The 57,671-nt window shown below is 43.4% G+C and carries 48 protein-coding genes (2 of these 48 cut by a window edge); 24 read left to right on the top strand and 24 right to left on the bottom strand.

Annotated elements, in window-relative coordinates:
- Both CHB62_RS01270 and CHB62_RS01265 read left to right on the top strand, forming a co-directional pair.
- Positions 1-704: the final stretch of a DNA topoisomerase IV subunit B gene (locus tag CHB62_RS01270; RefSeq protein WP_176414828.1), read on the top strand. 1,282 nt of this gene lie to the left of the window's left edge; the window shows 704 of its 1,986 coding nt (coding positions 1,283-1,986); its start codon lies off the left edge, out of view; the stop codon is at positions 702-704.
- A 319-nt stretch (positions 705-1,023) separates the two neighbouring features.
- Positions 1,024-2,592, top strand: coding sequence for a S41 family peptidase (locus CHB62_RS01265; RefSeq protein ID WP_089365365.1), 1,569 nt, complete (start codon positions 1,024-1,026; stop codon positions 2,590-2,592).
- Positions 2,593-3,095: 503 nt separating this feature from the next.
- Here the strand turns inward: CHB62_RS01265 and ybeY are convergent.
- From ybeY to CHB62_RS01200, 12 genes are all read right to left on the bottom strand, one after another.
- Positions 3,096-3,524 (bottom strand): rRNA maturation RNase YbeY, encoded by a 429-nt coding sequence (gene ybeY, locus CHB62_RS01260; protein WP_089365364.1) that lies wholly within the window; start codon positions 3,522-3,524, stop codon positions 3,096-3,098.
- Positions 3,525-3,570: 46 nt separating this feature from the next.
- Positions 3,571-4,017, bottom strand: a complete 447-nt coding sequence (coaD, locus tag CHB62_RS01255; RefSeq protein WP_089365363.1) for a pantetheine-phosphate adenylyltransferase — start codon at positions 4,015-4,017, stop codon at positions 3,571-3,573.
- Positions 4,014-4,427: a type II toxin-antitoxin system VapC family toxin gene (locus CHB62_RS01250; protein ID WP_089365362.1), complete on the bottom strand. Its 414-nt coding sequence runs from the start codon at positions 4,425-4,427 to the stop codon at positions 4,014-4,016. The genes coaD and CHB62_RS01250 overlap by 4 nt, the downstream gene beginning before the upstream one ends.
- A complete protein-coding gene (locus tag CHB62_RS01245) occupies positions 4,424-4,672 on the bottom strand; it encodes a hypothetical protein (protein WP_089365361.1) in 249 nt (82 codons plus the stop codon). Before CHB62_RS01245 ends, CHB62_RS01250 begins: the two co-directional genes overlap by 4 nt.
- Before the next feature lie 66 nt (positions 4,673-4,738).
- Entirely contained in the window at positions 4,739-5,197 is a 459-nt protein-coding gene (locus CHB62_RS01240) for a DUF4252 domain-containing protein (protein WP_089365360.1), read from the bottom strand.
- A 2-nt stretch (positions 5,198-5,199) separates the two neighbouring features.
- Entirely contained in the window at positions 5,200-5,682 is a 483-nt protein-coding gene (locus CHB62_RS01235) for a PG0215 family putative anti-sigma factor (RefSeq protein ID WP_089365359.1), read from the bottom strand.
- Entirely contained in the window at positions 5,669-6,178 is a 510-nt protein-coding gene (locus CHB62_RS01230; RefSeq protein ID WP_089365358.1) for a GFO_1088 family ECF-type sigma factor, read from the bottom strand. The genes CHB62_RS01235 and CHB62_RS01230 overlap by 14 nt, the downstream gene beginning before the upstream one ends.
- Before the next feature lie 37 nt (positions 6,179-6,215).
- Positions 6,216-6,728 (bottom strand): DUF4252 domain-containing protein, encoded by a 513-nt coding sequence (locus CHB62_RS01225; RefSeq protein ID WP_089365357.1) that lies wholly within the window; start codon positions 6,726-6,728, stop codon positions 6,216-6,218.
- Positions 6,729-6,741: 13 nt separating this feature from the next.
- The gene (locus CHB62_RS01220; RefSeq protein ID WP_089365356.1) at positions 6,742-7,254 is read right to left on the bottom strand and encodes a DUF4252 domain-containing protein; all 513 of its coding nucleotides are present in this window, start codon (positions 7,252-7,254) and stop codon (positions 6,742-6,744) included.
- Between the two features lie 438 nt (positions 7,255-7,692).
- The gene (gene dprA, locus CHB62_RS01210) at positions 7,693-8,811 is read right to left on the bottom strand and encodes a DNA-processing protein DprA (RefSeq protein ID WP_089365354.1); all 1,119 of its coding nucleotides are present in this window, start codon (positions 8,809-8,811) and stop codon (positions 7,693-7,695) included.
- A 74-nt stretch (positions 8,812-8,885) separates the two neighbouring features.
- Positions 8,886-9,293 carry an acyl-CoA thioesterase gene (locus tag CHB62_RS01205; protein ID WP_009011051.1) on the bottom strand — a complete coding sequence of 136 codons (408 nt, stop codon included), beginning with the start codon at positions 9,291-9,293 and terminating at the stop codon, positions 8,886-8,888.
- A gap of 84 nt (positions 9,294-9,377) precedes the next feature.
- Complete coding sequence (locus CHB62_RS01200) at positions 9,378-10,688, bottom strand: DUF2851 family protein (RefSeq protein WP_089365353.1); 1,311 nt, start codon at positions 10,686-10,688, stop codon at positions 9,378-9,380.
- A 430-nt stretch (positions 10,689-11,118) separates the two neighbouring features.
- On the opposite strand from CHB62_RS01200, the gene dapB reads away from it, so the two are divergent.
- From dapB to CHB62_RS01185, 3 genes are all read left to right on the top strand, one after another.
- Positions 11,119-11,874 carry a 4-hydroxy-tetrahydrodipicolinate reductase gene (dapB, locus tag CHB62_RS01195; protein ID WP_089365352.1) on the top strand — a complete coding sequence of 252 codons (756 nt, stop codon included), beginning with the start codon at positions 11,119-11,121 and terminating at the stop codon, positions 11,872-11,874.
- 314 nt (positions 11,875-12,188) lie between these two features.
- Positions 12,189-13,718 carry a signal peptidase I gene (lepB, locus tag CHB62_RS01190; RefSeq protein ID WP_089365351.1) on the top strand — a complete coding sequence of 510 codons (1,530 nt, stop codon included), beginning with the start codon at positions 12,189-12,191 and terminating at the stop codon, positions 13,716-13,718.
- A gap of 193 nt (positions 13,719-13,911) precedes the next feature.
- Complete coding sequence (locus tag CHB62_RS01185; protein ID WP_089365350.1) at positions 13,912-14,583, top strand: WbqC family protein; 672 nt, start codon at positions 13,912-13,914, stop codon at positions 14,581-14,583.
- 278 nt (positions 14,584-14,861) lie between these two features.
- On the opposite strand, the gene CHB62_RS01180 is transcribed toward CHB62_RS01185, so the two are convergent.
- On the bottom strand, positions 14,862-15,497 hold the full coding sequence (locus CHB62_RS01180; RefSeq protein WP_009011045.1) for a DUF4294 domain-containing protein: 636 nt from the start codon (positions 15,495-15,497) through the stop codon (positions 14,862-14,864).
- A 662-nt stretch (positions 15,498-16,159) separates the two neighbouring features.
- Between CHB62_RS01180 and CHB62_RS01175 the strand changes: the two genes are divergently transcribed.
- Entirely contained in the window at positions 16,160-17,368 is a 1,209-nt protein-coding gene (locus CHB62_RS01175) for a porin (RefSeq protein WP_089365349.1), read from the top strand.
- A 228-nt stretch (positions 17,369-17,596) separates the two neighbouring features.
- Positions 17,597-19,009 carry an aspartate ammonia-lyase gene (gene aspA / locus CHB62_RS01170; RefSeq protein ID WP_009011043.1) on the top strand — a complete coding sequence of 471 codons (1,413 nt, stop codon included), beginning with the start codon at positions 17,597-17,599 and terminating at the stop codon, positions 19,007-19,009.
- Positions 19,010-19,510: 501 nt separating this feature from the next.
- On the opposite strand, the gene CHB62_RS01165 is transcribed toward aspA, so the two are convergent.
- The 4 genes from CHB62_RS01165 to CHB62_RS01150 form a co-directional block, all read right to left on the bottom strand.
- Positions 19,511-20,044 (bottom strand): hypothetical protein, encoded by a 534-nt coding sequence (locus tag CHB62_RS01165; protein ID WP_089365348.1) that lies wholly within the window; start codon positions 20,042-20,044, stop codon positions 19,511-19,513.
- A gap of 224 nt (positions 20,045-20,268) precedes the next feature.
- Entirely contained in the window at positions 20,269-21,198 is a 930-nt protein-coding gene (locus CHB62_RS01160; protein WP_089365347.1) for a DUF7017 domain-containing protein, read from the bottom strand.
- Between the two features lie 99 nt (positions 21,199-21,297).
- Positions 21,298-23,061, bottom strand: a complete 1,764-nt coding sequence (locus CHB62_RS01155; protein WP_089365346.1) for a RagB/SusD family nutrient uptake outer membrane protein — start codon at positions 23,059-23,061, stop codon at positions 21,298-21,300.
- 29 nt (positions 23,062-23,090) lie between these two features.
- Positions 23,091-26,279: a SusC/RagA family TonB-linked outer membrane protein gene (locus tag CHB62_RS01150; RefSeq protein WP_089365345.1), complete on the bottom strand. Its 3,189-nt coding sequence runs from the start codon at positions 26,277-26,279 to the stop codon at positions 23,091-23,093.
- A gap of 359 nt (positions 26,280-26,638) precedes the next feature.
- On the opposite strand from CHB62_RS01150, the gene yfcE reads away from it, so the two are divergent.
- Positions 26,639-27,178: a phosphodiesterase gene (gene yfcE / locus CHB62_RS01145; RefSeq protein WP_089365344.1), complete on the top strand. Its 540-nt coding sequence runs from the start codon at positions 26,639-26,641 to the stop codon at positions 27,176-27,178.
- Between the two features lie 91 nt (positions 27,179-27,269).
- Here yfcE and CHB62_RS01140 read toward each other — a convergent pair whose 3' ends face one another.
- A complete protein-coding gene (locus CHB62_RS01140) occupies positions 27,270-28,295 on the bottom strand; it encodes an acyltransferase family protein (RefSeq protein ID WP_089365343.1) in 1,026 nt (341 codons plus the stop codon).
- 444 nt (positions 28,296-28,739) lie between these two features.
- The gene (ruvB, locus tag CHB62_RS01135) at positions 28,740-29,774 is read right to left on the bottom strand and encodes a Holliday junction branch migration DNA helicase RuvB (protein WP_089365342.1); all 1,035 of its coding nucleotides are present in this window, start codon (positions 29,772-29,774) and stop codon (positions 28,740-28,742) included.
- Positions 29,775-30,035: 261 nt separating this feature from the next.
- On the opposite strand from ruvB, the gene CHB62_RS01130 reads away from it, so the two are divergent.
- A complete protein-coding gene (locus tag CHB62_RS01130; RefSeq protein WP_089365341.1) occupies positions 30,036-30,971 on the top strand; it encodes a YitT family protein in 936 nt (311 codons plus the stop codon).
- A 161-nt stretch (positions 30,972-31,132) separates the two neighbouring features.
- On the opposite strand, the gene CHB62_RS01125 is transcribed toward CHB62_RS01130, so the two are convergent.
- The gene (locus tag CHB62_RS01125) at positions 31,133-31,747 is read right to left on the bottom strand and encodes a glutathione peroxidase (RefSeq protein WP_089365340.1); all 615 of its coding nucleotides are present in this window, start codon (positions 31,745-31,747) and stop codon (positions 31,133-31,135) included.
- A gap of 158 nt (positions 31,748-31,905) precedes the next feature.
- The gene (locus CHB62_RS01120; RefSeq protein WP_089365339.1) at positions 31,906-32,598 is read right to left on the bottom strand and encodes an SIR2 family NAD-dependent protein deacylase; all 693 of its coding nucleotides are present in this window, start codon (positions 32,596-32,598) and stop codon (positions 31,906-31,908) included.
- 256 nt (positions 32,599-32,854) lie between these two features.
- Here CHB62_RS01120 and bamJ point away from each other — a divergent pair, with 256 nt between their 5' ends.
- The 6 genes from bamJ to CHB62_RS01090 all read left to right on the top strand — a co-directional run bounded on the left by bamJ (position 32,855) and on the right by CHB62_RS01090 (position 39,505).
- Positions 32,855-33,460 (top strand): BamJ family beta-barrel-assembly machinery protein, encoded by a 606-nt coding sequence (gene bamJ / locus CHB62_RS01115; protein ID WP_089365338.1) that lies wholly within the window; start codon positions 32,855-32,857, stop codon positions 33,458-33,460.
- Between the two features lie 90 nt (positions 33,461-33,550).
- A complete protein-coding gene (locus CHB62_RS01110) occupies positions 33,551-34,459 on the top strand; it encodes an FKBP-type peptidyl-prolyl cis-trans isomerase (RefSeq protein WP_089365337.1) in 909 nt (302 codons plus the stop codon).
- A gap of 401 nt (positions 34,460-34,860) precedes the next feature.
- The gene (locus tag CHB62_RS01105) at positions 34,861-35,871 is read left to right on the top strand and encodes an FKBP-type peptidyl-prolyl cis-trans isomerase (protein WP_089365336.1); all 1,011 of its coding nucleotides are present in this window, start codon (positions 34,861-34,863) and stop codon (positions 35,869-35,871) included.
- A 170-nt stretch (positions 35,872-36,041) separates the two neighbouring features.
- Positions 36,042-36,509, top strand: coding sequence for an Lrp/AsnC family transcriptional regulator (locus tag CHB62_RS01100; RefSeq protein ID WP_009011028.1), 468 nt, complete (start codon positions 36,042-36,044; stop codon positions 36,507-36,509).
- 51 nt (positions 36,510-36,560) lie between these two features.
- The gene (locus CHB62_RS01095) at positions 36,561-38,423 is read left to right on the top strand and encodes a gamma-glutamyl-gamma-aminobutyrate hydrolase family protein (RefSeq protein WP_089365335.1); all 1,863 of its coding nucleotides are present in this window, start codon (positions 36,561-36,563) and stop codon (positions 38,421-38,423) included.
- A gap of 65 nt (positions 38,424-38,488) precedes the next feature.
- On the top strand, positions 38,489-39,505 hold the full coding sequence (locus tag CHB62_RS01090; RefSeq protein WP_009011026.1) for a M28 family peptidase: 1,017 nt from the start codon (positions 38,489-38,491) through the stop codon (positions 39,503-39,505).
- Positions 39,506-40,163: 658 nt separating this feature from the next.
- On the opposite strand, the gene CHB62_RS01085 is transcribed toward CHB62_RS01090, so the two are convergent.
- Complete coding sequence (locus CHB62_RS01085) at positions 40,164-40,598, bottom strand: DUF4299 family protein (RefSeq protein ID WP_089365334.1); 435 nt, start codon at positions 40,596-40,598, stop codon at positions 40,164-40,166.
- Positions 40,599-41,024: 426 nt separating this feature from the next.
- Between CHB62_RS01085 and CHB62_RS01080 the strand changes: the two genes are divergently transcribed.
- The 3 genes from CHB62_RS01080 (at position 41,025) to CHB62_RS01070 (ending at position 46,078) form a co-directional block, all read left to right on the top strand.
- Positions 41,025-42,251 (top strand): nucleoside recognition domain-containing protein, encoded by a 1,227-nt coding sequence (locus tag CHB62_RS01080; RefSeq protein WP_009011024.1) that lies wholly within the window; start codon positions 41,025-41,027, stop codon positions 42,249-42,251.
- A gap of 90 nt (positions 42,252-42,341) precedes the next feature.
- Positions 42,342-43,793, top strand: coding sequence for an oligosaccharide flippase family protein (locus tag CHB62_RS01075; protein ID WP_009011023.1), 1,452 nt, complete (start codon positions 42,342-42,344; stop codon positions 43,791-43,793).
- A 161-nt stretch (positions 43,794-43,954) separates the two neighbouring features.
- On the top strand, positions 43,955-46,078 hold the full coding sequence (locus tag CHB62_RS01070) for a S46 family peptidase (protein WP_089365333.1): 2,124 nt from the start codon (positions 43,955-43,957) through the stop codon (positions 46,076-46,078).
- 441 nt (positions 46,079-46,519) lie between these two features.
- Here CHB62_RS01070 and CHB62_RS01065 read toward each other — a convergent pair whose 3' ends face one another.
- Entirely contained in the window at positions 46,520-48,442 is a 1,923-nt protein-coding gene (locus CHB62_RS01065) for a DEAD/DEAH box helicase (protein WP_089365332.1), read from the bottom strand.
- A 474-nt stretch (positions 48,443-48,916) separates the two neighbouring features.
- Positions 48,917-49,039: a hypothetical protein gene (locus CHB62_RS15110; protein WP_254919360.1), complete on the bottom strand. Its 123-nt coding sequence runs from the start codon at positions 49,037-49,039 to the stop codon at positions 48,917-48,919.
- Positions 49,040-49,565: 526 nt separating this feature from the next.
- Between CHB62_RS15110 and pnp the strand changes: the two genes are divergently transcribed.
- From pnp to CHB62_RS01035, 6 genes are all read left to right on the top strand, one after another.
- Positions 49,566-51,821: a polyribonucleotide nucleotidyltransferase gene (gene pnp, locus CHB62_RS01060; protein WP_089365331.1), complete on the top strand. Its 2,256-nt coding sequence runs from the start codon at positions 49,566-49,568 to the stop codon at positions 51,819-51,821.
- A 478-nt stretch (positions 51,822-52,299) separates the two neighbouring features.
- Positions 52,300-52,893 carry a hypothetical protein gene (locus tag CHB62_RS01055; protein WP_240616219.1) on the top strand — a complete coding sequence of 198 codons (594 nt, stop codon included), beginning with the start codon at positions 52,300-52,302 and terminating at the stop codon, positions 52,891-52,893.
- 546 nt (positions 52,894-53,439) lie between these two features.
- Positions 53,440-53,778, top strand: a complete 339-nt coding sequence (locus CHB62_RS01050) for a hypothetical protein (protein ID WP_089365330.1) — start codon at positions 53,440-53,442, stop codon at positions 53,776-53,778.
- Between the two features lie 325 nt (positions 53,779-54,103).
- Positions 54,104-56,260, top strand: coding sequence for a TonB-dependent receptor (locus tag CHB62_RS01045; RefSeq protein WP_089365329.1), 2,157 nt, complete (start codon positions 54,104-54,106; stop codon positions 56,258-56,260).
- Between the two features lie 196 nt (positions 56,261-56,456).
- Positions 56,457-57,194, top strand: a complete 738-nt coding sequence (locus CHB62_RS01040; protein ID WP_089365328.1) for a DUF4625 domain-containing protein — start codon at positions 56,457-56,459, stop codon at positions 57,192-57,194.
- A 202-nt stretch (positions 57,195-57,396) separates the two neighbouring features.
- On the top strand, positions 57,397-57,671 hold the 5' portion of the coding sequence (locus CHB62_RS01035) for a DUF4625 domain-containing protein (RefSeq protein ID WP_089365327.1). The gene runs 190 nt beyond the window's last position; only the first 275 of its 465 coding nucleotides appear in the window; the start codon lies at positions 57,397-57,399; its stop codon lies beyond the right edge, outside the window.

The raw sequence follows: 57,671 nt of genomic DNA, 5'->3' as shown, positions 1-57,671 counted from the left end.
CGGAGGGTGATTCGGCCAGCGGAAGTATCACTAAGAGTCGTGATGTCAACACACAAGCTGTCTTCTCATTGCGTGGAAAGCCGCTTAACTGCTTTGGTCTGACGAAGAAGGTGGTGTATGAGAATGAGGAGTTCAACCTTCTTCAGGCTGCGCTCGATATTGAGGACGGACTCGACTCACTCCGATATAATAAGGTGATAGTGGCTACGGATGCCGATGTCGACGGTATGCATATCCGCTTATTGATAATCACCTTCTTCCTTCAGTTCTTTCCTGAGCTGATAAAGAAAGGGCATGTATATGTCCTTCAGACGCCCCTCTTCCGTGTTCGCAACCGTCGAACAAAAATCAAGGACAAGCAGGTTATTGCTGATGCCGACGCCCGTCGTGCGAAAGGAGAGAAGAAGAACGACTTTATCACACGCTACTGCTACTCTGAAGAGGAGCGTGTGGCAGCTATCAACGAACTTGGCCCAGAACCAGAGATAACACGATTCAAAGGTCTTGGAGAGATTTCTCCTGATGAGTTCGCACACTTTATAGGACCCGACATGCGCCTTGAACAGGTCACACTCCATAAGAATGATCAAGTTGCAAAGTTGCTTGAGTACTATATGGGAAAGAACACTATGGAGCGTCAAAACTTCATTATTGACAACCTCGTTATCGAAGAGGACTTGCCTGAAGACCAAGGGGAGATGTAAAGGAGGGCTTTGTCATAAAGCTAACTTACTGTCTTCTCGTCTCTAAAGCATAGTCGATAGGAGCTTTCAAATCAGTCGACTGATTTTTTAAAACACTCGACTAATTTTCCAAATCAGTCGAGTGTTCTCTTAAAGGGGACGTTAGTTCTATCAGAATAAGCCGTCCATTTGCTCCGCAATCCTCATGAACATGCTATTAAACAAGCAACAACAATTCATAACAACAACAAGATAGAAAGACAAGAGCAGGGACTCGAACACTATTCCCTTGCATTTTCTTTCAAAGAAATAGAGTTTCATTAAATTACAATATTAGTCTATGAAAAGGTATATCTATCTTTCACTCCTTTGCTTCTTTAGCTTTTTACCATTGTCAGCGCAGCTTAAGAGCGACTCACCCTTGCGTAAGTTGCAGATAGCAGAGATGGCTATCACTAACTTCTATGTAGACTCTGTGAACGAGCAGAAGTTAGTTGAGGATGGTATTAGGGGTATGCTCGAGAAACTCGACCCCCATTCTACCTACACGGATGCGAAGGAGACCAAGGCAATGAACGAACCGCTGCAGGGCGACTTTGAGGGTATTGGCGTACAGTTCAATATGATTGAAGATACACTTGTCGTTATCCAGCCTGTTGTCAATGGTCCTTCTCAGAAGGTGGGAATCCTGGCGGGCGACCGTATCGTCAGTGTGAACGACTCTACAATAGCTGGCGTAAAGATGCCACGTATCGACATCATGAAGATGCTTCGTGGTAAGAAGGGTACGAAGGTGAAGTTGGGTATTGTGCGTCGTGGCGTGAAAGGGGTGCTTACCTTTGTCGTTACACGTGCTAAGATACCTGTCCATACTATCAATGCCTCTTATATGATACGTCCTAATGTGGGTTATATCCGTATAGAGAGCTTCGGAATGAAGACCCATGACGAGTTCATGGCGGCTGTTGACTCACTGAAAAAAAAGGGCATGAAGACCCTCCTTCTCGACCTACAAGACAATGGTGGCGGTTATCTTCAGTCGGCTGTTCAGATATCAAATGAGTTCCTCAAGAACAATGATATGATTGTTTACACCGAAGGACGACGCTCTCATCGACAGAATTTCAAGGCGATTGGCAACGGACGTCTGCAGGATGTGAAGGTCTATGTATTGGTGAATGAGCTCACGGCTTCGGCTGCTGAGATTGTTACGGGGGCTATTCAGGATAACGACCGTGGAACGGTTGTTGGCCGTAGAACCTTTGGTAAGGGACTTGTACAGCGTCCACTCGACCTGCCTGATGGTAGTATGATTCGTCTGACTATCGCTCATTACTACACGCCAAGTGGCCGTTGTATTCAAAAGCCATATAAGAAAGGCGACCTAAAGGATTACGAGATGGATATTGAGAAACGCTATAAGCATGGCGAGTTGACCAATCCTGACAGTATTCAATTCTCTGATTCTTTGAAGTATTACACCATTCGCAAGCACCGAGTTGTCTATGGTGGCGGTGGTATAATGCCTGATAACTTTGTCCCACTCGATACTGCTAAGTTCACACGTTATCATCGTATGTTAGCTGCAAAGAGTATTATCATCAATGCTTACTTGAAGTATGTTGATGCTAATCGACAAGAGTTAAAGGCCAAATATAAGTCGTTTGACGCGTTTAATAAGGGTTATGTGGTACCACAGTCATTGCTCGATGAAATCGTCGCAGAGGGCAAGAAAGAGAAGATAGAACCTAAGGATGCGGCCGAGTTAAAGGCTACGCTTCCTAATATTGCACTACAGATAAAGGCGCTCACAGCCCGAGACATCTGGGATATGAATGAGTATTTCCGTGTATGGAATGCGCAGAGTGATATCGTCAATAAGGCGGTAGAGTTGGCTACGGATAAGTAGTTAGATAAGAGAATGTGCTCTGGCCCGTTGCTGTTGACGTCTATGACGACGCAATAGGTAAGTGAGGAGTATATGAAAAGGTGCTTAGTTGGACTCCAATTAAGCACTTTTTTTGTGCGCTTTAAGGTCGCTGTCTTATCCGTTTCTTGCTCGATTAAAGAAGGTCTCTTTGTCTCTTCTCGAATTATTTACATGAAAAAAAATATTTTTTGTCGTGAAAAGAAATATTTATGTTCATGAAAATAAATATTTCTTGTCGTGAAAATAATTCGGTGCAATAGATGTTTTGTGGTCGAACAGAGGGTTAATACGCCCTTCTTGCGGCTTAGACTTCTCTTAAAAGGACGGTTGTCTATATTCGACCCCTAATCCCTTTCGTAGCTATACAATCATCCTTTGGCAGAGACGAAAGGGCAATCAATAAGGGCTGAAACCCAAGGTAGGATTCCAGCCCTTCAATCTCGTCTATGGGAGTATCAACCGAATTAGGTTGAAGTCCACCGTTATTCGCCACTCATCTCCTTTAATAGAGCGAGCGCTTTGTTCTCGTTCTCTTCCATGATCTCACGTTCTCCTGGTCCTTTATCATTGATGCCACAGAGGTGGAGGATACCGTGAATGATAACACGATGTAGCTCGTCTTCATACGTCTTCTTGAAGAGCTCGGCATTAGAACGCACCGTGTCAAGTGAGATAACAAGGTCGCCATTGAGCACATCACCCTCGTCATAGTCGAAGGTAATGATGTCTGTGTAGTAGTCATGGCCTAAATACTCATTATTAACATCGAGAATCTTCTCGTCATCAACGAACATGTAACCAATTTCTCCTACCTTTCTACTGTGCGTTGCGGCAACAGCTTTAATCCAACGAGAAATCTCTCTCTTCTTTATCTTAGGCATCTTAACGCCTTCAGCACTATATGTTATCATCGTGTCTATGTTTTATCAATGAGGCTTGTCGGCCTATGTTTAATCGTCAATATCCCTTTGGCAGGAACTCAGTGATGTCTCTTCCAAAGTTATGCAGCTCTCTCACAACACTTGAACTGATACTTTCTAATTCGGGTTCAGCGAAGAGTAGGAGGGTCTCAATAGAACTCAAGCAGCGGTTGATGGCTGCTTGTTCGCGCTCATATTCAAAGTCCTTTACACTACGCACACCCTTAATGATATATTTGGCACCCTCTCTTCGAGCAAAATCGATGGTAAGGTCGCTGTATGCCTTTACCTCTATCTTTGGTTCGCTGGCATAGAGTCGTGCTATGCGCTCGGTCCGTTCCTCCGCACATAGCATGCACTTCTTTCGCTCATTGACGCCAACACCAATCACGATCTTGTCGAAGAGTGGTAAAGCACGATGTAGAATAGAGTCATGACCCACCGTGAAAGGGTCGAAGCTTCCAACGAATATGCCTGTTTTCATTTGTTTTTACCTTCTATATATTCCAAAGGAGTTACAACACTTATCTCACTGGTAGCAAAATCTTTCTTGTTTCTTGTGACAATGATATCAGCATTTGCATTAAGAGCTGCAAAGTATTGCATTGCATCTTCAAAATCATTCCAATTAGCAGTGAGCGCAGAATCTATCGCAGGTGCTCCCATACTGATAATTTCAAAACAATCTCTAATAGCAGAGAATGTTGCTATAAAACCCCTATTCCCTAAGGATTTTCTTTCGATATAACAAGCATTTACAACTGATAAATCACTTAATAAAAGTTCGTCTCCGTTATTAATAACCATACTTGCCACTTTCAGTGCATTCTGTGTGAACTCACCTCTTGCCTCAAGAAGATCTATGAGGATATTGGTATCTAAGAAGATTCTCATAAGTATTTTGTTCTTAGATACTCTTCTTTTGCTTGTTTCCAGCTTTCTAAATGACTGTTTGGCAGTTTACCAGCGATGGATTGAAGTAACTCTATTGCTTTTTTCCTTTTCTCTGGTGTGTTTAAGTCTGGCTTTTTATAGTTCTCTGTATGAGAGTTGATTTGACTTATAGTCCATCCCATCTTTTGTGCTAACATCTCCAAGAAGGCGTTGTCTGCACTTGGAATATTTATGGTCCTATTCATAATTATACCTCCTTATTTTCTGCAAAAGTACTCTATTTCTATTATATAACCAAATAAGCAGCAGTATTATTTACCATTAGCTATCCCTTGGATATCTTGTAGAGAGACATTACCAAGTAGGTTGATAATTGTAATTTCATTGCGTTCTATGGCCAACAAGGAAAACTCGTTCTTCCCATTGGGGTAATGGCGTTCGTAGATGGTGGTATGGTCTGTACCCTCATTGACTTGCATAACAACCGAAAAACGCTGCTGAGAGAAGATGCTTTGAGCCGTCTTCTTGATGGAAGGAATCAGTGAGCGACGCTCGCAAGAGAGTATCTGTAGATAGTCAAGTCGGCTGGCTATCTTACTGATATCTTTGTTGCCAGCCTTCGCATTCCCCATCATTCGCATCATTTTATGCGATATATAGACGGTAGAGACACCGTCGGTTTCGCTGTACTTATCGAACAATGCTTTCTGAGCGGAGGCCATTATACAAGCAAACAGTGCCAAAGAAAGCGTTAAAATAAATCTCTTCATAATCAATCTCTTGTTTTGTTAGTGACGTTCTCGGCAGCTTCAATACCCTTGTTGAGCGACTTTGAGAATTTCATCAGTGCTCTGGATGTCTCGGCGTAAGCGTCTTTAGCGTTAGTATAGGTGTCCTGTTCTGTCTGTGGAGACTCGTTCTCGTGTTGGTAAACGATAGTTCCGGTTGCGAAGAGGAGCAACAGACTGGCTGCTATCCCTACTACCCAGCGCAGGTTGATGTGCCTAATCGTGCGTTGAGTGGCAACTTCAATGTTGTTCCACTGGCTTATCTGACGGCTGAGACGTCCCTCCATCCTTGTTGGTACAGGGCATTCTGAAGACTGAAGTGCCGTGAAGAAGACGCTTTCCTCCCTTAGGCTGGCATCGATGTCACTGCCGTTAAAGTAAGTGCGCAGCGCCTTCTCCTCCTCTTCGGTGGTCGTCCCATCATAGTAGCGGTCAAGTAAACGCTTTATGTCTTCAGTCTTTATCATATCTCATTGCTTTTATCTGTTCTCTAATCTTCTTACGGGCACGACTGAGAATACTCCTTATATTCACCTCCGTAAGCCCTGTCTCTATGCTAATCTCCTCATAACTGCGGTCTTCAACATCACGCATCAGCATGATACTCGCCTGTGGTTCGGGCAAGCTAACTATCATTTGTCTTACTCGTTGGCATTCGTCGGCCTGCTCTAATTGTCTACTTATGTTCTGTGAGGAGCTGACCTGTAAGGTTCCCACATCTTTGTCTACCTCTTGCAAGCGTCCTGTTCGCATCTTGTCATAGAACAATCGACGCAGAACAGTTATGCTATAAGCCTCTGGATGGTCTACTGTTCCCATCTTGTCACGCTGCATCCACAGTTTTAAGAAGGTCTCTTGCACTAAGTCCTCAGCTGCCTGAACATTCCCCATCAGCCTATATGCCACCGAAAAGAGTTTCCGATGGCAGGGTAGGAATAGCTGTTTGAAATCGCTTGCTTGCATAGGCAGATGTAGAGAGTGGGTTATCATAGACTATTGTCTACGCATGTTTGTCCCATAACTTACATTTTTTAAGTTTGTTATTCTTAGTGCCTTTTTCTATAGCGGCGTCTATGTCGTCTGGTCTTAATTTCCCTTTAATCTGCACAATGGCTCCATCATGATTGTCAGTGGTAAGGATGAGCAGCTCACGGATAAATCCGTCCTTCTCTTTAAGGTAGATGTAAGCGATCTCATCATTCTTTTTTGCGATGATGAAAGGCGTATATCCTGTTGGACGGAAGGTCTGAAGCGTCTTTTGAAAGCTCTGTTTGACGGTCGAGGTACAGTCCTCCAAGGAGAGAACTCGGAATGAAGAGAGTGCCTTGAGTGCTTCTTTGTCTTCTGAATCGGTCTTAGCAAAAGCCTTGACGATGGACATTGCGAAACGAGTAATGTGCATGTAGTTGGCCTTCTCCTCGTATCTGTATTGTCTGAATAATGTTCCTATGCTCTGTGCTGAGGCCCCAACAGCAGAGATGATGAGGGCGAATAAGATGATAAATCGTTTCATGGTCGAGTCTTGTTTAGTTTATTTGTGTATCTACGATATCGTTAACATCAGCGGGATTGATATGTCCGTCAATCTTAATAAGCGAACAGTCTTCTTTGTCAATAGCAAAGATAAGGAGGGTATGTATAACTTTCTCATCCCCTTTGAGGAGTATTCTTACCTTCTCTCCGTCCTCATTGGCCTTCACCATAGGCTCATAACCCAGTGTTTCCAAGTTATTGATATGGTCGAAGAGCTTGTCTTTTGTCTTCTGTGGAGCCTCCTCGAAGGTTAAAATCTGTATTCCGTCCACTTGCTTAAGGAACTTATCAGCATCCTCGTCGTCGGCCATTTGCATTCCTATCTGTATGAGTGACTTAGGGAGATTGACGTAAGTAACGTTCTTCTCCTTCCTAAACTCCTTAATAAGCGTTTCTATTGAATCGTTCGTCGGTTCATTAGTAACGGTTGAAGAGTTGGCTTGTGCGGTGCATCCTGTACACATGATGACTGCAACAAATACGATAGTAAAGATTGTTGTTTTCATTGTCTTGATATTTAATGGGGTTAATAATTCTGTTTTGTCCACATCTATAGAGACGGAAGGGAAGAATGATTTGTGGCAAGGAAAACCTTTTTTTTTCTTCAAAAAGATGCTATATACGTATATTATAGATTGTTGGGTGTCTGTTTGCTTAGGATGGGGTGGGGTCTTTCTAATGTTGAGTTCTACCTCTATTGAGGGTTCTCTGACGGGGGTTAGACCCTTTATGAGATGGATGTTTATCTATCTACACGATGGGAGAAGGAGGCCGGCATGATGCGTGATGAGCCTCCGTAGGATGGTTGAGGGTGGTGAGTTCGGGTGTTTATGACCATAGATTGAAAGCTATTAAAGGTTCTTATAGGGAGGACGATACGTCGGATGGTACAGAGGAACAGGGTATTGGCTTATAGCTTTCGACCTCTCTTACCATTCCATAGACTATGCCAAAAGGTGGTAACAACCGCCAGCCATAGCCCTGATAACGCCTTTCATTTCCAAAGTGAACAGTAGTCCTGTGAGGCGTGAGATAGGGATGTTCGATTGAATAGACAAGAGATTAATCTGTAGATCATTGTTTTTAGTGAGCACGCGGACGATGGTCTCCTCATCAGAAGACAAATTAGGGAAAAGCGTTCGCTCGATACCTCGCTGTTGAGCTTGCTCCAGTTTGATAGCATCATCCCACCCCATAGCCTTTATGAAGTCGGTGGCAGAGGTGATAAGAGATGCCCCGTTGTCTCGGATAAGATTGTTACATCCCTCGCTAAAGTCCGAATGAACCGAGCCAGGAAAGGCGAATACCTCACGTCCATAGCTACGTGCAATACTGCAAGTGATAAGTCCTCCACCCTTCGCAGCCGACTCTATGAGAATAGTAGCATCTGCACAACCAGCTACGATACGGTTGCGTTGTACGAAGTTGCGGGCTATGGGCTGTGTTCGTGTGGCGTATTCGGTGAGTAGCCCACCTTGATGTATCATCTTTTGGGCGGTCTCTCTGTGTCCACGAGGGTAGATGTCGTCGAGTCCATGGGCTAATACGCCGATAGTGTTAAAGCCATTCTCCAAGGCTTCTCGGTGTGCATGGATGTCTACACCGTATGCTAATCCACTTAAGATAAGTACGTCTGGGCAAAGAGCCTTCAGTTCTCTGACAAATGAATGGATAATGTCTCGACCGTAGGGAGTGCAGTGTCGTGTCCCAATAATATTGATTACGTGACGTTGATTGAGGTCGGTATTACCGAAGAAGTAGAGTAGGATGGGTGCGTCTGGGCACTCCTTGAGCCGCTGTGGATAGCGTTCATCATTCATGCAGATAGGCTCAATGCCATGCCGATGGTCGTATTCTAATTCCTTTTCAGCCCATTCTCTGCAGATGTCAATATCTTTCAATGCTTGTATAAGATGTGTTGAGGCATCGGGGAGTATCTCTCTAATGTCTCTTTTGTGCTCGATGACCGTTGTGGCAGAGCCTGCTCGTCTGTAGAGTTCAGCTAATTCAACGAGATTGAAACGGCTGAGTCGGGTTAGTAGAATTGAGTTTAATGATTCCATGGTGGTGTGATTGATGAGTTCACCCCTAACGTTCTTCCTACGAGGGGGAGGACGTTAGGAAATGAGACAAGGTTTTATAATACGGCAGCAAACGCTTCGTCATATTCTTTGCTACTGCCTAAACGACCGTTGATAAGCGTCACAAGGTCTACATCAGCATGGAAACAAAGACGCTCATCACTGGCCCTGAAGAGGTCATGAGAGAATATCCAACGTAGTCCACTCTTCTTTAGTGACATGCGAGAGATGATTTCGTCGTCACAAGTAAACGGCACTTTATAAGTGAGTTGCATGCGTGCTACGACAGCATCAACGCCTTTTGCGTGTAGTTCAGAGAAGCTTACACCTAACGACTTGAGGAACCTGTGACGTGTATGTTCGGTGTAATGCAAGTAGTTAGCATTGTTTACTATACCTTGGATGTCGCACTCGTAGTCGCGAACATCCAGTCTTGTCTCAAAGACATATTTCTTCTTTTCCATAATCTATTTGTTTTTTTAGACTCTTATTAGGCTTATTAGGCCTATTAGCCTTATAGGCCCTATTAGCCTAATAGTCTTATTCTCTTATTCCTTTAATGCTGAATTCCCTTTCAGATACTCGTATCCTATTCTGCAACGGAGGCAGTCTTTGCGGTCGCAATACGCCTTCTTTAATTGTATAAGGGCCTGTGAATCACCTGCAGTATCCACTGTCAATCCCACTTCCTGCCACATCCTAACAATGTGATTACGCTCTGCTTTCAGCGTGTCAAGGAGGTTGAAGGCGCGATCACAGTACTTCTCGGCATTCTTATGAGTACCGTATGCGAAGAGGATAGGCACAACAGTGTTGATAATCAGTAGGTTCAACGATGCTGTAGACAGTCTTTTCTCACATTTCGCACTCTCTTCTCCAAAGACATAGTGGCTCTCCCAGTAGGGTGTCACCTGTGTTGTCAATAGTTTTCGGACCTCTTTAACCGTCTCACAATCCAACAACTGTGATAATCCCGTCTGTCGATTATAATAGAGAAGGGCCAGTTGTGCAATCCGAATATGTGGGAAGTTCTGTGGACGTAAGCGTAAGAAGCGCCATTGAGTAGCATCCATCTGCTGTAGACCGAACTTATGTGAAAGATACTGATATTCGCTTTTTAATTGTGCAAAGTAGGCATCTTTCAATGCATTCTCTTGGTAGCGTTCGGGTATGGCGTTCGTTTCCAATAGTCCTGCCTGGCCTAAGAAGAAGGCCTCAATCTGCTGAATATCGTCACGATGGTGGGCTATGTCCTGCAGAGGTATGTGTTTTGCCCATGTCTCAAAGGCATCCCCATTAATACCGAAGCCGTAGTTACGAGCCAAGGTAACGAAATAAGCCGCTTCCCACGAGCCTTCACAGTCATGCAGCCGTTGTACTATTGCGTCTGTCTTCTGCTCTAATCGCTCTGTTTGTAAGGCACTCATCCACGAATGAACCATTAGTTTAGAGAGGTTAGGGATGATGCGATAGCATGCAGGATACTCATCTGTTGTGAGCAACTCCTCGTAGTGTTCACGCACGTCAGGCGGCACCTTCAGTCGTACCTGTGGTGGATACTCTCCTCGTTGAGTCTTAACATCAACGTCGATAGATGCTGCCACGTGTAGTATAACGTTGTTATAATTAGGGTCACGGTCGTGTCTATGGAGGAACCAGTCCGATGCTCGGTCGTGAATCTCCACATTTCCCACCCACAGAGTGCCGTTTATTTTCACCTTGGCATTGAAGAAGTCGGGTCCAGCATTGCGATTATGCAGTCCGGGATCAATAACTTCTACCTCCTGTCCGTCGGTAGTCTTGAGTCCTGTCAACGGAAACATCTTATGCTTCCAGACGTAGTGGATGAGTTGTTCCATAACAGATTCTTGGTTTAACAATACGCAAATATACAAATAAAATGGTAGAATTGGCCTTCTTAACAATGTATTTTCTGTTTTTATTAGTATCTGAGTGTAGAAGACTGGACTTTTGTCTCCATTCTATAGGTTTGTCTTTAATAGTATTACTTTCCCTTTACTCGATGCTTACACATCATAGAGAAAAGTGCAAACCACCACTGTAAGCAAAACAGGCATACGTTATGAAGCATTGTGACTACCTAAGGAAAGATGCTATAAGTTATTAGAAAGCGACAGAGTACATGCGAGTATGCTGTTAAGTATTTCATAGGAAAACATCGACAACACAATCACTTGAAATACAGGGGAGGCCTAAAAATATATCAACTTATTTTGTTTTATGCCGTAAATCAGCTACCTTTGCAATGTTTTTAATACGGATTTAGTTATGAAAATAGCATTGATAGGCTATGGTAAGATGGGCCAGATGATAGAGAAGGTGGCCCTTGCACGTGGCCACGAAATCGTAAGTATCGTTGATCTTGATAATGTTCAAGAGATTGATTCACCTGGATTTGCATCGGCCGATGTCGTCATTGAGTTTACAAGACCAGGGTCTGCTTTCGGTAATTGCATGCGTGCTTTTGGTCGTAACAAGAAGGTTGTAAGTGGTACTACAGGCTGGATGCAAACACAAAAGGCCGAGATTGAGCGTCTATGTAACGAAGAGGGACATACTTTGTTTTGGTCAAGTAACTTCTCTGTAGGTGTTGCCATCTTCTCAGCTGTCAATCGTTACTTAGCAAAGATAATGAATGGTTTCCCACAGTATGACGTTGAGTTAGAGGAAGTTCACCACATGCACAAACTCGATGCACCATCAGGTACAGCCATAACTCTTGCCGAAGAGGTTGTTAACGACCTCAATCGTAAAGACAAGTGGGTGAAGGGCTACCAGCGTGCAGCCGATGGAACGGAGTCTGGAACGAATGATGTTGCGCCCAACGAGTTGCCTATCACTTCTATTCGTTGCGGTGAAGTACCGGGCATCCATAGTGTTATTTACGATTCAGAAGCCGATAAGATAACCATTACTCACGATGCTCATAACCGCATGGGATTTGCTCTTGGAGCTGTCTTAGCGGCCGAGTACACGAAAGACCATACAGGTCTGCTTACGACAAGCGACTTGTTTAAGTTTTAGTGATGGGTGTTGGGTGTTGAATGTTAGGTGTTGATGGTCACTGAAAAGTATTTAGCATAAATGTTGACAGGCATTTATAATAAGACTGACAATTATTTATAATAATACTGAAAGGCGTTTACAATAAAGCTGGCAGCTATATATAATAAGGTGAACTACCGTATATAATAATACTGGCAATCATTTATAACAACGCAGAAAGTAACCCATAACAAAGTAGGACATTCCTCATAACACTCTTCCTCCAACTGATATTGAATAACTAACATACCGTTATCACTCATTAATCATCATTTATCACCTCAATATACAGTATGATAGATAAAGAAAAAGCAGCCCTAAACCCTAAGAAACAATGGGCTAAGTTTATTTGTGCGCTTGTTCTCTACCTTCTTTTCCTGGTTTGGGTAAAGAGTTGGTGGGGACTATTAGTAGTTCCTTTTATCTTCGATTATTATATAACAAAGAAGATACGATGGAAATGGTGGGAGGACTCTGAGGGCCCGATCCGCTTTATCATGGGATGGGTTGACGCACTTGTGTTTGCGTTGGTGGCTGTGTATTTCATCAACTTGTTCTTCTTCCAGAACTATGTTATCCCTTCTTCCTCCCTTGAGAAGTCGCTCCTTACGGGCGATTACCTCTTTGTTTCGAAGGTTAGCTATGGTCCGCGTATCCCTGAGACACCGTTGACAATGCCACTGACCCAGCACACCTTGCCTATTATCAATACTAAGAGCTATATCTCTTGGCCACATTGGGACTACCGTAGGGTGAAGGGCTTGGGTAAAGTAGAGCTGAATGACATTGTTGTTTTCAACTTTCCTGCAGGCGATACCATCATGACTGAGCCTGCTTACCAGGGTAATGACTACTATCATGACGCCTATACATACGGCACAAACTTCCTTGCTCAACAAAATAGAAACATTCGTTTGGCAGACATGAACACCCTCCAACAGCGTGCTTTCTTTGATAAGGCTTACGCTATGGGAAGGAATTATATCATCAAAAATGCGGGCACTTTCGGTACGTTAGGATGGCGTCCTACTGACAGAAGAGAGAATTACGTGAAGCGTTGTGTGGGTCTGCCTGGACAGACCTTACAGATAAAGAATAGGATTGTCTACCTCGATGGGAAACCTAATAAAGAGCCAGAGAATGTAGAATATACCTATTTTATCAAGTTTAAGAATATCTCTGTCGCTGACTTCATGGGTGAGCGTTTCGACGAGCTCCGCAAGGAGTATAACATAAGTGACGAAGATGTACAGACATTAGGACGTCTACATGGCTACGACCTCAACCAAGGCTACGTGCTTAATAGAGCTACATTGGCTTACGATGGATATATGCCATTGACTAAAAGTGCAGCTGCTGAGCTGAAGCGACAAGGCATTGTTAAGTCTATGCGAATTGTTACTGACAAGGATATCTACGCTGGTCTTTACTATCCACTCAATGCTTATACAGGCTGGACACGTGATAACTATGGTCCTATATGGATTCCTGCAAAGGGTAAATCGGTTACTTTAACGTTAAAGAACCTCCCTGTTTATGAGCGTTGTATCAAGGTTTATGAGAGCAACGACCTACAGGTTAAGAACGGAAAGATATACATCAACGGTAAACCTGCCAATAGTTACACCTTCAAGATGGACTACTATTGGATGATGGGTGACAACCGCCATAACTCTGCCGACAGTCGTTATTGGGGCTTTGTACCTGAGGATCACATCGTCGGTAAGCCTATCTTCATCTGGTGGTCAAGTGATCCTGACCGCAAGGGATTTAGTGGTATTCGTTGGCACAGACTGTTCAACTGGGTAGATAATATTAAGTAAGTCTAAAGGACTTCCCCAATCCGTCTCGAAAGAGGGGACATGAGGAATGTCGAATAGGGCGCAATAGGAGGCAGGATGTCTCCATATACTTCTGAAGGAGAGGAGGTGCAACGCTTACCAGAGCTTGGTAGCTTGCGCATCCTCTCCCTTTTTTTATCCCTTAATCATATTATTATCTTCAAAAATAAGCTTTATGACCTATCTTGATAATGGTTGTATCAACGACTTAACATTCCCTTCTTCTGAAGAGGGTGGCGAGGTCTTGTTATCCTCTGCTTACTTTGCACCTATTCAATGGTACCAAAAACTGAATCGATATAGTAGCTGCTTGATAGAACAACACGATAATTTCGTAAAGCAAACCTATCGTAATCGTTGCGTAATCGCGTCTGCGAATGGTCCGCAAGCCCTCTCTATCCCTGTTGAAAAGTATGAGGGAGCGAAGTGCCCGATGAAGGATGTGCGTATTAGCGACCATGATAACTGGCGCCATCAACACTGGAATGCCTTGCAGTCGTCCTACGGTGAGAGTCCATTCTTTGAGTATTATGAGGACGATATACGCCTTTTTTTCGAGCGGAAGTGGGTCTTTCTCTATGACTTCAACTGGGAGATAACGCTTAAGATGTGCGAACTCATCGATATTATGCCGTGTATGCGACGCACAGATAGCTATCAGACGACTCTTCCCGATGGAACCGTCGATTTTAGAGAAGCTATTCGTCCGAAACATCCAGGTGTTGACACCGACTTTGTTCCTCGTCGCTACTATCAAGTCTACCAACAGAAGTTTGGCTTCCTACCTAATCTTAGTATCCTCGACTTACTTTTCAATGAGGGTAATGAGAGTGTATTATACCTATAAAGGTCGTCAGCACAGTGTTTAATAAGCTGTAAAAATCCCCTTCTATCTTACTCGCTAAATGTCTAAAAAGTAAGTCTTACGAATTATTTTCATGAAAAAAAATATTTTTTTTCACGACAAGAAATATTTATTTTCATGAAGAAAAATATTTTTTTTCATGAAAATAATTTGGAAAAGGCGTAGAGGTGTTGTCTTATAACAGCTCTACGCCTTTTCTATTCAGCCTTTTATCGTTTTCGTTTTGCCCTCTTCTAAGTCGGAGAAAAGGGACAGTAGGACTATAACTGACCAGCCTCAACCTGCAAGACAATGCGCTCAACGAGTCTGTCAGCGCCCTTTGGGTCGTATCGTTTCTTAAGACTACTACCAAAGGCCCAGGCAAATGCTTGATAAAAACCTGCTCTTACAGGACCGAGGAAGGCTTGTACAAGCTCGTAGGATGTTGAATTACACTCACGGTCAATGAGCTTAATAAGTAGCTTACCTTGCGTGAAAGTTAGTTTCTTCATACGTGGCTTATAGGTGTTCCAGATTTCCTTCTCTACCTTCTTCATGTGTTCGTCACGTTCTTTCTTGGTTGGGATAGTCTCAAGATATGCGCCCGTCTCAAGGATAATCTGGTGACACTCTTTGGCTACCGGAAGAACCTTTTTGATGTTATAAACCAGTCTGTAGTAGGCTGTCTCTTGTGCTTTATTCTTAAACTCTAAGGGTGGGAAGACGTAAACATTACTTGTTCTGACATATTGAATACTGTCTGCTCCCACCTTCGCCTTACCTATATGGACCATAGGGACGAACGTCGGAGAGTCCATATCGACCGTGCGATCCTCGGGGTTGATATGGTCTTGTGCTGTTGCAGCCGTCGAGAGCAACATTGAAAGTCCAAGTGTGAAAAGCAATCGTTTACTCATAATTGATAAGAATAGTACTACACGCTGCTGTAGCGGACGTTAATGAGGGGAGGACTTACGATGGATTTGGCGTTTATCCTACCTCAAGAGCTGAGATGAACACAGGCCGTTGCGGTTTAATCGTTCGTCTGTGCTGCTCGATAACACAATCCTTTTGCTGCGTGTAATTAGCTTTCTGCAAAAGTAGCGATTATTTCTGACGTGGGTTAGGATTTTATTAATAATTTGTATTTCATACTATATATTCGTTCTATATGACGTTGTTTCGCATGAGAAAAATGATGTTTTTGGGGCTTGTTCGGCTGATGTCGTAAGAGAGAAAAGGGGGATGATGATGCTATTTAGACTGACAAAATGTTAATATTACACCTTTTCTTCTTTAGATTTTTTGCCCCTTTAGCTTGCTATATGACGCTAAAGAAAGTTAAATGCGATATTTTTATTTATCTCAAATGAGTGACCTATCAATATTTTTCCTACTTTTGTGAAACAAACCATTACGTTGAAAACAACACTCTCTATAAGGGTTACTATCTTCTTAGATGTAAGTCTGTTACGGCTAAAACAACCATTAATAGTTTGGATAATGCTGGGTAAGGAGCGTGTTCGCCTTCTTTAGTAGGGGTTATCCTTAAAAATATTAATGAACTAAGACATATATCATGACGAGGAAGACACTATTGTGCTGCTGCCTGTTAGCGCTTTCTGTAAGTATGAACGCACAAGACAATCATGGCTACGGAGGTGATGATGGTCACTTTAAATCGCTTGCTGAAGAGGTGACAAAGCTGAAAAAGAGTAGTGATATGTTCAATGTCTATCTCAATACTGCCGCCAGTGCACAGGTGGAGACGGACCATGATCACGAATGGAGCACGGGCTTTAAGAATAAACACTTGCGCCTTGAGATTAAAGGTAACTTAACTGATAAGCTATACTACCGTTTCTGCTATCGTATGACTAATTCGAACGTGGCAAGAAGTGAGGATAATTTCGCCCGATCTACCGATGTCGTGATGATTGGATATAGGTTTTCTGATAAGCTTTCGGTTGAGGCTGGTAAGATATTCCAGCCCTTAGGTGGCTATGAAGTGGATGAGAACCCTATCTATATCTATGAGTATTCGGACTTGACTGGTGGCTTGGAGTGCTATTTGGGTGGTGTTGTCGTTAATTATAAACCTGTCCCTACACAGGAGATTGTCGTTGGTGTGACCAATGCGCACAATGATAAGTTTGCTGATGTGTATGGTGATAACTCCCTGGCAATCGAAGGTGACGGTACACAAAACCGAATATTGGAGAAGACACGCATCCCACTCGGATACAGCTTGGGCTGGAATGGTAGCTTTCTGAACAATAGGTTGCTCACGAGATGGTCGTGGGGAATAGAAGGAGAAGCCCGACATAAGTATAGTCGTATGCTTATCCTTGGCCAGAAACTGAATTTAGACAGACTGCAATGGTACTTTGATTATATGTATCAGAACGATGGACTCGACCGCTTTGGCTTGGCATCAAGAGAAGTGAGGGATTTCTTCCCAGCTGTTGGAGGGGAGGTTTGGATGAGCGATGTGTACTATACGTCGTTCATAACAAAGCTTAATTGGCAGTTTGCTCCACAATGGAATCTGATGTTGAAAGGCATGCATGAGACGGCAAGTGTTACGAAGGTCGATCGTTTCAAAGACTTCCGTAAGAGTTACGGATATGTCGGCAGCGTGGAGTATTACCCTGTTAAGAGTCAAGACTTCCGTGTCTTCTTGGCTTATGTGGGGCGTAAGGTGACCTATAAGGATGGTGTTGGCTTGGATAAATACAATACTAACCGCATTGAATTGGGCTTTAAGTACAGAATAAAGGCTTATTAAATGTAGGATACAAAAGGATTGGAAAGATGCTGAAGGGCGCCTGTCAGACTGCTGTACCTCAATGGTTAAGGAGGTGTGAAACGGCTTGTCGGCCTCAACGGACAGCCTAATAGCAGTCGTAAACGCTGCCTCTATTGGTCCTCAGAAACATCCTCATAAATGAAAAAAACTGTTCATTCTCTTCCCACATGCGAACGAGAATAACGCTAACTTTATCAATATAGAATCATGGAAGAAAAGAAATTTCGTGTAGAAAGCGACCTCTTAGGTGAACTAAAAGTACCAGAAGAGGCTTATTATGGCGTACAAACACAGCGTGCCATTAACAACTACCACATCTCACGCAAGCGTATGTGCGACTACCCAGACTATGTCGTGGCAATAGCTTACGTCAAATTAGCTGCTGTAGAGACTAATCGTCAACTCGGTGAGATTAGTAACGAGGTGGCTGATGCGATGTCGGAAGCATGCCGCGAAATCATCGATGGCAAGATGCACGAGAACTTTGTGACCGATATGGTACAAGGAGGTGCGGGCACATCTGTCAATATGAATGCCAATGAAGTTATCGCTAACCGTGCTTGCGAGATTATGGGTCATAAGAAGGGAGAGTTCCAGTACTGCTCTCCTAACGACCATGCTAACTGCGGACAGTCAACGAATGATGTCTATCCAACGACTATTCGTCTGACACTTATCCTACTGAATAAGAAGCTTGTGGCCTCTCTTAGCGAGCTTATCGCTGCTTTCCGTAGAAAAGGGGAGGAATTTAAGCATGTCATTAAGATGGGACGTACACAGCTGCAGGACGCTGTTCCTATGACAAGCGGACAGGAGTTTAATGCTTTTGCGAATACTTTGGAGGAGGAGATAGCTAACTTAAATCGTAATGCTGCCCTCTTACATGAAATTAATATGGGTGGTACTGCGATCGGAACTGGTCTTAATGCTGCCCCTGGCTTCCCTAAGATTTGTGCAGAAAAGCTCAGCGAACTGACGGGAATGGAGTTCATTGCTGGTGTTGACCTTGTCGAGGCAACCCCTGACACTGGTGCATACGTAAGCTATTCAAGTGCGTTGAAGCGTCTTGCTGTTAAACTTTCTAAGATTTGTAACGACCTCCGTTTGTTGGCATCTGGTCCTCGTTGCGGTCTGAATGAGATTAATCTCCCACCGATGGCACCGGGTTCAAGTATCATGCCAGGTAAGGTGAACCCTGTTATCCCTGAGGTTACGAACCAGACATGTTTCAAGGTAATCGGTAACGATACGACTGTGATGATTGCTGCTGAGGCTGGTCAGTTGCAGTTGAATGTGATGGAACCAATCATCACTGAGTGTCTTATTGAGGATCTAACATGGTTGCCTAACGCAATGGACACGCTGCGTGAGAAGTGTATCGACGGTATCACGGTGAATAAGGACCGTTGTCTTGAGATGGTTAAGCACTCTATTGGTATCGTGACAGCACTTAATCCATACATAGGATACAAGAATAGCACGAAGATTGCTAAGGAGGCGCTTGCAACAGGAGGCTCTGTTTACGACCTCGTACTCGAACACAAGCTGCTTTCTAAGGAGAAACTCGATGCTATCCTATCACCAGAACACATGCTCGCACCAGAGGAGAGAGTGAAATAAAATGCTTTTTTTCGGTCGTGTAGACTAACAGCACATAGCTGTTCCTCGCATGATTACTATAGTGAAGATGCCGTATCTGTGAGTTGGATACGGCATCTTTTGTTTTATAGGGGCTGTGGGTGTTGCCTTGCATAGCGCTGACAAGATGCTTTATATGGCCTAAAACCAGTGTGTATGATTGCTTTTTCCCCTCTGACAGATGGGATTTACCGAATTTTTTTCATGAAGAAAAATATTTTTCTTCATGAAAAAAAATATTTCCTGTCGTGAAAATAATTATTTCTTTTCATGAAAATAATTTGAATTTGACGTGGTGATGTCTCCTTGTCGCTGCTCGATATTGTGCGTTTTCAGTCTCGGTGATGTATTAATTGGCCATTACTTGGCGAAAAGAAAAGTAGAGATTGAACGATAAATGTCCAACCTCTACTTCCTTGATATTGGTATATTCTGGGTCATTCCACGGTTTAGGAATGTATTAATCTGCCGTGAACAAGAGAGTTAAATGTCGTTTGGGCTTTTGAAACTCTTGATGTATTTTCCTTTCTCAAAGTAATGAAAACTGGCGTAGTTCAGTTCCTTGTCTGTATGTCCAGTCAAGGGTAAATAGAAAAGATCATGGTATTTTGCTCTCCATTTAGTCGAGAACTGCTTCGTATCAATCATCAGCATAGGGAAGGTAGTATGCTTTTGTTTGAATATGTCGTCATATATATTCGATATGACAAGGACGTTAATTCCCTTGTCTTTGCACTGAGATACTAAGGCTGAAGGCGACACACAATAGGTTGAACGACAAAAGGGTGTATAGTCATATAGCAGTACTCTATCGTGTGATTCGATGTATTGTCTCACCTGATTAATGCTGACTGTATATACTTTTGAGAAGTCATGAATAGCATCAATATCGTCTTCAAGTGTTACGACTCTCTCCTTTTGTGTAGCTGAAAGATGTGAATAGCCCGAAGTTAAGCCTCCTATTTGACAGGATGTTAAGCCCAAAAGGAATAAAGCGGATAGATATAAGTGTTTCATAAAGCTGATGAAAGTGTTTTACAACATGTTTTGCAAAGGTATTAAAAAGGTAGTGGAATCGATAAGAAATTATTAGAAAATGACAAAAGAAGGGATATTTCTTTTTGTGGGGTAGTAACGATGAGCTTACAGTGTATTGTTAGTTGCCGTTTAGATTATGCTATGTAAGAATCTGTCCAAGCCTTGCAAATCTTGAACAATATGGTAATTGGGCATGTGAACGACTATCTTGCAAGCTCTTTCAATACTACTTCTTGCTCCCTATAGAAGCTCTTTTCGTTAGCTTCTGATACTGGTGCTATATCTGCCAGACTTGCAACAAGGTTCTGCATCTCCCATGTGATGGAATAGCCTAACTGCTTGCGCATAGCAATACATTTATCGAGTTCGTAACGAGCACGGGCTTTGTCTCTTCTGAAGAGTAGCCCCGCAAGGGTAAAGCGCATGCGCTGTCGGAACTTTTCCTCACGTTGTACAGCGATGGCTTTACAGAGAAGTGCAATCTTGTAGCGCTCATCGTCAATGAGTTCGGATAGTTCGTGAAAGAGATAAGACTGTCGGTGGTTCTTGATAAGATGGGTGTAGATGTTGATAGCCTTGTCCTTCTTGCCCATAATCCGATATATCATCGCCTTGTAACGTTGGTTGTGCATGTTATAGGGGCTGTGTTTTAGCGCCTCTGCTAATATCGGTGCAGCCTTCAACGCCATGTCAACAGTAGGCTTACTCTCCACCTCCTTGAAGACTTTCCCTACTATACGCATTCCTATAGAGGGTATTGGATGGCCGTTCCCTTGCTCCATTCGCCACTCATCGTCCGTTAGTCGGGTGATACCCCATTGTGTTATGAAATCGAGCATGGAAAATCCTGGATGGTGCTCGAAGACCAACAAGGCAGCACGCATTAAAGTGCTCTGTCCTTTAAGGTCCTTGTCGTCCATCGTAGGATAGAGCCTCAACAGACTTCGGAATATCTTATAAGCTTCTTCTAACTGCCGCTGTTGATAGCGGAGCTTCATCATGTCGACCCCTACCCAGAACATGGCAATGGTGGTATAATGCCCTTTGTGGACCGCATACATAGGGAGAATGGCTGCGTAAGCCTCTTCTGTTCGCCCTTGTTTACGAAGTGTAAAGATGTCTCTTATCTCCATCTTTCCTCTATTAAGAAAGCAGACGCCAAAGACGAAACAATAGGTTCGCCTCTTAGCGTCTGCTTTTTATTTAACAACTATCTGTCTTAACATCCGTTATTATTGATTTGTTACTGTCAAACTACCAGATGTGTCGGGGTTAGGTTTACATGCTACATTGTTGTGTGTCTCGTATTCAAGGATGAAGAAGTTCATCCATGGGCATACATAACCTTCCTTAGAATTGATGCGAGCAGATGGTTCATAATTGGTGTTGTCCTTTCTGCGCACCTGTAAGCCAAGACGTTTATAGTCGAAGTAAGTGATTCCCTCGCCCCAGAACTCTATGCGTTTCTGTATCATAAGTTCTTTGATAAAGTCCTCCATCGTGGTGGCATTGTTTGCTTGATAGGAGTTGTCGGTGTAACGATAAGTGTTTATAAAATCCTTCAGAGCCGTAACACCTGCTGCAACACCATCTAAATGAGCAGTCGCTTCGATGTCGATAAACTTCATCTCCTCCATGCGCATCAATGGAAGACTTATGAATTGTCCCTCGTAAGTGTCGGAGATGTTACCCTTTGCTGGGCGGAACTTGATGTTAGCATAGGCTGGTAGCTCCTTCCATGCGTCCTCGTCTAAGAGGGTTAACTTCTCCTTCTTGGTGCCAATCGTAATAGAGTCGTATTTCTCGTAACCCTCATGTGTACCTGCTGCGGTCGGGTCAATCCATGCATAATGACGCCAGTCGCCTTCCGGCATCTTGTCGTATAGGGCACTACCAATCATACGTGTTGCACCGTATGTGCCAGCAAGTCCCCAATTAGTCTCCGATGTCACGGTGCTGGTAAAGGTGTAGTACATATAGCTGATTTGCTCACGTGTGGTATAACCTAATTTCCACATCCATGCTTGATTGTCCTTGTTAAATCCGTCTTGTGTGCTAAGCCACTGGGCTTCGGTAACTGGACTGTAACCACTGACAGCCTTACGAGCGTAGGTGCGTGCCTTTTCGTAGCACTCACGGGCGGTGGTTATACCTAACTTGTCATACTCAATACTTGCTGAGTCCTCGGCTGTAACGGCTGCAGCAAGGTCGGCACTGCTCTGGTCGAAACGGCTTGCCATCTCCATCCAAAGGCGGGCCTTGAGTCCATAAACTACACTAAGGTCAGGCAAATTCTTGTCGGGACGTGCGTAGTTGGCCAAGTACTCCTCTGCATGGTTGAGGTCGGTAAGGATGAAACGATACATCTTGTAGAATGGAGCACGTGGATTGTGGCGCTGCATCTCTTTAGTTGTTTTCTCGGTGACAATAGGAACTGTGAGTCCCCATATCCCATCTTTTGATGCCTTATCATCAAGACTTGCAATGCCAGTCTTCTTGAACTCGAATTGACGAGCTATATCGAGATAAGCCATTGCACGGTAAGTTAGAGCTATACCTAAGTAGTTCTTTGAGGTAGGAGAAGCCGTGGCTGGGTCTACGACACTTGTCACATTATTACAGGTGGCAATGAAATCGTAATAGAAACGATAGGTGTAATAGGCCTTAAAACGGGTGTTTACGCCGCTTTCGACCGTTGTCCAATAGCTGTAGTTACTACTGTATACAGGGATATCACTCCCTAATACTTCCCTATAAAACATCTGACAAGGATAGCCCCAGTCGTTTAGTGGATCGCCTGAACCCCAAGAGTCGAAGGTTATCATATAAGAAAGGATACCATTAATAAGTCCTTCTTGTGAGGAAGATATCTTCTTTACTTGGTCAGAAGTCAGTACCTCTGATGGTTCTATACTATCGATACAGGAAACAAGACCGAAGGTTGCTGCTGCAACGATAGTCAATGATATGATGTGATTTGATATTAAGCGTTTCATAATGACGTAGTATTAATGTGAGAAGATGGTTAGAAGCTTAGTTTAATACCACCAGAGATGGTTCTCGTAGGGCTATAGGTGGATGTACTACTTCCTCCTGAGAAAGAGCCACGTGGGTCGAATCCCTTGCGTTTACTCCAGAAGTACACGTTATCAGCAGCCACATAAATGCGTATGTTATCTAATCCTATCTTGTTTACCCATATCTTAGGTAGGGTGTAGCCAAGGTTGATGTTCTGTAGAGATAGATAACTGCCACTGATAAGGAAACGGTCGCACTGAGCGCTGACACTTGGGTCGTCATATTGCCAACGAGGTATATTACTGGTCGGATTACTTGCTGACCAAGAGTTAAGAACGTCTTTATGGATTGCTGCACCTCCTAAGGTACCACTCGGTGGACCCATATAACCTGCATAACCATTGTCGTATGAGAGTCCTCCTAACGAATAAGCAAAGGAGATAGAGAAGTCGAAACCATACGCATTCAGCGTTGTTCCGAAGCCACCATAGACGTCTGGGTGTGGACTTCCGCATGAGTAATAAGACGCATTACCGTATACATCTGTCGTTTTAAGGGTTCCGTCAGAGTCTGTGTAGTACCACATAGCCTTTCCTTCATTAGATACACCAGCATAACGTGGCATGTACCACTCGTAAATAGGGAGTCCCTCTGCATAGAGTCTATCGCCACTACTATACCCAGGGTGGCCATCTACGACGAGATCAGCTTTGAGTACGTCAGCGAGTTTGGTAATTTCATTCTTGTAAGTAGTGGCATTCACGTTGACATCCCATGATATATTCTTAGTCTTTAAGACTGTAGCAGCGAGGTCAATCTCCACTCCGTTGTTCACCATATCACCTATATTGTCGTACGTTCCCTTGTAGCCTGCAGAGTAAGGGGCAAAGACGAAGCATAGCATATCAGTCGTTTTCTTATAGAAGTATTCGATACTTCCACGCAAGCGGCTATTGAGCATTTCGAAATCGAAGCCTGCATTGAAGTTGTTATTGGTCTCCCAAGTGATATTAGGATTACCCTTCTCAGATAGAACTAATCCAACCTTATTATTTGTGTTAACGATACTGTAGGTGTCAAGATAGTGGAAATCACCTATATTATCATTACCTTGCTGACCAAAAGAAGCTTTTAGCTTGAGCATATTCAACCAACGATAAGGTTTCATAAAAGACTCTTTCGTAATGGTCCAAGCACCACCAAATGAGTAGAAATTGCCCCAGCGGTGGTCTGGGTCAAATCGGCTTGATGCATCACGACGGAAGGAAAGACTTGCGAAGTACTTTTGGTCGTAGTCATACTGGCCTCGGAAGAAGAAACCCTCAGACTCATACTCTCCATTACCAGACTCTCCTGTGCTATCCAACTTTATTGCTCCGGCAAGAGTTTGGTTGGTGAAATAAGATGCCATACCAAGTTTACTACCCCACAAGTTTTCGTAGCTGTAGCGATAGAACTCATGTCCAAGGAGTAACTCCATGTGATGATGACCGAAGTCGTGGTTGTAGTTGACGAGTTGTTGGAAATTATAAGAGTACGTTTGGTCGCTTGTTCTTGTCACAACACCCGTAGGGTAGGCTGTATGACTATATCCATAGAAAGGCTGTTTAGTCTCAGTTGCACGAGAGTTGTTGACAGTCACCGTACCATTAAGGGTAAGTTTTAATCCCTCAAGAGGCATGATATTCGCATAACCATGGAGCGAATACATATTAACCTTTGAACTATTCGTATTTAGAGCATTCTCTTGTAGTGGGTTGATATTAGGTAGCATCGGACGTCTAAGACCAATGACAGCACCATTACCATAGTCAAACATCTGTCCATTCTCATCTGTTATGATGTTTCCTTGTTCGTCTCGAATAAAGGCAGGGTATATTGGAGCGACATTATTCAACTGATAGAAAAGACCATTACCGTCCGATGGTATCACATGGTATTTAGCGCGAGATAAATTCATGTTCGTACCCACCTTCAACCATTTACGTGCCTCGTAGTCAGCCTTAGCACGAACAGTGAGACGGTCGAAGTCCGAGTGGTAAGCAACACCCTCATTGTTTAAGTAACCTAATGAAAGGTAGTATTGCATCTTCTCGCTACCTCCTGTCAAGTTAATATCATATTCTTTGCGCATTCCATTACGGAAGGCATAGCTCTTCCAATCGTCTGGTATGATAGTATAACGCTTCCCATTATGTTCAATGACACGCCCTAATGTAGCGTTAGGATTCATGTGTCCATCAGCTCCAATGAGCTGTTCTCCATTCGGAACAGTAAATATTGGATATCCCAGACCACCTGATGCACCAGATGAGACGAGCTGTTTGTTAGCTTCTATTACGGCTTGAGCAGGAGTCAAGCCAAGCCCATGTAACTGATAATTATAAAGTGCATCATAGTAGACCTCATAGTACTTAACAGGGTCATCTATGGTCTCATAGTTACGATTAATACGACTATTCGTACCCCATCTCATGTCGACAGATATACGGGCATTGCCCACCTGTGCATGTTTAGTAGTCACCATGATAACGCCATTGGCTCCACGTGCTCCATAGAGTGCGGTTGAAGACGCATCTTTCAGGACGGTTACAGAAGCCACATCGGCTGGGTTAAGGTTATTCCAACCGCCATCATAAGGTGCACCATCCACTATAATCAATGGACTCTGCCCTGCACTAATACTACTAAAGCCACGTACACGGATAGAAGGGGTAGCTCCAGGCTCACCACTGTTGTCTATAATCTGAACACCAGCAGCCTCACCTTTCAAACTACTCATCACGTTATTGACTTGTTTATGCTCAATCTTTTTAGAGTCAACAATAGCTGCAGAGCCTGTAAATGCCGAACGTTTCTGCTCTCCGAAGGCCGTAACAACCACCTCGTCAAGCGCTGAATTGTCATTAAGCATCGTAATCTTCATTGTCGGTTTAGCAAGACCTGTAAAAGTCTTCATGCCGACATAAGATACTTCCAACTTAGCACCAGACTTGACATTGGCAAGTGTAAACTTACCGTCCATGTCTGTTGCTGTTATTAGTTTGCTGTCCCCGACTACTTGAACAGTTGCACCAATAATCGTTTCGCCTGTTTCGTCAACTACAACACCTGTGGTTGTGAATACCTGTTGGGCAAAGCTGGCGAGTGTCGACAGCATCAATAGGGTAAATAAAAAGAGTCTTTTCGTATTCATAAGGTTGGTCTTTATGTTATTTCCAAGTAAGGTTGATTGTAATAGATAATTATGTCGCAAATATAGCTAAAAGTTTCAAACAATCAAATAAAATCAAGGAAATAATTTAAAAAAATAGTATTTAATGCTATTAGTCTGTGTTAGTGTTATTTATACAAGTATGCTCTTAGACTACAGTGTCTTCTTTTTACATATTTCTCTGTGGCCTTTTATTATCAAAAGGTTACCTCGTTTTAAGTGCTTTCAACAGTCGGCTTTCTCCTGTTTGATGGTCTGTAATGTGTTAGTTGGGGTTAAATTAAAAGGTTATATGGGAAAATAACATTACCTTTGCCACGTAAACAATCAATGAAAGTGATATGAAGTATCTATTGGTATCAGATATCCACGGATGTCTACCAGCACTGGAAAAGGTGCTACAGTTCTATGATCGCGAGCATTGCGATATGCTTTGTGTACTCGGAGACATACTTAACTATGGTCCACGAAACTCTATTCCGGAGGGAATAGACGCTAAGGGAATTGTGGAAGCACTGAACAAACGGGCGAATAACATTGTTGCCGTACGTGGAAACTGTGATGCTGAGGTAGACCAGATGCTACTTGAATTTCCCATGATGGGCGACTATTTGATGTTAGTTGATGAGGGTCGAAAGCTTTTCCTGACACATGGACATATCTATAATAAGTCGTCCATGCCGAAAGGCAGTGTCGATGCGATTGTCTATGGACATACTCATCTGTGGGAGCTAACCCAGCAGGAGGGTACACTCGTTTGTAATCTTGGCTCTATCACTTTCCCAAAAGGAGGAAACGTACCTACTTTCATGACTTACGAGCATGGTGTCTTCACAGCTTATACGCTTGATGGAACACCGCTAAAGCAGGAGAGAATATAGGGAGAAATTATTAGTTTTATTAGCCCAATTAGCCCAATTAGCCTTATTAGCCCAATAAGGCTAATAAACAATAACTATCTAATCCCCCTCCTTATATCAGTCCTTTCTTGCCAAAGAAGAGCTTTGATAATCCCGTGACATCCATCAGCCACGTTATTCCATACGAGCCTGCAATGGCGAAGGCTACACTAACGACAAGGAATAACATTCCTGTTGGCTCCATACGGAGCAGTAGAGATTGATAGTATTTGGCAAGAATAGTGAAGATGGGGGAGAAGAGTAAGAGCGGTAAAGTATTACGTCCGATAAAGAGAAAGAGGTTGCGTAGGGGCTGAGGAATACCTAACTGATAGACCCACAACAGTGTACTGATAACCAAGAAAACCACACAAGCCCCTGCAAAGGTTGCTTTATCATAGTGGGAAGAGTCGATGCACCACACCACTAAAAGGCCCACTGTCCACCAACGACCAGGGAAGGCTTGGCGGAAATTACCTACTGATTGGCGCACAAGAGCACCTATAAGGAAGTAGGCCGCATTGGCTATTGAGAGTAGTCCACAGCCGTAAGAGAGCAGCCAAAGGAACAGGGCAAAGAGCGTAAACTTACCCAACAGCACCTGATTCTTCGAACTCATCATTTTGATAGGGAGTAGTGTTTTCTCTTGCTTAATACTCGATGAAAAGGCTCTTTTTGGTCTTTTGAAAGCGAGATAATACGAGATACCGCACAGCATGAGTGTATGCAAATACCAGTAAGGGCCCATCGGATGAAGGAAGATATGGTCGATCAGTATTCCTACCGTCAGATGGTTAATATGTTCACGGATAGGTAGAAGCGAAGCCATCACGGTGTATCCGCTTTCCATCAACGTATATGGAATGAATATCCAAAGCATTGTTTTCCCAAAAGCAGCCCATGACTTGTTCACATTAAACAGATAACCCGACACCAATAAGAAGCCCGGCATGTGAAAGGTATAGACCAGCTGCTTGGCAACAGGGTAGGTGTCGCCTATATAAGTAAGGTGGAAAGCAATCATCAGTGTGATGAAGACGAACTTAAGAAAGTCCAGTTCTTCCATCCTTGGCTTAGGTTTATGCATTTGAATAATCATGTCGACAAAGTTAGGAAATAAGCACGACACTTCAAAAAGATACGGTTGTAAAAGAATAATTACGCTCTTAAAACTCAGTATTTGGCTCTTATTGGCTGCTACAAGTAGGAGTTTATGGCCAATAAAGAGTATTAGTAGAGTAGGAGTCCACCTATAAGTTGAGGCTATTTCCAGTAGGAATTTTCATGCAGGAATTAGACCTCTGCGATTTTTTTTCATGAAAAAAAATATTTCTTTTCATGAAGAAAAATATTTTTTTTCACGTAAATAATTCTTTTTCTTCATGAAAATAATTTGAATGAGACTGTATGAGAGGGTAGGGGAGGCTGTGATAAAGTGTTGAATATGAGCTTTATAATGATTGCAAAAAGGCCGTTCTAAGATGATAAAAAACAAGAACTCCATTGCGTCTGTTCGGTATGAACAATTGCAATGGAGCGTTTGTTAGTCGAATAACCCTGGTTGAAGCGGGTTTGATGAACCGTAGTTTCGTCCCAAGTGGTCGTAGGCAAGCTTTGTTGCCACACGCCCTCGTGGTGTCCTCTTGATAAATCCCTCCATGATAAGGAAAGGCTCGTAGACCTCCTCAACCGTACCAGAATCTTCACCGATGGCCGTCGCAATGGTCGAAACACCTACCGGACCGCCATGGAACTTATCGATGATAGTGAGTAGAATCTTATTATCGATTTCGTCCAAACCATACGTGTCTATGTTCAATGACTGTAGTGATATTGTTGCTATTTCAGGTGTGATAGTACCATTACCTTTCACTTGTGCAAAGTCGCGAACACGGCGAAGTAGGGCGTTACAGATACGTGGTGTGCCACGTGAACGACGTGCAATCTCTACTGCAGCTTCGTCGACAATGGGCACTTTCAATAGTGTTGCTGAACGCTTGATGATACGCTTCAAGGTCTCTGGATCATAATATTCCAAATGTAGATTGATACCGAATCGAGCGCGGAGAGGGGCTGTGAGCAGTCCACTTCGCGTCGTTGCACCTATGAGCGTGAATGGGTTAAGGTCTATTTGGATAGACCGTGCCGATGGCCCTTTATCAATCATTATGTCGATACGATAGTCCTCCATCGCTGAGTAAAGATACTCCTCAACGACGGGAGAAAGGCGGTGTATCTCGTCAATGAATAGCACATCGTTAGGCTCCAAAGAGGTGAGAATGCCCGCAAGGTCGCCCGGTTTGTCGAGAACCGGACCAGAGGTAAGCTTGAAGCCGACACCGAGCTCGTTAGCAATAATATTGCTTAATGTCGTCTTACCCAATCCTGGAGGACCGTGCAAGAGGGTGTGGTCGAGTGGTTCCCCACGGAATTTAGCGGCTTCAACAAACACGCTAAGGTTCTCAACAACCTTCTGCTGTCCGCTGAAATCATCAAACTTCAGAGGGCGCAGAGCGTTCTCGAAATCTTTCTCAAGCGAGTTCTGCCTTTCTTCATGTATGTCAAATTCTTCTGGCATGTTGCTATCTTTCTGCAAAAAGATGTAAGTTTTAGAGAGAATAGACCATGTCTTCGCACATTGTTCGCATACCCCTAAAACATAGTCTTTTATGGATACATCTGCTATGCTTGCCTATGAATAGTCGAATATGGTGTTAGGTCTGTCTCTATTGGGAAGATATAATTTTCTGCAAAGGTACTCTATTTTTTCTGTGCGAGGGCTTTGTTTCAGAAAAAATATCTAAATTTGTAGCGTCATTCAACTCATATCCTTAAATATATGATTAACAAGATCAACAAGAAAGTACTGTATCGTGAAGTCTTAGACTACGTGATGATAGCCGTAGGTATGATGTCTTACGCTATCGGATGGATGGTTTTCCTACTTCCAAACCACATTGGTAATGGTGGAGTAGCAGGTTTAGCTTCTATCTTGAAATGGGGACAGAACATAGACGTAAGTATTACTTACTTTGTTCTGAACGCTATTCTCTTAGCTGTTGCATTAAAGGTTTTAGGCTTAAAGTTCTGCATTCGCACCATTTATGGGGTAGTGATGCTAACCTTAATGACGCGTGCTTTTGGGCATTTCTTCCCTAATCCGGGGCTCTTACACGGTCAGCCGTTCATGGCAGCAATCATTGGTGCAGCGTTCTGTGGCGTTGGCTTAGCCTTTGGACTGTCTTATAACGGTAGTTCAGGAGGCTCGGATATTGTCGCAGCGATAGTTAACAAGTATCGTGATATCTCCCTTGGACGAGTTATCTTGTTAGTTGATATGACCATCGTGACAGGCAGCTACCTTGTTCTTCACAGTTGGGAGCTGGTTATCTATGGTTATGTTAACTTGATTATCACGTCGTTTGTGCTCGATCAAGTTATCAGTTCCAGTCGGCGATCAGTACAGTTTCTTATCATATCAGAGCGGTATAAGGAGATTTGTGATATGATTTCGCAAGAGCAACCACACCGTACAAGTACGATAATCGATGCTAAGGGCTATTATACTGGGCATGAGATAAAGCTGGTTATAGTAGTTACTCGCCAGCGTGAAGCCTCCTATGTGTATCGAATGATTGATGAGATAGACCCTGATGCATTCGTAACTCAGAGTCAGGTAATGGGTGTGTTTGGTAAAGGATTTGATAAGTTTAAGGTGAAGAAGAAGTCACCTAATAAGAATAAGCATAACTCTACTAATCTGCCTAAGCAATAAAACGAACAAAGCCGGCTGACACGTGGTTGCGTGTTAGCCGGCTTTGCTTTGGGAGCATTGGGCTTATTGGCCCAATAAGGCCCATTGACCTAATAGGGCTTATTGCTTTATTAGCCCAATAAGGCCCATTAGCCTAACAAGGCTAATAGCCTTCTTAGCCTTTACTTCATCCTCAAAGCCGCCTTAATACCAGCCTCAACGTCTTTCATATCAGCTGTTGGTTCAAAGCGATCGATGACATGTCCCTGTCTATCTATTAGGAACTTTGTGAAGTTCCATTTGATACTTGGATCCTTGAAGTAGTCTGGGTTCTCCTTACGAAACCTCTCATCGAGGAACTTACCGATGTTATTATTCATGTCAAAGCCCTTGAATGGCTGTTGAGCCTTTAGGTAAGTGTAGAGCTGTGACTCGTTGCGTCCATTGACATTAACCTTTGCGAACTGTGGAAAAGTGGTCCCATAAGTGCCTGTACAGAAGGCATGAATGTCGCGGAAGGAGCCAGGGGCCTGTGCACCAAACTGATTACAAGGGAAGTCAAGGATGACAAATCCTTGATTCTTATAGGTCTCATAGAGTTTTTGTAAGGCCTCGTACTGTGGTGTAAATCCGCATTTTGTCGCCGTGTTCACGATGAGCAGCACTTTACCCTTGTAGTCTTTCAACTTAACGGTATGGTCATTACCGTCCTTCACACTAAACTTGTAAACATTCTTCTGAGCCATCGTTGGCAACGCCATAAGGACTAAGAAGATGATTGATAATAATTTCTTCATACATTTAATCATTGATATTCACATTCATTTAAGCCCTAATGAGAGGGTAGGGGATAAATGGTTGGTGTCGTATATATTCTTTCTTGGTTATTAATAGGGGTACAGTATTGGGAGTGACTGTCCTGTAGTTAGTTACATGTAATACTATCCTCGACTCCTTACAATAGTTTTATAAATTCTTTCATACCCTCACTTGCCCCCTTCTTGATATGTGTTAATCTACCAGAAGCACGTGTAGGCGTATCGTCAGGGTCGATTAGATAGATAGGAGTCCCTGGTCGGGTGTATTGCACAAGACCAGCGGCAGGATAGACAACAAGCGATGTCCCAATGATGACAAGCATGTCTGCCTGTGCTACAAGCTCTGCTGCAGGCTCAATCATAGGTACTGCTTCACCAAAGAAGACTATGAACGGACGCAAGAGACTGCCGTCGCCTGCAAGCTGACCTGGCTCTACCTCGCAGTGATCGGCAGGTAGTTCTACTATGTATCTATGGTCGTCAGGGTCCTTACTGGAGCACACCTTCGTCAGTTCCCCATGTAGATGGATAATCTTTTCAGTCCCTGCTTTCTCGTGGAGATTGTCAACATTCTGCGTAATCACTGTTACGTCGTAGTCTTTCTCAAGTTCTTTAATAAGGAGATGACCCTCATTAGGCTCGGCCGCATATAGCTTCTTACGCAGACGATTGTAGAAGTTATTGACAAGCGTAGGGTTAGCAAGCCAGCCCTCGTGGGTAGCTATCTGTTCAACAGGGTAGTCTTCCCATAATCCATCATTACCACGAAAGGTCTTGAAGCCGCTCTCCACGGACATTCCAGCACCTGTTAAGAATACGATTCTCTTCATATTTCGATCTTTATTGAGTTGAGGCTTGAACAAGGAGAATATCTAATAAGCACCTATTCCATAAAGTTCTTGAAAGGAGAGTATGGCAAAGAGAATGCCAATAGATTATCTTTCAGAATTTAGGTAATAAGTTACAACTTACTAACTAATCCTCCGTTCTCTATGACAAATTTAGTAATTTTAATCCGATTAATGCCCTACTATACCTTAAAAATAGTATCTTTGCACATTAATTATTAACATATTAAGAACAAGAATGGATAAATTAAGCTATGCACTGGGGATCGGTATCGGTTCACAACTTGCTGGAATGGGTGCAAAAGAACTGAATATTGACGACTTCGCACAGGCTATCAAGGATGTTATTTCGGGTTCACAGCTGAAAGTTGACAATGTTGAAGCACAGACACTGGTACAGAATTTCTTCCAAGAGCAGGAGGCTAAGCAGCAAGCAGCAGCCGCTGAGGCTGGTAAGGCAGCAAAGGCTGAGGGCGAGGCTTTCCTTGCTGAGAATGGTAAGAAGGAGGGTATTGTTACCTTACCATCAGGTTTACAGTATCAAGTGTTAAAGGAAGGCAATGGTAAGAAGCCTTCTGCAACAGACCAAGTAGTATGTCATTATGAAGGAACGCTGATTGATGGTACTGTCTTCGATAGTTCTTATCAGCGCAATCAGCCTGCTACATTTGGCTTGAATCAGGTTATCCCTGGTTGGACCGAGGGTGTACAGCTTATGCAGGAAGGTGCTAAGTATCGCTTCTTTATCCCTTATAAGCTTGCATACGGTGAGCGTGGTGCAGGTGCACAGATACCTCCTTTTGCTACACTCGTATTTGATGTAGAGTTGATAGAGGTAAAATAATGAGTATTGTAGGCGGTTGAAAGCGGTCGTATCGTTGGTTCTCGCCTACTTTAATAATATTGCTTAAGGAACTAAACAAATAAAAGTATAATGAAGAAAGTTTATTTATTAGCTGCTATGGCTATTGCAGCTGCAGGCTTCACAGCCTGTGGCAATTCAGCTCCAAAGGAGAGTTTGAAATCTGATGTAGACTCTTTGAGCTACGCATTCGGTGTTGATCAGGGTCAAGGTGTTAAGCAGTATCTTCAACAAATGCAGATAGATACCGCTTACATAGACGAGTTTGTAAAGGGAATGAACGATGGTGCGAAGAATGCCGACGATAAGAAGCGTGCTGCTTACAATGCTGGTGTAAGCGCAGGAATGCAGATGAACATGGTTATCAAGCAACAACTCAATCGTCAAATCTTTGGTGAAGACTCAACAAAGAGCATCTCTTTGGATAATTTCCTCGCTGGTTTCGCAGCAAGTGCAAAGGGTAAAGGCCAGAAGATGACCGTTGAGCAGGCTCGTGAGATTGAGCAGAAAACATCAAAGGCTATTCAGATGAAGACTGCAGAGAAGACTTACGGTGCTAACAAAAAGAAGAGTGATGCCTACATGGCAGCCAACGCCAAGAAGCCAGGAGTGAAGACTCTCGGTCATGGTGTACAGGTGAAAGAACTCAAGGCAGGCTCTGGTGCTACTCCAAAAGCTTCTGATGTAGTTAAGATTAACTATGTTGGTAAGACTATCGATGGTAAGGTCTTCGACCAGCGCGATGGTGCTACAATGCCTGTAGGAGGTGTTATTCCAGGTTTCACAGAAGCTTTGACCAAGATGCCTGTTGGTGCTAAGTGGGAGATTACTATCCCTTATACAGCAGGTTATGGCGCTGAACAGCCAAGTCCAGACCTCAAGCCATTCTCTACACTCGTGTTTACTGTAGAATTGCTCGGTATCGAGAAGGCTCCACAAGGGCAGCCTGCAATGCCACAGCAAGCACCTGCTGTAAAGTAATGAAGGCTTAATCCTATTTCGATGAGGCTTCCTTTCCTTTGCGAAAGAGCGTCTGTTGAATTCCTATTTCACGATGACTGCGAATTTTTTTCATGAAAAAAAATATTTCTTGTCGTGAAAAAAAATATTTATTCTCATGAAAGTAATTATTTATTTTCATGAGAATAATTCAATAATGAGACTCTTGTAGCATGGAAAGGAAGATGTATAGATGGTTAAAAGACTATCATTAGTCATCGAAAAAACGCTTAGAGCCAATGGTTTAGACCCTGAATAAACCTCCAAAAAAGCAGACAAGAGGGCATTAAAGTTCGACAGATGGAAAACAGAAGTTCTGCTGATACTATTTAATCTACACCCTCTTAAAATTAAAAACATCTTTTCTTTAAAACGACAAAACAATGAAGAAAGTAATTATACTGGCTCTGCTCATCGCAGCAGGTTCAGTCTTCAACTCTGCAAGTGCACAGAGTAAGAAGAAAAACAAGGCCGGCAAACAGAATACTGAGTGTCAACTGGCTTGTAAAACAACTCCTGTAGAGTTAAGAACACCGTCTGATTCGTTGAGTTATGCGGCAGGTATGGCCATGACTCGCGGTCTGAACGATTATCTCGCTAATCAGTTCGGGGTGAAAGAAGCCCAGATGCCTGACTTCCTACGTGGCCTGCGCCAAGGAATAGACCATCGTAAGGACTCTGCCTTTGCTGCTTATGTAGCCGGATTAGTCATCAGTTCGCAGGTAGAGAAGACGATGTTGCCTAATGTCACAGCCCAGTTCGAGGGTACACCAGCTCCTATTAATGCCGACTTACTCTATCGAGGATTTGTAGCAGCACTTGCAAAAGACTCTACAGTACTAAAGCAAGCAGTCGCTGAGCAGCTCTTTGAGATGAAACAAGTTGAACTGAAAGTAAAGAAAGAGGCTGAAGCAAGGGCTAAGAATGAGGCTTATCTGGAAGAAAACAAGAAGAAGGCAGGGGTTGTAACACTCCCTTCTGGTTTGCAATACCGTATCATTAAGAAGGGTGATGGCGTTCTTCCAAAGGATGGCGACCGTGTTCAGGTAAGCTATGAAGGTAAGACTGTTGACGGCAAGGTGTTTGATGCCACATCACGTCATGGTGTTGAGTTTGATACCTTCAATGTGAATGGACTCATAAAGGGCTGGACCGAGGCTCTAAAGATGATGCCTGTAGGTTCAACATGGGAGATTGTTATACCAGAAAACTTGGCATACGGCGAGCGTGGCGCAGGTCGTGACATTGCTCCATATTCAACACTTATCTTCACACTCGACCTTAAAGGCATTGAAGCCCCAGCCGAAAAGGAGAAGAAAGTAGTGGAGGCTGCTAAGTTGGTACCCGCTAAGAAAGCCCCTACACAGAAGTCAAAGAAGACTATGAAAAAGTAAGGTAAGAGCCGTGAAATACTGTTCTATTCCTTAAAATAAAGACAAAATGCGCCCAAGAGGCGCATTTTTTCTGTCATATTGTTGCCTGTTCCATATTAATTCCCTACTTTTGCTCGCTATCAATTTATATCTTTCAATTATCGAACCAGTAATGTAATCCAGCCTTGAATATGGAAAAAGTAGACCGTTTAGACAAGAAGATATTAGGTATTCTATCGCAGAATGCACGCATGCCATTTAAGGATGTGGCCGCTCAATGTGGTGTGTCACGTGCCGCTATACACCAGAGAGTACAGCACCTCATAGAGAATGGTGTTATTACGGGTAGTGGTTTCGATGTCAATCCGAAGAGTTTAGGCTACAGCACCTGCACCTACGTGGGTCTTAACCTTGAACGTGGCTCTATGTATAAGAAGGTAGTTGAGCGCATAAGTGCCATCCCCGAGGTCGTTGAATGCCATTTTACTACAGGTCCTTATACAATGCTTGTCAAGCTATATGCCAAAGATAATGAGCAACTCATGGACCTTCTTAACAATCAACTACAAGGTATTGCAGGCGTGGTATCGACTGAGACGCTTATATCTCTTGAACAAAGCATTAAGAGAGAGATACCTATTGTAGAGGAACTCCTCTAAGTCTCCCTCCCAACTAACAATGATTAAACGACTTATTAAATAGTATTTAAAATGCAATATGATATTCAGGAACACCTTGAAAAGGTGTATGCCACATTCCCAGAGGCTAAGCGTAAGCCTATAATAGGTATTACAACCAATTATATGAATGGTGATGCAGCGTTAAGGAATGTCTATTATAAGCAGGTGGTAGCGGCTGGTGGCGTTCCAATGTTGGTTCCTCCTATTGCTGATAAGGATGTTCTTGTCAATACACTCGACCATTTAGATGGCCTTCTCCTCACTGGTGGGGCCGATATTAACCCTCTTTGGTACGGAGAAGAACCCTCAGCTAAGCTGCACAACATCAATGCTGAGCGTGATCTACCAGAACTTATGCTAATTCGTTTGGCCTATAATCGACAAGTGCCTATCCTTGGTATCTGTCGAGGAATACAAAATCTTGCTGTCGCCTTAGGCGGGAAAATACAGCAGGACATCTATGAAGACTATATCAAAACGGATGAGACTGTAGAGAAGAAGTTGAGCAAAGACAAGACTATCACAACCTTTCATGCTGCAACACTCAAGCATTCACAGGACGCAGAACGCAGTGAAGCGACGCATAGCGTGACTGTTCTCAAGTCTTCTGTACTCTATGCTCTCTACAAGGAAGAACGCCTCATGGTCAATAGTTTCCATCATCAAGCGGTGAAGGAGGCTGGAAATCGCTTTCGTGTGACGGCTCTCTCTCCCGATGGAGTTATCGAATGTATAGAGAGTAGTGAGTTTAAGCCTATCATGGGAGTACAGTGGCATCCTGAATGGATGGGTGAAGAAGGCGGCAAACTATTTCAGTGGCTTGTCGGACAGGCTAACAACTTCTATCTTGCTAAGCAACTTCACCAGCGTATCCTGACGCTTGATACACACTGCGACACGCCGATGTTCTTCCCACAAGGCGTCCACTTTGAACAGCGCGACCCTCGTATTCTATACGATCTACACAAGATGACGGATGGAAGACAGGATGCTGTGACGATGGCCGCATACCTTCCACAACCGAAGATAGGTGAGTCTTTCTCATCAAAGATTGATGTTGAGGGGCTAAAACGCTTTAATCCTAACCTTACAGAGGTGTTAGATCATCTCTCACCTGCCGCTTATGCCGACCTTATCTTCGATAAAATCGAGGAAATAGTCAAGCAGAATCAACGTTATATCAGTATAGCTCGCACCCCATCCGACCTCTATGAAGACAAGCGTAAGGGGCGTAAGAGCATCATGTTTGCCATTGAGAATGGTCTTGCCTTGGAACATAAGCTTGAGAATGTCAAGCATTTTGCACAGCGAGGTGTGACCTATATTACCCTTTGTCACAATGGTGACAATGATATATGCGACTCTGCACGAGGCTGCAACACCCATGGTGGCGTAAGTAAGTTTGGTGAGGAAGTCATCAAAGAGATGAACCGCAATGGTATTATGGTCGACCTTAGCCATGGCGGAGAGAAGAGTTTTTATGACGCATTAGACATCAGTTCGATGCCAATCGTATGTAGTCATTCAAACAGTAAAGCACTCTGTGACGTCCCTCGTAACCTTACTGACGACCAGATGAGAGCCTTGGCAAAGAAGGGTGGGGTGGCCCACATCACGCTTTATCAAGGTTTCTTGAAGAAGAGCGGAGAGGCGACAGTGATGGACGCCATAGCCCATCTCGAGCATGCCATCGACATCATGGGTATCGATCATGTAGGAGTTGGCACCGACTTCGACGGTGATGGCACTGTAAGAGGTATGTGTGATGCCAGCGAAATGATAAACTTCACCCTCCATCTCCTCCGTCGTAAGTACAGCGAACGAGACATAGAAAAGATATGGGGAGCCAACTGGCTTCGTGTAATGGCAAAGGTACAGAGTGTAAGAAAGTAAACGAATAGAATCGTCTTCAGCTACTTTTTAAATAGAGGTGGCGGAGAATAAGAACGTAATCAATGATGAGAACAAACTTAAATCCCCTTTTTGGTTGCCTCGTGGCAGTGTTGCTTACAACCGTAACGTTCGGCTGTAAGGGTAAAGCAAGTAGTAATGTGAATACTACAGACACTGTTGCTACGGCCAAACCTGTCGGTCCTTCGTTCAATGCAGACTCTGCCTACGCTTTCACAGCAGCGCAGTGTGCGTTTGGGCCACGTGTGATGAACTCTGCTGCCCATGACAAGTGTGGCAAGTGGATAGTAGAGAAGTTCAAGCAATATGGCTGTGAGGTCAAGGAACAAACGGCTGACTTAAAAGGCTATGATGGTACGGTGTTGAAGTCAACCAATATCATTGCACGATTCAATCCACAAGCTAAGAGACGCATCTTAATATGTGCGCACTGGGATAGTAGGCCTTGGGCAGACAACGACCCAGACTCGACTAACCACAAGAAACCTGTTATGGCTGCCAATGATGGGGCCAGTGGTGTGGCTGTAATGCTTGAGTTAGCACGTCAGTTGCAGGCCGATAAGAAGCTAACAGTGGGTGTTGACTTCGTTTGTTTCGATGCAGAAGACTGGGGAGTACCGACCTGGGCGACTGGATATCAGAATAGTGAAGACTCTTGGGCATTAGGTGCTCAATACTACGCAAAGAACTTCCCGACAGCAGTTAAGCCTCAATTCGGTATTCTTCTTGATATGGTAGGGGGCGAAGGAGCGCAGTTCTATCGCGAGGGTATGTCTGTCCAGCTTGCTCCTGACGTCGTTAGCCGTGTTTGGGAAGCTGCTAAGTCGGCTGGCTATGGCTCTTATTTCCCAGACAACATCGGTGGAATGGTTACAGACGACCATGTTCCTGTTAATCAGTATGCTGGTATTCCTACCGTAGACATTATTCCTTACTATCCTGATTGCCAACAAAGCTCTTTCGGTCCGACCTGGCATACGGTCAACGACACGATGGAGCATATTGATAAAAATACGCTGCAGGCAGTAGGACAGACTGTTATTCAGGTGTTGTATTCATTGTAAAAGAGTAACGGTAGACGTTTTTATTACTCGTGAACATAAGAGGCTGGAATTCTGTAAGGGATTTCAGCCTTTCCTTTTCTTGCCTGTCTCTTGTTGGGCTAACTACGACAAAGAATCGATAAGGTGCTGTCTATGAACAATGGCATAGGTGTTTTTGTGTGTAATCAACTTATTTCTTGGGTGGAAGAAGCCGTCATTAAAGGGCTGAAAGGGCTGAACTAAAAGGTTATTATACCATCCTTTTCGCACTGCATACCATCCTTCTCCGAATTTTTTTCATGAAAAAAAATATTTCTTCTCATGAAAAAAAATATTTCTTCTCATGAAAAAAAATATTTCTTTTCATGTAAATAATTCTTTTTCTTCATGAAAATAATTCGCTGGGGAGTGTCTTTGTGGCTGTAATTCAGTTGATGGAATGGAATAAGAAAGAAGGGTTAAGTACTTAGTTGCAACTTGTCTCAAAGGCTAACTAAGCTTTATCGTGTCGGTAATGAGTAGCGTTTTGAGAGGAAGGGAGGATAGGTTAGTCCCTTTTTCTTCGATGGAATGGGCTATTTAAGAAGGTTGAAAACGAAAAAGCCGACTATGGGCAAAATCTCTTGCAACCATAATCGGTATTCTTGACGATTGATAATGTAGTCTCCTTTTCAGGCGTTTATAGGCGGTTTAATGACTGCTTGACACTTGAAATCAGCAAGCCCATCTCAGCCGCATTCAGTCCTCTAATCAATACATTAGGCTCTCTGTACTCCACAGCATAGTTCGATAAAGCAGGTACACAATGAAAGAAAGGTAGGTCGACTACCTCTCCTTGGTTCGTTGTACTAACGAATTTAAGGCGTATGTCAGCGAAGCTATCTTCCTTGTTCTTGTATAACTCGTTAGGAAACATTGGTAGGATAGTGTTGACACCCTCTGTTATAACGAAGCTAAGGAGCTTTTCCTTGCCCTCTTTTTCATAACATTGAGGCTCTGCTACACAAGCTTTAGACCATAAATCGACCTCCTCGGTCTCCTCTTTATCTAAGAAACATTGGCCCTTCTGTTGCGTTTCTCGCTTACTCTTCTTAAACAAATCGAATATACCCATATAGTCTTACAGTTACTATCTGTATTCGCAAAGTGACTAATTATGTATTAATAGTAATCGGAAAGAGATACAATTCTATCCGAAAAAGATGTTTGCAAAGATAAAGACTTCATACTATATATACACAATTAGGTATGTTAAAAAGATTAAACAATATGTGTCTAACGGCTTAATCATCGATAAAAGATAGAAAAACAAGGTGCAATAAGGGTTGTTTAGACATGGTTTAAGAAAACAACCCACGGCATATTATCGACAAAACAATTAGAAACACGGACACAAACAACATCTTTTTAGTTTATTATGCCGTAGGTTCACACAGAAATGTTTATCTTTGCATTGGGAAAGCATGGTACCTTTGTGGGGCTGTCTGTCCCCGTTTCTGATATATAACAGACATTTTAAAACAATTATAAGCAGCAATAAATGGCACTGAACTATATTTGGATAGGATTCTTTCTCATCTCATTTATCTTCGGACTCGTCTCTCTCTTGATGGGAGACACAGACATATTCAGTAGGATGATGCTATCCACATTCGACTCATCTAAGACAGCTTTCACGACTTCTATCGGTCTTACAGGTGTCTTAGCACTGTGGTTGGGAATCATGAAGATTGGCGAAAAGGCTGGTGTAGTAAATGTTCTTGCACGTATGCTTAGCCCTTTCTTCTCAAAGCTCTTCCCTGATATTCCTAAGAATCACCCTGTTATGGGGTCTATCTTTATGAATATTGCGTCAAACATGTTGGGCCTTGACAATGCAGCCACCCCTACTGGATTGAAAGCGATGGCGCAGATGCAAGAACTGAACACCAAGAAAGACACGGCAACAAACCCAATGATAATGTTCTTAGTACTGAATACTTCGGGTTTGACGCTTATCCCTACGACTATTCTTGGCTATCGGAGCATGAACGGAGCAGCACAGCCAATGGACGTGTTCATCCCTATCTTGTTGGCAACAACGGTTGCGACGATAGCAGGTATACTCCTTACAGCAGCGTGGCAACGTGTCAATATCTTCCAACCAACATTGTTCTTGGGTCTTGTTGGTATCATTGGCTTTGTCGGACTGGTAATGTGGGGATTCGGACAGATGGATAAGCAAACGATGAATACGGTAACTAAAGTAGCGTCAAACTTGATTATCATGTCGATAATCGTCCTTTTCATCGTTGTTGGTATGTGGCGGAAGGTGAATGTTTATGACGCTTTCATCGAAGGAGCGAAAGATGGTTTCCAAACCGCAGTACGTATTATTCCTTATTTAGTAGCTATCCTTGTGGCAGTAGGAGTGCTACGTGCTTCTGGTGCGTTAGACCTCTTGATAGATGGTATAAGGTGGGTTGTACAGCAATGTGGACTTGACACAAGATTCGTGGATGCACTCCCCACAGCCTTTATGAAACCCCTTTCAGGTAGTGGAGCACGTGGCCTTATGTTGGAATCAATGAAAACCTTTGGTGTTGACTCATTCGTTGGCAGATTGAGTTGTATCTTCCAAGGTTCAACAGATACCACCTTTTATATTCTTGCAGTTTATTTTGGCAGTATCGGAATACGCTACACTCGCCACGCATTGGCCTGTGGACTGTTAGCTGATTTGGCGGGTGTAATAGCCGCTATCGCCGTCTGCTATATATTCTTTTAGGAGATAATAGAGTCTATTAAACTATTGGGCTGTTAGCCCTATAAGCCTTATTAGCCTAATAGGGCAAATAAGCTAAACTACAAAACGACAATGGCAAATTTAAAATCACTGGCAAAAGACACTGCTATCTATGGCTTTAGCAGTATTATCGGAAGGTTCTTAAACTATCTTCTCGTACCCCTCTATACTGCAAAGATTAGTGCTGCGAGCGGTGGATATGGTGTTATAACAAACATCTATGCCTATACAGCCTTGCTGTTGGTGGTTCTGACGTATGGTATGGAGACTACTTTCTTCCGTTATGCCAACAAGACTGACCAAGACCCACAGAAGGTTTACTCAACTACTCTGTCTTTAGTAGGATTGTCATCACTGCTGTTTATAGCGATGGTCTTTGTTTTCTTACAGCCTATCTGTGACTTTATGGGCTATTCAGAACATCCTTCGTATGTGTGGGTGATGGCTATCACGGTTGCGATAGACGCTTTTCAGGCTATTCCTTTCGCCTATCTAAGATATAAGAAGCGCCCTATTAAGTTTGCTGCCTTCAAACTGTTATTCATTGCGTTGAATATCATCTTGAACCTTGTTTACTATCTCTTCTTAGGCGGACATGATGTAGGTTATGCCTTCTACATCAACCTTGTTTGTACAGGAACTATCACTTTCTGCTTCTGGAGAGAGTTGAAAGATGGCTTCTTTGCCAGTGGTAAGCTCCTTGATATGCCTTTGGCGAAGAAGATGCTATCCTATTCTTGGCCTATCCTCATCCTTGGTATTGCTGGTATTCTTAATCAAACGGCAGGTTATATCATCTTCCCATACGTCTATAAGAATAGCGATGCGCATACACAGTTGGGTATCTTTGGGGCTGCAAGTAAGATAGCTATGATCATGTCGATGATTACGCAGGCCTTTCGCTATGCTTATGAACCATTCGTCTTTGGTAAGGCTCGCGACAAGGACAATAAGGAGACGTATGCAAGAGCTATGAAGTTCTTTATCATCTTTACGCTTTTAGCTTTCTTGGTGGTGATGGGCTATATGGATGTTCTGCGTCATATCATTGGGCGTGACTACTGGGTAGGACTGGAGGTGGTGCCTATCGTGATGGCAGGAGGTATCATGACAGGTGTTTACTTCAACCTTAGTTTCTGGTATAAGCTCATTGATAAGACGATTTGGGGGGCTTACTTCTCAGGTATCGGATGTGCTGTAATTATCGGAATCAACGTTATTTTCGTCCCCCAATACGGTTATATCGCTTGTGCATGGGCAGGTTTCTTGGGTAACGCTACGGCTATGGTGCTGTCTTATATCGTCGGTCAACGTAAGTATCCGATAGATTATCCATTAAAGAGTATTGGGGTCTATGTCCTTATAGGTGGTCTCTTCTTTGCTATTATTAGCTATACTAATGCCAACCTGTCTGTTGCTGCGGCTTTAGGAATTAATACTTTGGTTATTATCCTATTCATTGCTCATGTCTTATACCATGACTTCCCGCTGCAACAACTGCGTAAACGATTTGGTAAGAAATAAGAGATATTATGGGAGAAGAGGGTTTATAAGACTATAAAGGATGGCCTTATAGAGCGTTATAGATAAGTAGGCGCCCCCTCTCTAAGCTCCCCATAGATTTTTGTTAACCCTTTATACACAAGTAGAAAACAAGTAAGTATCAATTAATTAATAGTATTAATATGAAGAAATCGACATTACTTATTGCCGGACTTCTCGCATTGGGTAGTACAGCTATGCATGCTGATGAAGGTATGTGGACGCTCTATAACTTGCCAGAGGCCGTCTATGAACAAATGGTAGCTGAGGGTTTCCAGTTGCCACAGGCTATGCTTTATGGCGCTCCAAACGCTATCAGCAATTCAGTTATTAATTTCTCTGGCTATTGCTCAGGCGTTGTTGTTTCTCCAAATGGCCTGGTCTTCACCAATCACCATTGTGGATTTAGTGCAATTAATGCCCATTCCACCGTAGAACATGACTATATGAAGAATGGCTTCTACGCCAAGACCTATGCTGAGGAACTCCCAAACAAAGACTTGTTTGTATCCTTCATGAAGAAACAGGAGGATATTACAGCTCGTGTGAGTAAGCTTGTTGCTGGAAAGAATGGCGAACAGACCGAGGCTATCATAGACTCTCTTACCAACCATCTGACTGACTCTATTAAGGCTATCGACAAGACCTTGCATATCAGTATAGACCCTTTCTATGAGGGAAACAAGTACTATGCAACTACATATCAGGATTTTCCAGATGTGAGACTGGTCTTTACTGTCCCAAAGAGCATGGGTAAGTTCGGTGGAGAAACGGACAATTGGATGTGGCCAAGACAGACAAGTGACTTCTCAGTGTTCCGTATCTATGCCGATCCTAAGACCAATGGACCAGCTTCTTACTCAAAGGATAATGTGCCATATAAGCCTGCTAACTGGGCACCAGTAAGTCTTGAAGGCTATAAGGACAAGGACTTTGCAATGACAATAGGCTATCCGGGCTCTACTAATCGATATCTTTCTTCATACGGTATACAGCAGCGTAGAGACATAAACAACGCTGTCCAGGTGCAAGCACGTGGTATTAAGCTTGCTATCATGAAGCGTTATATGGATAAGAGTGAGAAGACCCGTATCCAATATGAGGACAAGTACGTTGGAGCAGCGAACTATTGGAAGAACTCAATGGGTATGAATAAGTGCATAGACTCCATTGGTTTGATTCGTCAAAAGGCTGAATACGAGGCTAAGATACAAAGGTGGTTAGACGAGAAGAAGGTGAAAGACCCTTCTGTAGATGTCGACTTTGCTAAACTAAGTAGACTTTATCAGGAAAGCAACGAGCCTGCCTTGGTTCAAGCTTATTGGAGAGAGTCTTTCTGGAAAGTGTCTGAGTTGATTCAGAGAGCCTTTGACATCACTCGTGGAGCTATCGAACCACAGGGGCCAGAGAACGATCCTAAGGGACAGTACATACTGTTTAAGGACAATAGTAACGATTGGAACTTAGCTCTTGACAAGGAGATGACAGCCGCAATGTTGAAGAATTATGCCGAACATGTGCCTGCTCAGTATCTCCCAGAGGCGTATAATGAAATCAAGACTAAGTTTGGCAATAATTATAAGAAGTATGTTGACTGGCTTTATTCAAAGAGTATGTTACTCGTTAAAGGGCATAAGTTCTATAATGATGAGAAGACTCTTGAAGACCCAGGTATCTTACTTGGAGTGCAGCTCGTAATGGTGTATCAGAAAGTATTAGCTGATTATGCTACGAAAGAAGATGCTATTGCCAACGAGGAGAAGAAGCTCTGCGAGGCAAAGGTGCAGATGGAGATGGATATGCCACACTATAGTGATGCCAACTTCACCATGCGCTTGTCTTATGGACAGGTGGGTGGCTATATGCTTGGAGGCTTTGATAGCAACTATTACACGGCCGCTGAGAGTATTGTAGAGAAGATGAAGAAGGGCAAGAAACTTGAGGATTACAAGGTAGAGCCCGTCATGATGGAGCTTATGAGTGCTAAGGATTTCGGTCGTTATGCTGATAAGACAACAGGAAAGATGCAGCTTTGCTTCCTTACTAACAATGATATCACTGGTGGTAACTCTGGTTCTCCAATGTTCGACGGCAAGGGTCGCCTTATTGGTCTTGCTTTTGATGGTAACTGGGATAGCCTTTCAAGCGATATCAACTTCGATCGCAAGCTCGCACGTTGTATTGGTGTTGACATCCGTTATGTACTCTACTTAATGGATAAGTGGGGTCACGCTGATCGTTTGCTGAACGAGATTAATCCACAGTAAGGGGTTGTCTTAATATATAAAAAGCCCCATAGCATCGATGCTATGGGGCTTTTTTGATATCTCCCCAAGTCTTTCCGAGGGAAGATGTATGATAGATAAAAGGTTGCTATTGGTTTATTTCTTGCTACCTTATTATATGTTCAATTCGTCGTGTTGGGAAAGACTTCTTATATCAGTGATGTCTTACGATATATTATACTGATAACAGCCATCTTACTTCCCCTTTTTAGCCATTGTGTTGAGGCTCCGCACTACTCGTGTTGAGGCTTCGCACTATTCGTGTTGATGCTCCGCACCAATGGTGCTGAGGCTTAACACCACTCATGAAGATAGCAATGTGCTATGCAAAATACCATGAATGTATAGCCAATTTATCGAAAGTCTCTCCAACGTTATACGCTAAGTTCCCCTCCGCTTTGGGGAGAGTTGGGGTGGTGTATCTTACTTCTTTGGTCTACGTCTTGCCCAACCTTCCTCAGAAAAGTCAGGTTCATCGCCCTTTAGCTTAGCTGGACTGGACTTCATAAGTTCCTTCCAATCATCTTTCTTGAACTTATGCTGTCCGCCAAAAGGGTTATCATCATACTGTCGACGACTACGGCCCTTGCGCTCACGAGTGTCCTGGCGGCCTTCTCCGCGGCTGCCGTAACCACCACGACCGCCTGCAGGGCGACCATTGCCACCAGCCGAGCGACCACCAGCCGAGCGTCCATGGCCACCCTCTTCAGCATCGTTACAACGCACCTTGCGGCCTTTGTAGGTAGCACCATCCAATGCACTCATCACCTTCTTGGCGTCTTGTTCAGGCACTTCGATGTAGCTCTGCTTTGCAAGGAGGTCTATATGGCCTACCGCCTGATGCCCATGCATATTCTTATTGATGAACTGCATCACCTCACCCGGATAGAAACCATCTGCCTTACCGAGGTTGATAAAGAGTCGCTTATAGCCACTCTCCGCCTTACGAGGGCCACGGCTGCGGCCACCTCTGCCTTCTCCTTTTGCACTACGGCTATCCTCTCGTGAGCTACGTGAGGATGGTTTCTCAATCTCTTGAGCGTTCTTATAATAATCAAGGAACCGACCAAAGGTCGCAGTAACAATCTTCTTGATGACAATCTCCTTATCGATATACTCGAACTGACGGTTGATATCCTTCATATAAGGTGCTATCTGGTCTTCATCAACGTCTGTTTTCAAGATGTCATCCATAGTTTTGAACAACTGTTTCTTGCATATCTCCTCTGGAGAAGGGAGTGTTCCATCGACAAAGTCCTTACCGATTTCGCGCTCAATATTACGTACCTTATATTTCTCACGAGAGTGGATAATCGAGATAGACGTACCCTTTTTCCCTGCACGACCCGTACGGCCAGAGCGGTGAGTATAGTTCTCTATATCATCAGGTAGCCCATAGTTGATAACATGTGTCAAGTCGTTCACATCCAATCCACGTGCTGCAACGTCTGTAGCGACGAGAATCTGTGTGAGATGTGAGCGGAACTTCTGCATCGTAAGGTCACGTTGCTGCTGTGAGAGGTCGCCATGCAAGGCTTCAGCATTGTATCCGTCCTTAATCAACTTATCAGCAATTTCTTGCGTCTCAAGCTTTGTGCGGCAGAAAACTATCGCATATATCTTTGGGTAGAAATCAACCAATCGCTTCAAGGCAAGGTACTTGTCGCGTGCATTCACCATATAATAAATATGGTTAACACTCTCGGCTCCCTCGTTACGGCTACCCACTACAATCTCTTTATAGTCGTGTAGATAACCCTTTGCAACCCGTTCTACTTCACGACTCATCGTGGCAGAGAATAGCAGTGTATTACGGTCTTCAGGCACACCAGTCAATATCTCGGTGATACTCTCTTGGAAACCCATGTTAAGCATTTCGTCGGCTTCGTCCAAGACAACGTTTCTCACCTTGTCAAGACGGGCTTTTCCACGGTGCATAAGGTCTATCAGACGACCCGGTGTAGCCACGATTATCTGTACACCATGACGCAACTGGCGAATCTGTGTATCGATAGATGCACCGCCATAGACCGCTGCGATGTGTAGATGAGGGATATACTTGCTAAACTCCTTTAGGTCATCAGCAATCTGCAAACAAAGTTCACGTGTCGGACTAAGCACTATCGCCTGCGTATCCTTGCTGCTTGTGTCAATGCGTTGCAGCAGAGGAAGACCAAAGGCAGCCGTCTTACCCGTACCAGTCTGTGCCAGTGCGATGACGTCGTTACGATTACCAAGTAAATAAGGGATTACTTCTTCTTGTACAGGCATTGGATGTTCAAATCCAAGCTCACCAATGGCGCGACGAATCTCTTCGCTCACACCTAACTCTTCAAATGTCTTCAAATTCGTTTGTTTATTATTTATTATCCTATATAAAGGTAAGATCACCACCAAACGAACCCACTAAAAAGACACTTGCCTGCGACGGGCTTCAACCAGTCAGTACGCAGACTCTCAGGTGGTATGTTACCTTTTTATTGGTTGCAAAGGTACGGCAAGATGTTGATATGGACAAATAAAACTGATTATAAATCAAGGTTATGGGGCAAATAGTTGGTGAAAGAGCGTGGAAAAGACCGTGAACACTATTAAAAATAAGGCTAAGAGAAGAAATAGTTGTGTCAAAACCTATTAAAAAAATACGCCAAACTGCGCTTTCTGTTATAAAGTCTAAAAGTATTAATGATTATTTCTAAATCTCATTTTATTTATGTGTTTTTTTTGTAACTTTGCGTTGTCAAATAGAAAATAGTCGTTATTAAAGTTAATTATTTGAGTTAGTACAAGGACACAAAACTTACGTGAGTAAGATTGATGTTAAACGAAAGGCTTCGCAGGGATGCGAAGCCTTTTTATTTTTAGGCTAAGGTAAGGCCCTGCCTTGGTTTCTTCTTGATAGGAGAGGGGAGTGAATACTACTGCTGAGAGGCGTTTCTTCATTGTTTATTATCGCTCGAGGTGGTCGGGTAATATCTTTCGTTCGTTACCAATTGACCGATAATTTCAAATTCTTTTCATGAACAAAAATATTTATTTTCACGACAAGAAATATTTTTCTTCATGAACAAAAATATTTTTTTTCATGATAATAATTCGAGGGAGTAAGGTTGTCATAATTCATTAACATTGTTTTCTTACGATGAAAACGACGATTTTTGTACCTTGAAAGACCCTACTTTAGCATCAGTCCGACAATCTCCTTGGAAGAAGAAAACTATCACCTAAAATCAAAAAGGTCGTGTTTGAGCTGAGAGCGTATAGTGATAAGCGATTTAACATCTGATAATTAGCACCGCAAAAAATATGGTTATTTATTTGTGTGTTACATATATAATAGGTAAATTTGCACGGATTAATTTTTTTCGGGACGCGTGAGAAGGTAACATCAAGACTTTAGAACCTTGCGCATTGTTGCCGCTTTTGGTTCCCAAAGATGTTGGTCAAAACAATAAGTTATAATTTTTAGATGAACGTAATTACGAAAACAGTTCAGTTGCCAGATGGGAGAACCATCTCAATTGAAACCGGAAAGGTTGCAAAGCAGGCTGATGGAGCAGCGGTACTCCGCATGGGTAACACCGTACTTCTCGCCACTGTTTGTGCAGCTAAAGAGGCAGTTCCGGGCACAGACTTCATGCCTTTGCAAGTTGATTATCGCGAGCAGTATGCTGCCGCAGGTCGTTTCCCTGGTGGTTTCACCAAGCGCGAAGGCAAAGCCAATGACGACGAAATCCTTACATCACGCCTTGTGGACCGTGTTCTTCGTCCACTTTTCCCATCAGATTACCACTGCGAAGTTTATGTACAGGTAATGTTGCTGTCAGCTGACGGCGTCGATCAGCCTGATGCACTTGCTGGATTGGCAGCTTCAGCAGCTCTTGCTGCTTCAGACATCCCTATCGAGCATACTACATCAGAGGTTCGCGTTGCACGAGTTAACGGCGAGTACGTTATTAACCCAACCTTCGAGCAGATGAAGGAGGCTGATATGGACCTCATGGTAGGCGCTACCAAGGACAATATCATGATGGTTGAAGGTGAGATGGATGAGGTTTCTGAACAGGATCTTATCGGTGCTTTGAAGGCTGCACACGATGCTATCAAACCGATGTGTGAGATGCAAGAGGAGCTGTCAAAGGCTTGTGGGACAGATGTTAAGCGTGCATACGAAGATGAAGTCAATGATGAAGAGCTCCGTGAAGAGCTTCGCAAGGCTACATACGATGCTTGCTACGCACAGGCTCAGAGTGGTGACGATGATAAGAAGCATCGTGAAGAGACTTACGATAAGATTAAGTCTGAATTTACTGAGGCTTACGATGCTGCCCACACAGACCTTTCAGAAGACGACCTCGAAGAAAAACACACACTTATCGACCGTTACTTTGCTGATGTTCAGCGTGACTCTATGCGCCGAAGCGTACTTGATACAGGCAAGCGCATGGACGGTCGTGCAACAGATGAGATACGTCCTATATGGTGCGAGGTAGATACTCTACCAATGCCACACGGAAGTTCGCTCTTTCAACGTGGTGAAACAATGTCTCTCTCTACCTGTACTCTTGGTACAAAGATGGATGAGAAGATGGTTGATAACGTCTTGGAGAAGAGCTACCAACGTTTCCTTCTTCACTATAACTTCCCTCCTTTCTGTACAGGTGAGGCTAAGGCGCAGCGAGGAGTTGGTCGTCGAGAGATTGGGCATGGTCATCTTGCATGGAGAGGACTAAAGGGTCAGATCCCAGAGGACTTCCCTTACACTGTTCGTTTGGTTAGTCAAATCCTCGAATCAAATGGTTCTTCATCCATGGCAACCGTATGTGCGGGTACACTTGCATTGATGGATGCAGGCGTTCCAATGAAGAAACCAGTCTCAGGTATCGCTATGGGACTTATTAAAAACCCTGGTGAAGACAAGTATGCAGTGTTGAGTGACATCCTTGGAGACGAAGATCACTTGGGCGATATGGACTTTAAGACAACTGGTACAAAGGATGGTTTGACTGCAACTCAGATGGATATTAAGTGTGACGGATTGTCATTCGAGATTCTTGAGAAGGCGCTTATGCAGGCTAAGGCAGCTCGTGAGCATATCCTTAACATTATGACTGAGACGATTGCCGAGCCACGTGCAGAGATGAAACCACAGGTTCCTCGTATCGTACAGTTGGAGATTCCGAAGGAGTTCATCGGTGCTGTCATTGGCCCTGGAGGCAAGATTATTCAGCAGATGCAGGAAGAGACGGGTGCTACTATCACTATTGAAGAGACAGAAGGGGTAGGTAAGGTACAGGTATCTGCGCCAAACAAGGACTCTATCGACGCTGCTCTCGGTAAGATAAAGGCTATCGTTGCTGTTCCTGAGATCGGTGAGGTCTATGAGGGTGTAGTACGTTCTATCATGCCATACGGCTGCTTTGTAGAGATACTCCCAGGTAAGGACGGCTTGTTACACATCTCAGAAATCGACTGGAAGCGCCTTGAGACTGTTGAAGAAGCTGGTATTAAGGAGGGCGATAAGATTAAGGTTAAGCTCCTTGAGATCGATCCTAAGACTGGTAAGTATAAGCTTTCTCGTCGTGTGTTACTCGACAAACCAGAGGGTTATGTAGAGCCACAACGCCGTCCAAGAGGCGACCGTCGTCCACGTCGTGAGGGTGATCGTCGTGATGGCGAGCGTCGCCCACGTCGCGAGAACAATGATTTTGAGAACCACGAATAAACTTTATTCGTAATTAAATTATAGTCCCCTGCAGGCCTACTGTGGCTTGTGGGGGAATTATACTCACCTTTGTTTATGGGGCACAGCACGCAAACCCTGTTTTTATTAACTGTGCACACAATATTTACCTACGATGTAACCGCATGAACCTGATAGTGTAACCGCATCTATCTAATGGTATAATCATGTCAACCTGATAGTGTAATGACATCTATTTAGTAGTATAATCGTATCAACTTGATAGTGTAATAAGATCTTTCTAATGGTATAACCGCATGAACTTGATAGTGTAACTGTATCTATCTATATGGTGTAACCATATCAACCTGATTGTGTAACCACATCTACCTAATACTCGTCTGCTGAGAATGGGGAGCGTAGTTGGATTGAGATAACGAACGCTTCAAGAGAGACGGTATCCCTGAAAGGCTATTATCTTGTTAGTCCTAATCCATGGAATGTACCGCCTTACAGGGTATTGTATGTCGATAACCTGACCGACCTCAAAGCATTGAGTCGAGGCAGTAGCAGTGTCGGTATGCCAGGAAACTCAACAACATTGATACCTGCAGGAATGTCTATTTGCTTAGCTGCGGGCACAGGTTATGCAGAGGTAGTTGCTAAGAATAAGGCTTATCAAGTAATCAATATAGGCTCGGGAGTGGCTACTCCATCAGCTGTTACGGGTGGTGTGCGCTATTCAAAGTATATTTGTAAAGACGGTTGGAACATCGACTTGAAAGATCCTAACAATAATATAGTAGACAATTTCGGCCTTGAAGTGGCCTATTTGTTGAATGGCAGTAATGGATTCTACTATAATTATTACTTGGGAGAGCGGGATTTTATTCGCTCTAAGGACAAGCCTTTTAATGCTCCTTATAATGGTTTTAACCCAAAGGGGTGGTATTATATGCCGATAGAAACAAGCGGATTAAATCTTCTTGGGACTTTTAACGATGCTGACAGTAGGTTTATTCCATTTGTGGAATATAAAGATGGGGGTAGTGCGAATAGACCAGAACGCTACCATGATATGACTTATTACACTGCAATAAAACACCTTCCATAAGCATGGAAGAGACGAGATAGTTTGGCGACAAGCTTTTTCTTAGATGAAGGAAGGCGGGGATACATCGTGTATTCCTGCCTTTTTTATGAAGACTGAACCTTTTGGGGGCTATGAAGAGTGGATATGTTCATCCACAAACAGACTTGAATATCTGTACAGAACGTACTCATATATGAACCAATTAAGCCGATGCAATCCAATTTCTATCGCCCTTGAAGAGGGCTGCTTATAGTCGGTGGCGAATTTTTTTCATGAAAAAAAATATTTTTCTTCATGAAAAAAAATATTTATTGTCGTGAAAATAAATCTTTATCTTCATGAAAAGAATTTGAAAGTAGGACCATGGAGACTCCTAATAGTCGACCGATAGGGGGCAAAAAAGACTTAGGTAATATCATAAAAAAGCACTGATTAGCGTCATAACAACCCCGAGAAGAAAGTTTAGCAATCGTTTTCTACTGTTAATAATAGCAAAAATAAAAACATATTATTTGCTTTCTCCCAAAATAATAAATATCTTTGTCGAGCGATTATAAAGGTTTTTAAATGGTAAAGCAGAACAGAAATACAAGACAGATGCTCGTTGCATGGCTGCTATTGGTACTCTTTATGTTACCAATGGTAGTTAAGGCTGTGCATGTATGTCAGGTAGAGTCTGAGCTTGCTGTAGGTCATAAGACGGCTGGTCAACACGGTCAGAGCCATGACACAGACACCTGTAAGATTTGTCATTTTGCCTTTTTCAATTACATGAAAGCTACGAGTATTCAGTTGAATGACGTAGTTATCATTTTACTTGGCTTCCTTTTCCTTGCTTGCGTAACGAGGTATGTACGCCCAGAAGTGGAAGTCATCAGCCTTAGGGCACCTCCTACACGATTCTAAAGAGAGATTGTATCTGCTTGTCATGGTCTATTGTCTATAGGCCAAAGAGGCTGTTGGATACTGATGTGAGTAGTCCAAACCATTGTCTTTCACCAATTTCAAAGCAGAAACAAGCTCTGGCACAGACACTAAAAAGGGATAGTTATGCCTTGTTAGCTTTGGCCGTAATAGGCGAAAGCAGCCTTCGAGGATAAATAGAACCCCGTAGGATAGTCCCTTTTCTGTCGTCACTGTGCCTTAAAAAGCCTTGTTATACACGCCTTTTCGCACGTATAAGACAAGGCTGACATACCATAATTTTATCAACATTCAACAACAATTGGAAATGAATAAGGCTTTATTAGCTTTTGTTCTTTCTCCTGTGTGCATGACAGCCTTGGCAGACAATCACACGTCAAAAGCACCTTCAGCACCGCTTGAAGTAGGCGTTGACAGTAGTATTGTTATGCAAGATCTGACCGTGTTGGGCAACAGACAGAAAGACATTCAGATGAGATCATCAGTCAATACGATAAGTATAGGCAAAGAGTTCCTACAGAATAACTTCTCAGGAAGTTTGATGCAGAGCCTTAGGGGCATCCCTGGTGTAAAGGCAATGAGTATTGGTTCGGGTCAATCAAAGCCAACGATACGTGGTTTGGGATTTAATCGTATGGTTGTAACCGAGGATGGTATCAAGCATGAAGGGCAACAGTGGGGCGACGACCATGGGTTGGAAATAGACCAGTTTGCCATCGACCACATTGATGTTGTCAAGGGTCCGGCAGCGTTACTCTATGGTTCAGATGCCATTGGCGGCGTGATTAACCTCTATAGCAACTATATTCCGACGAAGAAATTCCAAGGGGCTGTGTCGCTCTTCGGCCGTAGCAACAATGAATCAGTTGGTCTGTCAGCTCGCTTACAGGGTATCACAGGGGGCTTCTATTGGAAGGCTAACACAACACTTATCGACTATGCCGATTACAGAGTGCCAACGAATAGCATCCAATACTTCTCTTACGACATACCATTGAAGGACAAGCTCCTTCGCAATACGGCAGGTCTTGAACGAGATGGGAGTGTGACGTTGGGTTATAAGGGTATTAATTTCCATACCGAGCTCAAGCTGTCGGATGCCTACACAAAGAGCGGCTTCTTTGCTAACGCACATGGGTTAGAGGTGAGACTGTCGAGCATCGACTATGATAAGTCACGTCGAGACATCGACTTACCTTACCAGAGTGTGAACCACTTCAAGGTGATGAGTCATACAGTCTACCAAGAAGGGCAGCTTGCTTTAGAGTTAAATTTAGCCTATCAGAACAACCACCGCAAGGAGCTAACCGAACCTATCGCACATGGATACATGCCTACGCCACCGAACTCACTGGAGCGTGAGTTCAAGAAAGATACTTACACGGCCAATCTGATGACACGTTACGACTTGAACGAACGCCATAGTCTGTCGGCAGGAGTCAATGGTGAGTATCAACACAACCGTCGTGCGGGCTGGGGTTTTATCATCCCTGACTTTGAAACAACCTCATTTGGTGCGTATGCCTTCGACCGTTACACAATCAAGAAAGACCTGATTGTAAACGCCGGAGTACGTTACGACCACGTAAGAACAAATATCCATAGCTATACCGACTGGTTTAAGACGCCTGTAAGTGCCACCGATACCATTTATAAAGAACGTTCGCAGGACCTCTGTCGTTCGTTCAATAGTCTCACGTGGTCGGCTGGTATCAACTACGCAACGGCAGGGTGGATTCTAAAAGCAAATATAGGAAAGAGCTTCCGAGTACCTATTCCAAAGGAGTTGGGCACAGATGGTGTTAATTATCACATCTTCCGATATGAGAAAGGTAACCCTAATCTGAACCCGGAGGAGTCCTATCAGTTGGATGCTGGTATTCATTGGGGAAACGATAGACTAACGATTCAGTTCGACCCCTATCTCAACTATTTCCCAAACTACATCTACATGAATCCGACACCGAACTATTATGAAGGTTTGCAATGGTATTATTACACGCAGAGTAGGGTTATCCGCTGTGGATTTGAGCTACAGGCAGACTGGAAGATACTACCTTCATTGAGTGCAGAGTTCAAGGGTGAATATCTATATGCAGAACAGTTATCAGGCGAAAAGAAGGGTTATACACTCCCGTTCAGTACTCCTTGGTCGGCAGATGCTACCCTTCGTTATGCCTTCTGTCGTAAGAACGTAGGCAATGAAGGCTTTGTCGCAATGAACATGCACGTCACTGGTAGACAAAACAACATCGTTCCGCCAGAGAAGCCGACGCCGGGTTACTACACGTTGAACCTCACTGCGGGGAAAGACTTTGCCTTTGGTGAGCGTACGTTACGACTGAGTCTTAACGCAGAGAACCTCCTCAATCGTAAGTATTACGACCATACGAGTTTCTATCGACTCATAGACGTACCAGAGCCAGGCCGCAACGTGGCACTGATAGCTACCTTTGAGTTCTGATGAACAGTAACTTCAATAACGAAAACAATATAAATGCTTGATCAAATACACTAATCTGAGACTTCGATTGGATAGACATGGAGAGACAGACTAACAACACACTGTCTCCCATGTCATCCTTTCACAACGTAAAGAATGAGATAAACAACATAATAGAAAACCGAGGCGAAAGCTTCAATCAAAAACAGATTAAACAATGAAAAAGAAACTTTTAATGGGCGCTATGGCGCTTTTGAGCGTGTTTGCAATGACACTCACTTCATGTAGTGACGACAATGATTCACCTGCAAACGGTGGTATCACTTTTAGCGAAATAGAGATCGGACACGACAACAGCAAGGTTGGCACAATTGGCGACGACATCCACTTGGAATGTAAAATACAGTCAAGTTCTAAGATAAAGTCTGTCAGCGTCTCATTCTACAAGGATGAGAATAATAAGGTGGAGAAGGTTTACAACAGTCTCAAGTATGCTGGAGTGCTCAACACTACTTTCCACGAGCATCTCGACCTTCCTGAAACACTTGCTGAGGGTGTCTACACTTGCACAATTAAGGTTACTAACGAACAGGGAGGCGTCAACACCATCGTAGAGAAGGTTAATTTGCAGAAGAAGGTGGTAGACCCTAATGCGCCAAAGATTTCTGATTTGAAGGTGAATGCTATGTCTGGAGCAGCGAATGGTAAGCTTACTTTCTCTGCAAACATCGTTACCAAGGACCCTATTGACGAAATAGAGATAGAGTTCCATGGTGATAAAGAGCATGAGATAGACGTGGATGGTTACAAAGGAAAGAGTGGTAACATTACTTTCACACAGGAGGTTACTATCCCTGCTGAGTGTAAGCCAGGTACTTATCATATCCATTTCACGGTGAAGGATAGTAAGGGTCGCGAGACTACTGAGGAGATTGAGGACTTTATCGTTAAGTAAGTAAGAAACGAAAACGATAAATGCTTGATAAATAATGAGGACCTACTTATAAGGGGATGTGCTTCAGCTTGTTTGTTCATAACAAGTAAAGTGAGTGACAAGAGGGTATTGTCTTCTTGTAAGTAGGTTAAATCTTAAAGATAAGAAAACAAAGTATTGAAACAGAATTAACCCTAACGGATTAAGTAATAAAGCACACATTATGAAAAAGATTCTATTTAGTTTAGCAGCTGTAGCAGCCCTCCTCGGGATGGTGTCTTGCTCAACAGAAAGCGTAGAGGTACCAGTTATTACTGATTTAGGTATAACGGCTAACCCTGTAGACTGCCAAGTGTATAACCGTGGAGATAGTATTTATTTCCACTATCGAATTACTGGTCATGAGGAGTTAGGCAGTTATAATCTTGAAATCCATAATAACTTCGATCACCATACACACGGAACACAAGGACAGACATGCGCCTTAGACGCAAAGAA

It is taken from the genome of Prevotella jejuni, assembly GCF_900187995.1.
Lineage (GTDB): Bacteria > Bacteroidota > Bacteroidia > Bacteroidales > Bacteroidaceae > Prevotella > Prevotella jejuni.
Note: the sequence above shows the minus strand (reverse complement) of the source record. Positions and strands in the feature narration are given on the sequence as shown.

What these genes read in the sequence shown, in the direction of transcription:
- CHB62_RS01095 (WP_089365335.1), top strand. Translation starts at nt 36,561, where the DNA reads ATGCAATATGATATTCAGGAACACCTTGAAAAGGTGTATGCCACATTC.
- CHB62_RS01050 (WP_089365330.1), top strand. Translation starts at nt 53,440, where the DNA reads ATGGTAAAGCAGAACAGAAATACAAGACAGATGCTCGTTGCATGGCTG.
- CHB62_RS01130 (WP_089365341.1), top strand. Translation starts at nt 30,036, where the DNA reads ATGATTAACAAGATCAACAAGAAAGTACTGTATCGTGAAGTCTTAGAC.
- lepB (WP_089365351.1), top strand. Translation starts at nt 12,189, where the DNA reads ATGATAGATAAAGAAAAAGCAGCCCTAAACCCTAAGAAACAATGGGCT.
- CHB62_RS01105 (WP_089365336.1), top strand. Translation starts at nt 34,861, where the DNA reads ATGAAGAAAGTAATTATACTGGCTCTGCTCATCGCAGCAGGTTCAGTC.
- CHB62_RS01045 (WP_089365329.1), top strand. Translation starts at nt 54,104, where the DNA reads ATGAATAAGGCTTTATTAGCTTTTGTTCTTTCTCCTGTGTGCATGACA.
- CHB62_RS15110 (WP_254919360.1), bottom strand. Translation starts at nt 49,039, where the DNA reads ATGAAGAAACGCCTCTCAGCAGTAGTATTCACTCCCCTCTCCTATCAA.
- CHB62_RS01100 (WP_009011028.1), top strand. Translation starts at nt 36,042, where the DNA reads ATGGAAAAAGTAGACCGTTTAGACAAGAAGATATTAGGTATTCTATCG.
- CHB62_RS01165 (WP_089365348.1), bottom strand. Translation starts at nt 20,044, where the DNA reads ATGAAACACTTATATCTATCCGCTTTATTCCTTTTGGGCTTAACATCC.
- CHB62_RS01040 (WP_089365328.1), top strand. Translation starts at nt 56,457, where the DNA reads ATGAAAAAGAAACTTTTAATGGGCGCTATGGCGCTTTTGAGCGTGTTT.
- CHB62_RS01125 (WP_089365340.1), bottom strand. Translation starts at nt 31,747, where the DNA reads ATGAAGAAATTATTATCAATCATCTTCTTAGTCCTTATGGCGTTGCCA.
- dprA (WP_089365354.1), bottom strand. Translation starts at nt 8,811, where the DNA reads ATGGAATCATTAAACTCAATTCTACTAACCCGACTCAGCCGTTTCAAT.
- CHB62_RS01175 (WP_089365349.1), top strand. Translation starts at nt 16,160, where the DNA reads ATGACGAGGAAGACACTATTGTGCTGCTGCCTGTTAGCGCTTTCTGTA.
- CHB62_RS01265 (WP_089365365.1), top strand. Translation starts at nt 1,024, where the DNA reads ATGAAAAGGTATATCTATCTTTCACTCCTTTGCTTCTTTAGCTTTTTA.
- CHB62_RS01085 (WP_089365334.1), bottom strand. Translation starts at nt 40,598, where the DNA reads ATGGGTATATTCGATTTGTTTAAGAAGAGTAAGCGAGAAACGCAACAG.
- CHB62_RS01150 (WP_089365345.1), bottom strand. Translation starts at nt 26,279, where the DNA reads ATGAATACGAAAAGACTCTTTTTATTTACCCTATTGATGCTGTCGACA.
- CHB62_RS01140 (WP_089365343.1), bottom strand. Translation starts at nt 28,295, where the DNA reads ATGATTATTCAAATGCATAAACCTAAGCCAAGGATGGAAGAACTGGAC.
- bamJ (WP_089365338.1), top strand. Translation starts at nt 32,855, where the DNA reads ATGGATAAATTAAGCTATGCACTGGGGATCGGTATCGGTTCACAACTT.
- CHB62_RS01110 (WP_089365337.1), top strand. Translation starts at nt 33,551, where the DNA reads ATGAAGAAAGTTTATTTATTAGCTGCTATGGCTATTGCAGCTGCAGGC.
- CHB62_RS01185 (WP_089365350.1), top strand. Translation starts at nt 13,912, where the DNA reads ATGACCTATCTTGATAATGGTTGTATCAACGACTTAACATTCCCTTCT.
- dapB (WP_089365352.1), top strand. Translation starts at nt 11,119, where the DNA reads ATGAAAATAGCATTGATAGGCTATGGTAAGATGGGCCAGATGATAGAG.
- CHB62_RS01080 (WP_009011024.1), top strand. Translation starts at nt 41,025, where the DNA reads ATGGCACTGAACTATATTTGGATAGGATTCTTTCTCATCTCATTTATC.
- coaD (WP_089365363.1), bottom strand. Translation starts at nt 4,017, where the DNA reads ATGAAAACAGGCATATTCGTTGGAAGCTTCGACCCTTTCACGGTGGGT.
- CHB62_RS01225 (WP_089365357.1), bottom strand. Translation starts at nt 6,728, where the DNA reads ATGAAACGATTTATCATCTTATTCGCCCTCATCATCTCTGCTGTTGGG.
- CHB62_RS01200 (WP_089365353.1), bottom strand. Translation starts at nt 10,688, where the DNA reads ATGGAACAACTCATCCACTACGTCTGGAAGCATAAGATGTTTCCGTTG.
- CHB62_RS01245 (WP_089365361.1), bottom strand. Translation starts at nt 4,672, where the DNA reads ATGAATAGGACCATAAATATTCCAAGTGCAGACAACGCCTTCTTGGAG.
- CHB62_RS01180 (WP_009011045.1), bottom strand. Translation starts at nt 15,497, where the DNA reads ATGAGTAAACGATTGCTTTTCACACTTGGACTTTCAATGTTGCTCTCG.
- CHB62_RS01220 (WP_089365356.1), bottom strand. Translation starts at nt 7,254, where the DNA reads ATGAAAACAACAATCTTTACTATCGTATTTGTTGCAGTCATCATGTGT.
- CHB62_RS01205 (WP_009011051.1), bottom strand. Translation starts at nt 9,293, where the DNA reads ATGGAAAAGAAGAAATATGTCTTTGAGACAAGACTGGATGTTCGCGAC.
- CHB62_RS01160 (WP_089365347.1), bottom strand. Translation starts at nt 21,198, where the DNA reads ATGGAGATAAGAGACATCTTTACACTTCGTAAACAAGGGCGAACAGAA.
- ruvB (WP_089365342.1), bottom strand. Translation starts at nt 29,774, where the DNA reads ATGCCAGAAGAATTTGACATACATGAAGAAAGGCAGAACTCGCTTGAG.
- CHB62_RS01240 (WP_089365360.1), bottom strand. Translation starts at nt 5,197, where the DNA reads ATGAAGAGATTTATTTTAACGCTTTCTTTGGCACTGTTTGCTTGTATA.
- yfcE (WP_089365344.1), top strand. Translation starts at nt 26,639, where the DNA reads ATGAAGTATCTATTGGTATCAGATATCCACGGATGTCTACCAGCACTG.
- CHB62_RS01250 (WP_089365362.1), bottom strand. Translation starts at nt 4,427, where the DNA reads ATGAGAATCTTCTTAGATACCAATATCCTCATAGATCTTCTTGAGGCA.
- ybeY (WP_089365364.1), bottom strand. Translation starts at nt 3,524, where the DNA reads ATGATAACATATAGTGCTGAAGGCGTTAAGATGCCTAAGATAAAGAAG.
- CHB62_RS01155 (WP_089365346.1), bottom strand. Translation starts at nt 23,061, where the DNA reads ATGAAACGCTTAATATCAAATCACATCATATCATTGACTATCGTTGCA.
- CHB62_RS01235 (WP_089365359.1), bottom strand. Translation starts at nt 5,682, where the DNA reads ATGATAAAGACTGAAGACATAAAGCGTTTACTTGACCGCTACTATGAT.
- CHB62_RS01090 (WP_009011026.1), top strand. Translation starts at nt 38,489, where the DNA reads ATGAGAACAAACTTAAATCCCCTTTTTGGTTGCCTCGTGGCAGTGTTG.
- aspA (WP_009011043.1), top strand. Translation starts at nt 17,597, where the DNA reads ATGGAAGAAAAGAAATTTCGTGTAGAAAGCGACCTCTTAGGTGAACTA.
- pnp (WP_089365331.1), top strand. Translation starts at nt 49,566, where the DNA reads ATGAACGTAATTACGAAAACAGTTCAGTTGCCAGATGGGAGAACCATC.
- CHB62_RS01120 (WP_089365339.1), bottom strand. Translation starts at nt 32,598, where the DNA reads ATGAAGAGAATCGTATTCTTAACAGGTGCTGGAATGTCCGTGGAGAGC.
- CHB62_RS01070 (WP_089365333.1), top strand. Translation starts at nt 43,955, where the DNA reads ATGAAGAAATCGACATTACTTATTGCCGGACTTCTCGCATTGGGTAGT.
- CHB62_RS01230 (WP_089365358.1), bottom strand. Translation starts at nt 6,178, where the DNA reads ATGCAAGCAAGCGATTTCAAACAGCTATTCCTACCCTGCCATCGGAAA.
- CHB62_RS01075 (WP_009011023.1), top strand. Translation starts at nt 42,342, where the DNA reads ATGGCAAATTTAAAATCACTGGCAAAAGACACTGCTATCTATGGCTTT.